This window comes from Hymenobacter daeguensis, assembly GCF_054780555.1.
On sequence record NZ_BAAGWC010000006.1, the window covers coordinates 1 to 57,671 of the forward strand.

The window sequence follows — 57,671 nt, forward strand, 5'->3', positions numbered from 1 at the left end:
TTGGATGCCCATTTTTTGGCCTTTATTCACCTCGCCGCAACCGTTCTCTGGTTGCGTGACTGTTAACAACTCCTAGCCCTTTTACCATCGAAGCTCAAGAAAGCAAAAATGGGGGTTGGTTTTATTGCTTTAGGTTCCTTTAACAAAAACGGGACGGTGGCCATAGTTTGTGATATAAGACGAGATATCAAAACTAAGTATTGTCCCTTGAACAGGGGACAATGAGGGGACAAAAAAGTTGATTAAATCAGATATCACCTAGATTTACTCAGACAAGCTTTCACAAAAGGTCATTATACGCATCATTTGAAGGCATTTTATTTACTATCCAAATCCAACTAAGAAGACAGGATAAAGTCCCTGCATCTCCACCGTTTGATTTTCAAACTCATTCAAAAAGCCTCAAATCGTATGATTTGGGGCTTTTTTGTGTTGATTTCTACCAAAGCCGCCCATTATCCGGACCTTGCGCGGGCCCTGGCAGGGCATGCTGGTTAACTGAAGTAGTCTGAAAGTGGCTGTTGAAATAATTGGGGCGGCATCGTCCGGCCTTACAACAGGCGAGGCAGCAGCTTATTGCAAGCCGTGCGTTGACCAGGCCAGCGAAGCGCCCCCATTGGGTGGCCCGGCGTTGAAGCCGCGCCAAAACGATTCGGCCGAGGCGCTGGCATGGCACCTGCCGGATGGCGGCCGGCAGCTCTCGTGGCCAGGCGCATTTACGCCATTCATCGGGCGACGCCTTGCCGGGTGTTGCGGCCAGGCCCGAAGCAGGCTACGGCCTGCCTCCGTGCGGTATATCCAGGCTGCCTCTATTTGCCGTAGGGCTGGTTTCGGCCGTTGTGCAGGGACTTACGTTAAAGCCATTGTTGAGCTGGCTGAAACCAGGTGGCAAGTAAGCTGCCTGCCCTGCTGCCGTCGCCTTTTCTTTTTTTATTGCCTGTGCTTCCCACCCGCCTTTATTTTTCCAACGCCGTCGGCTCGGTCCTGTTCGTGCCCGATGCCTTCATATACCTGCATTTTTCGGGCGAGCCCATGACCAGTCCCGAGCTGCGCGCCCTCTACGTGCACGCTGCCAATCTGCTGGCCCGCCACGGCCTGACCGGCATCCTGGCCGACCACCGGGCCATGCCCGCCGCCTTCGAACCCCCTGACCGCGAGTGGCTGCTGACCGAGTGGCTGCCCGGTACGGTGCCGCCGCCGCCGCCCACCATTCGGTATGCCGTGCTGCCCAATCCCAGCCCGGTGCGCCGGCTGCACACCGAGGACGTGCTGCGCGAGCTGGGCCACTACGTCAGCGTAACGGTTTTCGAGAGCCTGGAGGAGGCCGCGGCTTCGCTGCAATCAGGCCAGAACCTTTCCGACACGGGGGCCGCTGCGCCCGATGCTCCGCTCCGCTAGCCGCTGCCGATGGATTTACCCCTGCTCCGCTGGCTGCGCGCCCGCTTCGATTTGGCCCACGACATGGCCGACCCGGCCGAAATTGTGGCCGATGTGGAGGCGGGCATTGCCTTCAAAGGCACCAACCTGTGGGTGCTGTTCTTCGCTATTCTGGTGGCTTCGGTGGGGTTGAACGTCAATTCGACGGCTGTCATCATCGGGGCCATGCTCATCTCGCCGCTCATGGGGCCCATTGTGGGCGTAGGGTTTGGGGCTGCGACCTCCAACCTCGACCTGGTGCGGCGGGGCCTGAAAAATCTGGGCATCGCGGCCGGACTCAGCCTGCTGGTATCGGCGCTGTATTTCCGGCTCACGCCCCTCACCGATGCCGGCTCGGAGCTGCTGGCCCGCACCACGCCTACCACCTGGGATGTGGCCATTGCCTTGTTTGGCGGGGCGGCCGGGGCCATCGGCTTCACCCGGCGCGAGGTGAGCAACGTGGTGCCGGGCGTATCCATTGCCACGGCCCTGATGCCGCCGCTGTGCACGGCCGGCTACGGCCTGGCCACGGCGCATTGGGCCTTCACGGCCGGGGCGCTCTACCTGTTCTGCATCAACGCGGCCTTCATCAGCCTGGCAATGTTTCTGGTGGCGCGCATTCTGCCGCTGCCGCACCACGAGTTTGAAAACCCGCGGCAGGCGCGGCGGGCCAAGATTTTATTCTGGCTGGTGGCCCTGCTCACGGCCGTGCCCAGCGTGTGGCTGGGGGCCCGCATCGTGCGCCGCACCACGTTCGAGCACAACGCCCAGCGCTTCGTGGACGAGGAGCTGAACCTGCCCGGCGCATACGTGGTAACGCGGCGCATCGAGTACGACCAGCGGGCCATCAACGTGCTGCTCACGGGCCGGGTGCTCACGCCCGCGCAGCTGCGGGCCGTGCGGGGCCGCCTGCCCGAGTATCATTTGAGTCGCGCCCGGCTCACGGTGCGGCAGGGCCTGGCCCAGTTGGACTCGGCCGATGCCCACGCCCTGCGCAGCAGCCTGCTCGAAGACCTGCGCAGCCGCAACGAGCAAACCCTGGCCGGCTACGATGCCCGCCTGGCCCAGCTGCAGCAGCTTCTGACGCAGCAAGCCAGCCCCACCGGCCTGCCCGCCCCCGAGGCCCTGCTGCGTGAGGTGCAGGCCGAGCACCCAACGGTGCGGCAGCTGGCCCTGAGCCAGCTGGCACATCCCGCCGCCGACTCGCTGCGGGCCGACACTACGGTGGTAGTATCGGTGCGGACCGCCCGGCCCCTGCCCGCCGCCGAAGTGCAGCGCCTGTCCCAGTGGCTGCGCGCCCGCGCCGGCACGCGCCAGGCCGTGCGCCTGCTCGTAGAGGCCACCCAATAAGCGGCCGCTAGTGCTGGCTTTCCAGCCGGGCGATGGCGGCTTTCATCTCGGCAATTTCGCGCTCCTGCGACCGGATGATGCCTTCCGAAAGCTTTTTCACCTCCGGGTCCTGCAGGGTGGCCGAGCGGCTGACCATGATGGCCGACGAGTGGTGCGGAATCATGGCTTTCATGTACTGCACGTCGCCTACCGGCGTTTGGGTGCGCAGCAGCGTGAGCGTGAGGGCAAATACCACGACGCTGCCGCCGGCAATCAACCGATTCAGGCGCTGGTTGGGGTACATGTGGCGCATCAGACCCAGCATCACCAGGGCCATGGCCGCCACCATGAGCAGGCTCATGTAGGTGCGCGTAAGGCTGAGGTAGATGTGGTCGGGCTGGTCCACGTTCAGAAACATCACCGTGTACATCACTACGAACGAAATTGCCAGCATCAGGGCGAAGCCGCGGTAAGGGTGCGGCGGCATGGGCGCGTTGGAATTCATCATAGCTGGTCAGGAAAAAGGTTTTGCGGCCCCGAATCGGTTGGGCGGCCCCTTGCGGCATACGCGCAGCGGGGCGACCAAGGTTGACCGCCTCGCGCCTGTGGCCCGATGGGCTGGGCGGGCCAGGCCACGGCCACCGAAGCGCAGCACCTGCGCTGGGAAGCCGACGAACTAGCCTGACAGCCACGACATCAGCGGCATACTGCTACACCCAGCCGGTGAGCTTCCAGGACAGGAGCTCGAAGGCGTGGTGAAATTCGAGCATGCAGCGGGAAAAGCGGGTGAGTAGCTACCCGGCCCGCTGTCGATAACCCGCCCCCGCAGCCGCTCCCGAATCGGGCGCCCCGCAAGTGGCGGTAGCAACAAAAAAGCCTCGGCGGGTGCGGAGGCTTTTTTGGGTAGTTGGTTGACGTCTATCGGCTTTCTGTTGTAAAGCAAATTAGATTCCCGTCATCTTATCCTATATTTTATCGTACCTATATGGCGCGCAGTTATCTATTATTCCTTGTAGTAATAAATATTCACTTCACCCGTGTCCTTCAAATAGCCGTTTTCGACAGCCCAATTTAAATAAAAAAGCGTCGCGGCGGTATCAGGCCAGAATCGGTCAATTTTTTGCCCGTTGTCAATTCCAGATATCTTTTTTAAAGCTCCGAGCCTGCAGTAGTTTACAGTCATACCATAAAACCTAAGGTTGTGAGATATTCTTGGGTCTAGCGCTTTTGTCAACAAGAGTTTAATTGCTGACGTGTCTTTTGCTTCGCCTAACTCATAACAGGCTTCGTCAATCTTAGTCTTGTCGTCAGAAAGCAGGTCTCTTTTATATTTCGCTGCTGGTGTGCAAGAAACAAAAAAGGCAAATCCAGAAAAGAGTAACACAAAATATCGGATGGATGCCATAGCAAAATTAGTTGAGCATAATTTTCTGAAAATCATCGACTAAGCATTAATAACTTTCGCACATTATCTACCCTCTATTAGCGGCAATCTAGACACCAGCAACCACAATCTCCTACTCCTTCCCCTCCACCCGAAACTTTGGCGCCGCGTAGTCCTTGGGCAGGTAATCGGCGGGAATGGTGGTCTGGTTGCCGTCGCGGGCGGCGCGGTAGTGGGGCGACATGATTTCGACCCCCGCCGCGTTGAACTGGTCCTGGATGTGCTGGTGGATGCGCGAGTAAATCAGGGCCTGGCGGCTGGCCTCGCGGGTGTAGGCGTTGAGCTGGTAGCTCACGTAGAAATCGTCGAGGCTGGTTTGGAGCACGAAGGGCGCGGGCTCGGCCAGCACGCCCTCAGCCTGCGTGGCCGCCGCGATGAGCAGCCGGTGCACCTGCGCCCAGGGCACGTCGTAGCCGATGGTGACGGTGGTGTGCAGCACGAGGCCCAGCGTGGGCGCGGCGCTGCTGAAGTTGGTGGTGTAGGAGCTCATGATGGAGGAGTTCGGGATGGTGATTTCCTCGTTTTTGATGGTGCGGATGCGCGTCACGAGCAGGTTTTTCTCGATGATGTCGCCCGTCACGTCCCCGATTTTCACCCGGTCGCCGAGCTTGTAGGCCCGCATGTAGGTGAGCACCAGCCCGGCCACGATGTTGGACAGCGACCCCGCCGAGCCAAACGTGAACAGAAACCCCAGAAACACCGACACGCCCTTGAACACCGGCGACTCGGAGCCCGGCAAATACGGAAAAATCACCACCAGCAGGAAGGCAAACACCAGCACCCGCACAATCTGGTAGGTGGGATTGGCCCAGTCGGGATAGAAGCCGTCGATGGTGAGCCGGCCCAGCCGGATTTCCTCCTTCAGAAAATGCACGCCCCGCAGCACGTAGCGAAACACCGTGACAATGACCACAATGGTTATCAGGTTGGGCAGGAAATCCCAGAGCGCCAGCCCGATTTTCCGCAGCGGCGTCAGCACGTAGCCCAGCAGCGTATCGGCCACGCCCTGCGTGCCGGGGAAGATGCTGAACAGCAGCGGCAGCACCAGCGAGATAACCAGGAAAATGACCACCCAGCGCAGCACCGTGAGCAGCAGCAGCGCCGCCTCCAGCCCCCGGCGGGGCGTGAACAGCTCGTAGTTGTTCAGGCGCACGGCCCGAAACCAGGTGGTTTCCTTGGTGAGCAGCTTGTGGCGCACCCAGCCGAAAAGCCGGTTCATGAGCCGCACCACGAAGTAGAACGCCACCAGCACCAGGAGCACCAGCCCGATTTCCTTGAGCACGTTGCCGAAGCGGTGCGCCTCGCGGTAGCGGGCCACGGCCTGCACGATGCGCGCCCGGTACTGCCGGGCCAGCGCGTCGCGGGGCTGGCCGGCCCACAGTGCATCGGTTTCCGACACGCTCTGCACCACCAGCTCGCCGTACATCAGGTCGATGGTTTGCTCGGCTGGGTAGAGGCGCAGCGAGTCGGGCCGGAAGTTGACGTTGGCTTCGAGGCGCTGTACTTTCTCGGCGATGAGGGCGGCCCGCTCACGGGGTGAAAACGGCCCCAGCTTGGTGTAGATGCGGAACAGCGTGTCCTGCCGCAGCACCACGGGGAAGCCCTTGGTGGTGGGCCGCAGCGCGTCGATGTGCTGCCGGGCCTGGGTGAGCCGCAGCGAATCGGCGCGCCGGAGCAGGGCCGCGGCGCGGGCCGAATCGGTAGAAATTTTAGCCGGAATTTGGGCCGCCGCCGGGCCACCCGCCAGCACGGCCAGCAGCGCCAGCCAATGGAAAATAAAATGACGCATGACCAAGGCAAACAGGCCCGCCGGCACGGTTCCGGCGTAGGGATGAGCCCAACAAGGTAGACGCTTTTCACCCAATCCCCACGTAAAAGTCCCGACCTTGCGTAAAAATACGGACCACTGGCCCGTTCCCCTAAACCCTCCTGAATGCCTGATTCCCCGTCCCGCTACACCCGCCTCCTCGCCTGGTTCGACCACCGGCTGCTCCGCCGCCTCTACACCGACCGGGTGCGCCGGCTAATTCTGCAGAGCTTTCCGTTCTGGTTTGCGTCGGTGGTGGTGGGCGGGGTGGCGGTGGGCTACGAGCGGCTGTTTGCCTGGGCCGAGCAGCTGAGCTTTGTCTGGCTGCGCCACCAGCCGCTGCTGGCGTTCGGGCTCACGCCGCTGGCGTTTTTCGTGTCGTGGGTGCTGGTGCAGCAGTTTGCGCCGGCCGCGCGGGGCAGCGGCATTCCGCAGGTGATGGCGGGCATCGAGCTTTCCACCCCCAGCCAGCACGGACGCACGGGCTACCTGCTGAGCCTGCGCGTGGCCATTGTGAAAGTATTAAGCAGCGTGGCCCTGCTGCTGGGCGGCGGCGTGATTGGTCGCGAGGGGCCGACCATCCAGATTTCGGCGGCCATTTTCCGGGCCATCAACCGCCTGCAGCCGGCCGGCTGGCCGCAGCTCTCGCGCCAGATTGCCCTGGTGACGGGCGGCGCGGCCGGGCTGGCGGCGGCCTTCAACACCCCGCTGGGCGGCATTGTGTTCGTGGTGGAGGAGCTGACCCAGATGCACATGGCCCGCTTTCGGATGGCCGTGTTTTCGGCCGTCATCATTGCCGGGCTCACGGCGCAGGCCTTTCTGGGGCCGTACTTGTACCTGGGCTTTCCGAAGGTGACGGCCCACGTGGGCTGGATTCTGGCCACGGTGGCGCTGGTGGCGGTGGTGTGCGGCCTGGCCGGGGCGGTGTTTGCCAAGACTCTGCTGTGGCTGGGCAGCTACCGCAAGCGCTTCGCCGGCTTCGGCCCGCAGGCGGGCTGGGTGCTGGGCTGCGGCCTGCTGATGGCCGGGCTGGCCTACCTGGTGGGCCAGGAAGGCGTGGGCACGGGCAAGCCCATCATCAACCGCCTGCTGTTTGAGAATGACGGCCAGACGCCCTGGTACCTGTTTCCGGCGCGCTTCGCGGGCATGGCCCTGAGCTACAGCGGCGGCGGGGCGGGCGGCGTGTTTGCCACCTCGCTCAGCGCCGGGGCCATTCTGGGCGACGGCCTGTGCCGGCTCGGCGCGGTGCCCCTGGAGGACCGCAACCTGCTGATTCTGGTGAGCATGGTGAGCTTTCTGACGGGCGTGGTGCGCTCGCCGTTCACGGCGGCCATTCTGGTGCTGGAAATGACGGACCGGCACTCGGCCATTTTCCAGCTGCTGCTCAGCGGCCTCATGGCCCAGGCCGTGGCCTCGCTCCTCGACCCGCACTCGCTCTACGAGCACCTGAAAGTGAGCTTTCTGCGCGAAGCCCTGGACCAGCCGGCGCCCAAGCCTACCACCCGCCCGGCCGAAGTCACGCCTTAGAGCGGATTCGGGGTCAAGGAGCAGCGCAGGCAGTAGCGCGACTCCGAAACCGCTCCAGGTGGTGCTGCGCGTGCAGGTCAACGGCAAATCGTATTGATTTGAGGCACTTCTCGGGTTGGTGGGGCCTGTTCCCGGGCGGCGGGCGGCAAGCTCTGGGACATGCGCTTACGGGCGGGCAAAACGGTCAAATTATGCAAGTCTGCGGCGGTATTTAGTACCAGCCCAGCCATTCGGCAGCCGTTCCTTTGCAGTGGTGGTGATGAGCAGCGGCCGGCTGGCCGCCAAGCCCACGCGCCGCCCTTACGCCCCTCGCCATGGAACCCGCCACCCGAACCGAAACCCTCGCCATCGAAGGAATGACCTGCGCCTCGTGCGCGGCGTTCGTCGAAAAATCGCTCAGCCGCACGCCGGGCGTGCAGCGGGCGCTGGTCAACTTCGCCACCGAGCAAGCCACCGTGAGCTACGTGCCCGCGCAGGCGTCGCCGGCCACGCTCAGACAGGCCGTCATCGATGCCGGCTACGGGGTGGCAGCGCGCCAGCCCGCTACCAGCGCCGCCGAGCGCAGCGCCGAAACCGACCGCCAGAAGGCGCTGGCCTACCGGCAGCTCAAGCGCCGCTTCGGAGTGGCGGCGGGCCTGGCGGCCGTCATCATGGCCCTAAGCATGCTCATGCTGTGGCCGGCCCTGATGATGCGCGTGAGCGAACCGGCGCTCAACTATGGCCTGCTGCTGCTCACGCTGCCGGTTCTGCTCTACAGCGGGCGCGAGTTTTACGCCTCGGCCTGGAACGGCATCCGGCACCGGACGGCCAACATGGACACGCTCGTTGCCGTGGGCACCGGCGCGGCCTTTGGCTACAGCCTGGCGGCTACGGTGGCACCGGGCTTTTTCAGCAGCCGGGGCCTTGCGCCCGCCGTGTACTACGATACCACGGCCACCATCATTGCCCTGATACTGCTGGGCAAGGTGCTGGAAATGCGCGCCAAGGCGCAAACCTCGGCGGCCATGCGCAGCCTGCTGGGGCTGCAGGCCAAAACCGCCCGCGTGGTGCAGCCCGATGGCGCGGAGGTGGATGTGCCCATCGGGCAGGTGCAGCCGGGCGACGTGGTGGTGGTGCGCCCCGGCGAGAAAGTGGCCACCGACGGCCTCATCACGGCCGGCAGCTCGGCCCTGGATGAGGCCATGCTCACGGGCGAGAGCCTGCTGGTGCCGAAGACGGTGGGCGACCCGGTGTTCGGGGCCACGCTCAACAAAACGGGCTCCTTTCGCTTCCGCGTGACCAAAGTAGGAGCCGACACCGTGCTTGCTCAGATGGTGAAGCTGGTGGAAGATGCCCAGGGCAGCCGCGCCCCCATTCAGCGGCTGGCCGACAAGGTGAGCGCCGTGTTCGTGCCCGCGGTGGTCGTTATTGCCGTGCTGACCTTCGGGCTGTGGCTGGTTTTGGGCCCGGCCGGAACGCGGCTGCCGCTGGCGCTGGTCAACTTCGTGGCCGTGCTCATCATTGCCTGCCCCTGCGCGCTGGGGCTGGCCACGCCCACGGCCATTATGGTGGGCACGGGCAAGGGCGCGGAGCACGGCGTGCTGATTCGCAACGCCGAAGCCCTGGAAAAGGCTTATCAGGTAAACACCGTGCTGCTCGATAAAACCGGCACCATTACCCGGGGCGAACCCGCCGTGACAGACCTCTGGACGCTGCCCGACCAGCCGGCCCGGCAGCTGCTGCCCATGGTAGCCGCCGTGGAGCGGCAGAGCGAGCATCCGCTGGCCGAAGCCGTGGTGCGCCACGCCGAGGCGCAGGGCGCAGCCGCCCTGACGGCCACCAACTTCCGGGCCATAGCCGGCAAAGGTGCCGCCGCCACCGTGCGCGGCCAGGCCGTGCTGATTGGCAACCGCCGCCTGCTGGCCGACGAGAACGTGCCCCTGCCGCCGGCCCTCACCGCCCGGGCCGACGGGCTGCTGCGCCAGGCCAAAACCGTGCTCTACGTGGCCGTGGACGGCCAGGCCGTGGGCCTGCTGGGCGTGGCCGACACCGTGCGCGACACCTCGGCGGCGGCCATCAAAAAGTTGCAGGCCCTGGGCATTGAAGTGGTGATGATGACCGGCGACAACGCCGAGACGGCCGCCCAGGTGGCCGGGCAGGTGGGCATCGGGCGCTACTTTGCCAACGTGCTGCCCCAGGACAAGGCCGGCAAAGTGCAGGAGCTGCAGGCCGAGGGCCGCACCGTGGCCATGGTGGGCGACGGCATCAACGATGCGCCGGCGCTGGCGCGGGCCGATGTCGGCCTGGCCATTGGCGCGGGCACCGACGTGGCAATGGAAGCGGCCGGCATCACGCTCATGCGCTCCGACCTGCACGGGGTGGTGACGGCCATTGCGCTGTCGCGCCGCACCATGCAAATCATTCGGCAAAACCTGTTTTTCGCCTTTCTCTACAACTCGCTGGGCATTCCCGTGGCGGCCGGGCTGCTGTACCCGTTTTTCGGCATTCTGCTCTCGCCCATGCTGGCGGCCGGGGCCATGGCCCTGAGCTCGGTGTCGGTGCTCACCAACTCGCTGCGGCTGCGCGCCTTCAACAATCAATAAAACAAGACCAGCTTACTCAGCCGACTTCGGGGCGCGTGAGCTGGAGCAGCAGCTGGCAGAGGTCGGCTTCTTCGAACGGCTTGGTGACGCAGCCGTTCATGCCGGCGGCCAGGTAGTGCTGGCGGTCGGTTTCGAAGGCATTGGCGGTGAGGGCAATGATGGGCACCTGCGCCCGGCGGGCAGCAGGATGCCGGCGAATGGCCTGCGTGACTTCGACCCCACTCAGGCCCGGCATCCGGATGTCGAGCAGAGCCGCGTCGAAGTCGTGGGCGGTGAGCAGGGCCAGCGCCTCGGTGCCGGTGCCCACGGCCTGCACCTGCACCCCCCAGTATTCGAGCAGCGAGCGGGCAATCCATTGGTTCACCGGGTTGTCTTCGGCCAGCAGCACGCGCAGGCCCCGCAGGGCTTCGTAGCTGGCGGTGCCCGGTGGCGGGCTGGCGGGCGGCGCATCGGCCGCCACCGGCAGGGCCAGGGCAAAGGAGAAAGTGGTGCCCGCGCCGGGCTGGCTGCACAGGCGCAGCACGCCGCCCATCTGCTGCACCAGCTGCTCGCTGATGGCCAGGCCCAGGCCCGTGCCGCCAAAGTGCCGGCTGGTATCGGAGCTGGCCTGAGCAAAGAGCTCGAAGATGTGCTCCTGCTGCTCGGGGGCAATGCCCAGGCCGGTATCCTGCACCCAGAAGCGCAGGCTGACGGCCCCGGCGGCCGTGCCCAGCCGGGTGGCGCCCACCCGAACGCTGCCGGCCTCGGTGAATTTGAGGGCGTTGGAGAGCAGGTTCAGCAGCACCTGGTGCAGGCGGTACGCATCGCCCAGCACGCGGGGCAGCGGCAGCAGCGGCACTTCCACTTCCAGGCCGATGCCCTTCTGGCTGGCCAGGGCGGCCATGGTTTGGCTGGCACTGTGCAGCAGCACGGCCACATCGAAGGGCGCATGGTCGAGCTCGAGGTGATGAGAGGTGATTTTGGCCAGGTCCAGTACGTCATTCACCAAGGTGAGCAGATGCTGGCCGGCGCGCTGCATGGTGGCCAGGTACTCCTGCTGGGCCGGGCTGAGCACCGTTTTTTGCAGCAGCAGCGCCATGCCCAGCACCCCGTTGAGCGGCGTCCGGATTTCGTGGCTCATGCGGGCCAGGAAGGCTTCCTTGGCCTGGGCATTGGCATCGGCAGCCTGCTGGGCGCGCTTGAGGTCGGTGATGTCGGTGCCCACCACCAACACCTCGCGCTCGCCGTTGGCGCGGTTCAGGAGCCGGAAGTGCAGGTGCAGGTAGCAGGTTTCGCCCGAGCTCATGGTCAGGGGCAAATCGGCATCCAGCGGCTGGCGGGTGTTCATCACCTGCTGGCGCCAGGCCACCAGCTGGGCCACCTCCGCCTGCACCGGCGCGGGCTGGTGCTGCGCGGGCTGCCGATGCACGCTCCGGGCGGCCAGGGCATCGAAGGCCGCGTTCTGAAAAGCCACCTGCCCCTGCTGGTTTATCACGTACAGGATATTGGGCAGGGTGTCCACAATCAGGCGGATAAAGTCCTGCTGCTCGCGCAGCAGCGCCTCGCTCTGGCGCTGGCGCTCCTCGGCGGCGTAGCGGGCCGTGATGTCGATGCCCGAGCCCACCACCAGGCGCAGGGTGTCATCGGCGGCAAACACGGCCCGCAGGGTGCGCAGCACGCGCTTGGGGCCCTCGGGGCCGGGCAGGGTTTCTTCCCACGACACGTCGGTGCGCGTGTGTACGGCCTGCCGGAAATACTGCTCGCGCTGGGCCCCCAGCACAGCCGGCCGCTGCCGCAGCGCGAAGTATTCGGCATTGGTCAGGCCAATAACCTGCTGGCGCAGGGCGGGGTCGGCAATCGAGGACGGGTTGATGAACAGGTGGCGGTGGTCGGCATCGAATACGGCAATATCCACCGGCAGGTAGTTGAGAATCGACTCGTAGAACTCCCGCTGGCGGGCCATCTCCTTCTCCGCCTGCCGGCGGTCCGTAATGTCAATGCCTGACCCAATCAGGAAGCGCAATTCCCCGTCGGGGCCGAAAATGGGCCGCAGCTGGCGCAGCAGCAGCTTCTCCTCGGGGCCGTTGTAGGACCGTTCTTCCCAGTTCACTTCCCGCCGCTCGCGCACGGCCGTTTCGAAGCCGCGCCGCCGTATTGCCGCAATGGCCGGAGGTATCTGCCGGAAGGCACAGGCCTCTTCGTTGGTTTTGCCCATCAGCCAGGCGCGCACTTCGGGGTTGGGCTCCACAGCCGGGTTGGCGTACAGGTAGCGGTAGTCGGCATCGACCACTGCCAGGGCAATGGGCACCTGCTCCAGAATGGTTTCGTAGAACATGCGCTGCTCGGTGAGCTGCCGCTCGGCCCGCCGCCAGGCCGTAATGTCGGTGAGGTATAGCGTCACCAGGGCTTCGCCGGGCAGGGCCACGGCCGTGCACAGAAAGTGCTGGCCCGCAATGGCCAGCTCCTGCTGGTGCTGCCGGGCGGTGTGCAGGGCCGCATCGGCCAGCTCCGCCAGGTGCTGCTGCCACGCGGCGGGGGCGGCGGCGGCCAGCGAGTGGGCCAGGGGCTCGGCGGCGGGGTTGGCGTGCACCACCCGCCCGGCGGCATCGAGGCGCAGCACGGGGTTGGGGTTCTGCTGCGGAATAAAGGAAATGGTGCGCTGCTGCGCGGCGCGGCGGTGGTGCGCGGTCACGTCGCGGTAGCAAATAAGGCGGCTCGCCGGCTCGCCGGCTATCACCAGGTAGTCGAGGGCAACCACGCGGCCATCGGCCAGCGCAAACTCTTCCTGCAGCACGCTCTGGCCCTGCTCGTGCAGCGACCACGCCCGGGCGGCAAAAGACGCGGGGTCGCGAAAGCAGTGGTCTATTCTCAGCGGGGCGGCTTCCCCGTCCGGCTCGTCGGGCAGGCCAAACAGCTCGCGGAACTGCGCATTCATGAGCTGCGGCTGGCCGGTGGCGCTCACCAGCAGCAGGCCCATGGGCAGGTTGTCGGCGAGCGTGGCCAGCTGCTGCTGGCTGCGCCGGGCCTGCGCCTGAGCGGCGGCCAGCTGGCGCTCCAGGTCGGCTATGCGGGCGGTGGCGGCGGCCAGCGCTTCCTCGTGCGGCGCACCCGCGCCGGCCGCCGGTGGCACGGCGCCAGCATCGGGCGGAAGTGGCGGAAAGACAGGCATCGCAACGCGGGCATCAGATTGTTAACCAATAACCTCAGCAATAATCCAACGAACTTTTCGGGGCAGGCCGTCGCTACCGGGCAGGTAGGCCGGCAGCCGTGCTAAAGGTAGAAGGAAGTCGGGGGATACAAGCCGCGGCGGCGGCTACATCAGCACTACACTACGAAGAATGTAGCGTCGGGTGTTTGGCTTTGATGGCCTGCCGGGCTACGCGCAGCCGGCCCGGCCCCACCAGGCGCACCCGGGCCTGCGGATGGCGGAAAAAATAAGCGCCGTCTTCCACCACCAGCTGGCCGGCAACCACGATACGGGCGTTGGACAGCAGCTCCAGCGCGCCCCCTTTTTTTATCACCAGGCGGGCGTGCGGCCCAATGTAGAGCGCCGCTTTTTCGGCGGGCGCTTCGGCAATGGCCAGGGCATTGTCGGCCCCCACCACCACCTGCGCGGCCACGCCCCGGCCCGCTGCTCCGCCAATGACCAGCCCGCCCGGCACCGCGTGGCGGCACGCCGGGGCCAGCAGCTCCAGCCGGCCCGCCACCCGCAGGCCGGCCGCCGCGCTGCCGAGCACAAAATCGGTGGGGGGCCGGCTGGCGAGGGGCTGGCCATCGCGCACCACGGTGGTGCCGCTGAGCACCGCGCCCGCCAGCGTGTTGGCCGCCCCCAGCGGCGGCCGGGCATAATCGAGCAGGAAGGTGCAACTCCGGAAATGGAACCAGTCGGCGGTGTCCCGCGCCGCCGGCCGGGCCTGCACGAGGTAGCTGCGCGTGCCCACAAACCGGCACCTGCTGAAGCTCATGCGGCGGGCAACGGAGTCGGAATACAGCGTGGCCGGGCCGTAGGCCGGCTGCCCCCGGTAGGGCCGGTCTTCGAACGTGCAGCCCACGAAACGCGTGGCTTCGGCAGGCGTACTGGCCTGGCAGCCATGAATAAACGCGCCGTAGATGCGGCAATTTCGAAACAGAAAGCCCGGCTGCGTCACCCAGGCCGACCAGTTGCTGGTGCCCCACAGCAGGCAGCCCGTGGCCACCACATGGCCCACGGTGGCGGGCCGGTCGTTGCCCGGCCGGTCCGACACGATGCCCTGGCCGGCATTGTCCACGAAGCGACAGTTGTCGAGGCGCACGTTGGTCACGAAATTATCCTGCGGCTCCAGGTCGATGCCCGCGCCGGGGTTCGAGAACAGGGGCTTGCCGGTGGCCGCCACCGGCACCCGGCCGGTGTGGCTGAAGCTGCAGTTCGTGGCCCGAAAGCCGTTCACGCCCGTGAGCGACAAGCCCTGGCGGCCGTTGTAGTCGCAGGTCGAGTTTTCGAGCACGATGTCGTCGCGGCTGGGGTCGTCGAGGCTTTTGGCCCGGCCGTTGAGCACCTGCATCCCATCGCGCCCGAAGTGGTGAATGGCCAGCCCACGCAGCCGAATCCGGCGCGAGCCGGTGATAAAAACCCCATCGAACCCCAGCTGAATGCCGGTATCGCCCCAGTGCCCGCCCACCAGCAGGTGCGGGCTGTTGCCGTTGAGGTTAAGCCCCGCAACCTCCACGTTTTCGCAGCCCAGCAGGGCAATGCAGGTCTCGACCGTCGCGGCGTAGCTGCGGTCCACGAAGTAGGCGGTGGGGGCCTCGTAGGGCAGGCGGGTGGCGGGGTCGAAGGCCCCATAGCGCAGGCCGGCTGCGTAGCGGATTTCGGTGGTGGCGCTGTCGTCGCCCAGCACTTTCAGATTGCGGCAATTGTTGAGCAGCAGCACATTGCCTCCTTTGCCAGTGCTGTCCTGCCGGCCCACCAGGTACACGCCCTTCGGAATGCGCAGCTCGGCCGGGCCGGCCCCGGCCGGGGTGGCGGCCCGCTGGTTGAAAAACGCCGCCGCCCGCTGAAAAGCGGCCTGGTCGTTGGTTTTGCCGTCGCCAGCGGCGCCGAAATCTTTCTTCAGGTCTTTGCGGAGCACGGCCTGCCCGTGGGCCGTGCCCCCAGGCATCAACAGCCAGCAGCCTGACAGCAGCAGCCTGACCGTGAAGCGTACCATCATGTTCTGCCTCCCCTTAAAGCACCAGCTGGCCAAACAGCCGGGTGAGCGCCGCGCCCGCATCGGTGCAGCGGCCGGGGTGCACCGCCGAGCACTGCACCACCGTGCTGCGCGTGGCCGTGAGCCAGCGAAACCGCTCGGCCACGGCCAGCTGGCCGATGACGCCCCCCGTGGCGCGGCCCCGGCAAATGCGCTCGAACGCCTGCAGGCGGGCGGCAATTTCCTCCAAATCCAAATCGGGGGCCACGGCCAGCAGCCGGGCCTCGGGCAGCACGAAGCGCGTTTCGAGAAAGCCCAGCGCGCGGCAGTACACGATAACGCCCACGTTCAGAAATTCTTCGCGCTCCACGCGGGGCACCACGCGCAGCACGGCGTACTCAAATAAGTGCATGGCGGGCATCCTGGGCTTCCTGAACAAAGGTTTCTGAGGCGGCGAGGCGGGCTTCGAGGAAGCGCACGTAGTCGGCACGCTGGGCTTCAGCCGGCTGGTCGCCGTTGGTCAGCCACTCGTCGGGCACCAGCGCCACAATGGCGCGGAGGACGTCGGGCGTGAGGCGGGCCCGGTACTCGGCATCCACTTCGGCCAGCTCGCTGGCCTGCGGCAGCAGCACGTGGGTTTTTATCTGCGGAAACGGGCGCGGGCGCGGGGCGGCCCACTCGGGGCCGGCGTGGTGCACGTAGAGGGCCGCGCCGTGGTCAATCAGCCACAGCTCTTTGTGCCACATCAGCATGTTGGTGTTGCGGGCGGTGCGGTCCACGTTCAGCGTCAGCGCATCGAGCCACACAATCTGGGAAGCCAGGCGCGGCGCCACGGTGGTCACCAGCGCATCGTAGGTGATGGCGCCGGAGAGGTAGTGCAGGGCCAGGTTGCGGCCGGTGCTGCCCTGCAGCAGGTCCTGGATTTCCTCGTCGGGCTCGGTGCGGCCGAAGCTTTCGTCGAGCTCGCAAAACACGAGCTCGGGCACGCGCAGGCCCAGCACACGGGCTATTTCGCCCACAATGAGCTCGGCAATCAGCGCCTTCACGCCCTGGCCCGCGCCCCGGAACTTCACCACGTAGAGAAAGCCGTCGTCGGCCTCCATCAGGCCGGGCAGGGAGCCGCCTTCGCGGAGCGGCGTCACGTAGCGCGTGAGCACCACGGTGCGGAGGTCGGGGGCAGCAGTTGCCGGCATAAAAGTGGAGCAAGAGGAATGGAAAGCGCAAAGGACGGACATAGCCGGCAGTTGCGCACAATGCCGGCTTGCCGGTACTGGCACCGGCCGCCCGGCCGGGTGCCGGTGCCAGTGCCGCCCCGGTTTGCCCCCCCTTGGCTCCGAAAAAAGCAGTACCGGTGCTGCCCGCAGCGCAGCTTCGGCGGAGCTTATTTAGAGGGTCTATAAATATTAATTATCAAATATTTTATTTAATAAATTTAATTACATTTGAATAGGGTTTGCCGTGGTGACAGACCCATCCGAATTCCCACTTTAACCACAACCAAACACATGGAAAACAAGGTATTCATCCTTGGAGCCTGCGGGCGTCCATCGTTTCGGGAAACCGGGCTGCTTCGGGCAGCCGTGCGTTTCTTTCTGCTCTGTTGCGTGCTGGCGCTGGCACTCCCGGCCCGGGCCACGCACTACCGCTACGGCAGCCTGACGTGGCAAACCGTGCCCACCGACCCCACGGGCCGCACCATCAAGTTTAAGGTCACGCAGTCTTACCGCGAAGACTATCCCTGGCCGGTGCCACCCGTTGTGGGCGGCACCGAAAACCCCGGCAATCTGGATTTCGGGGACGGGGCTTTCGCACCCATCAACCTGGTGGTTACCTCGGTGAACCTGGCCGAAAACTCCTTTTCCGGCGAAGTCGAAATCACCCACACCTACGCCACCATCAGCACGTTCACGGCCTTTTTTACGGGCAGCAACCGGCTGAGCCCGCCGCTGCAAAACAACGCCGACCAGCCCTGGTACGTGCAAACCAATGTGCGCACGGGCTCCATGAACAACTCGCCGGTATCGAACCTGCCCGCCGTGGTGAACCTGGCCGTGAACCAACCGGCGGCCACCTTCACGGTGCCCGCCTCCGATACGCAGCCCCTCACGTTTTCGCTCGCTACGCCGGCCGATTTCCCGGTGCCGTTCGTCAATGCGCCGGGGCTGGTGATTACGCCCACGGGCACGGCCACTTTCTCGACGGTGGGCAAGGCGGTGGGGAATTTCTACAACGCCATTGTGAAGGTTTCCGATGGCTCGACCACCATCATGGTCGATTTCCTCATTCGCATTGTGGGGCCGTCGGCCAGTCCGGTGTTTGACTACAGCACGGGCTTCACGCCGGCCAATGCCAGCACCCGGCAGGTGGTGGTGGGCAACCCCGTCTCCTTCATTGTGAAGGCTTTCGACCCCAATGCCGGCGACGTGGTGAGCCTCAGCGGCAGCGGCCTGCCTCCGGGCTCCACGTTTGGCATTCCGACCCCGGCCAACCCGGTGCAAAGCACCTTTGCCTGGACGCCCACGGCCGGAGCCGTAGGCCCGCACGTCGTCAGCTTTGCGGCGCAGGACCAGGTTGGGGTGCAGGCCATTACGTCCGTCACCATCAATGTGATTCTGTGCAATACGCAGCTGAGCACGGCCGTGACCAACGTGAACTGCAACGGCAAGCGTAACGGCAGCATCGACCTGACCGTGACCGGCGGCACCGCGCCCCTCTCCTACGCCTGGACCGGGCCGGGCGGCTACACCTCGGCCGGGCAAGACCCCACCGGCCTGGCCGCCGGCACCTACTCCGTGACCGTGACCGATGCCAACAACTGCCGCGCCACCACCCAGGCCACCGTGACCGAGCCGCCGCTGGAAATGCCCCAAATCAGCTGCCCGGCCAGCATGAGCGTGGCCAGCGATGCCGGAACGTGCGGCGCAATAGTGACCTACACCGCCCCGGTGGGCACGCATAGCTGCCGCAACGTGAGCACTGCGCTGACGGCCGGCCTGCCCAGCGGTGCCCTGTTTCCGGTGGGCATCACCACGGTGGCCTATACCGTGACCGATGACGCGGGCAACAGCAGCTCCTGCAGCTTTGCAGTGACGGTGAGCGACCTGACCCCTCCCACGGTGCTCACCCAGGACGTGACCGTGACGCTGGCGGGCGGCACGGCCAGCATCACCGCCGCCCAGGTCGATAACGGCAGCAGCGATGCCTGCGGCGTGGCCAGCCTGAGCGTAAGTCCTTCCACCTTCACCTGCGCCAATTCCGGAGCCAATGCCGTGCTGCTGACCGTGACCGATGCCAACGGCAACTCCGCCACGGGCCCGGCCACGGTGACGGTGCTGGGCGGCAATCCTTCGCCGGGCATCACGGTCACCAAATCGAGCGCCGTGTACACCGGCGTGGGCCCCAACACGCTGGTGCTGGGCTACGGTGCGCAGTCGGCCACGCTCACGGCCTCGGGTGGCGTGAGCTATGCCTGGAGCCCGGCCGCTGGCCTGAGCAATGCCAGCATTGCCGACCCCGTATTCACGCCCACGGCGGCCGGCACCTACACCTACTCGGTGCTGGTGACGAATGAGTACGGCTGCGCGGCCACCGCCAGCGTGACCCTGACCGTGATTGAGGCCCGCTGCGGCAACAAAAACGACAAGGTGACGGTGTGCCACAACGGCCACGAAATCTGCATCTCGCCCAATGCCGTGGACGCCCACCTCACCGGCCACCCCGGCGATGTGCTGGGGGCCTGCCCGCCGAGCGCCTGGAGCAAGATGGCAGGCGCAGCCTCCACGGAGCTGAGCATCTACCCCAATCCCTCTTCCGCACTCACCACCGTCTCGTTCCGGATGCCGATGGACGGCCAGGCGCAGGTACGCATCTACAACCAGATGGGCCAGCTGGTAAGCACCGTGTTTGAGGGCGCCGCCAAGACCGGCGAGGTGCGCACCGTGGCGCTGGACAGCCAGCCGCTGCCCGCTGGCGTGTATCAGTGCCGCCTCATCACAAACACGGCCACCGAAACCACCCGGCTGGTTGTGGAGAAATAGGCGCTTCGCCGCCCTGCATTCACGAAAAAAAGCCCGACCAGTTTTGGTCGGGCTTTTTTTATTGGCTCAGCCCCAGCCCGCTACTTACGCTTGCGGAAATACACGTCGTTGCTGATGGACTCCAGCTTGAGCAGCGGGCCGCTGCCGCTGAGGGTGCCGTGCAGCTGGTAGCCCACCACGGGGTTCTTGCGCTGGGTGGTGCTGAAGGCAATGTCCTGGTCGGTATAGACCTCGCCGGTAACGGTTTTGAGCGCCACCTCGGCCCCCTGGCCGGACGGCCACGCCACGTCCACGAAGCCGCTCAGCGACTTGGCCTCGATGGTGCCGCTGAGGCCCACAATGTCGATGTTGCCGCTGTAGCTGAACACGCGCAGGGCCACGTCGGCGGGCAGCGTGATTTCATAGCCGATGTCGTCGCACACCTGCTGGCCGAACCACATGTTGTGGTCGCCGGTGGAGTTGGGGCAGTCGCCGGAGCGGGCCTGCTTCAGCAGCTCCTTATCGAAATCGGCGGTTACCCGCAGCTCGTCGGCGGTGGGGTCGAGGGCTAGTTGCAGGGCATCGTTCAGGCGGTTGGAGTTGATGCTGACGGTGGCTTTAAGCGTCAGCTCGCCGGCGGCCCCGGGCCGGATGCGGATGTTGCTGGCCTGCTTCAGGTTGAGAAACACGCGCTGGCCGGCAGCCAGGCGGGCGGTTTTTTCGATGATTTTCTGGGCCGAAGCCGGCTGGCGGCCAGCGGCGGCGCACACCAGCAACAGGAGAATAAAGAACCGGCGCATCTTTCAGGGGTTAGGGGTTAATGATTAACGGTTAATTCCAACCGAAAAAGGCCGTCGTGCTGAGCGCAGCCGAAGCAGCGCCACCGCTTCGCTGCTTATTAGTCACTCACCAACCCAAGCAGCGGGTTTTTCAGCATCCATTCGTTGCAGCGAATGGCTTGCCACTGCGGCAGAGCTGCTTCGACTGCGCCCGGCACGACGGCCTGAATCGGACGCGCTATTTTGCCTTGCGAACGTAGATATCGCCGCTCACCGTCTTGAGCGACACGGCGTTGCCGCCGCCGTTGATGTTGCCATCCACCACCTGCCCGCCGATGTGCCGCATGTTGTCCTGGCTTTTCAGGCTCAGGTCGAAGTCGGTGTAGATTTCGCCCGACACCGAGCGCAGCTTCAGGGTAGCTTTGGTGCTGGCGGGCATGCTCACGTCCACGTCGCCGCTCACCGTCGAGATGGAGCTGGGGCCCTGGCGCATGGGCGCAAACCGCACCAGAATGTCGCCGCTCACGGTATTGGCCACCACGGGGCCGGCCACGTTTTTCAGGCTGATGTCGCCACTGGTCATGCTCACTTCCAGGTCACCGCTCACGTCGCGCACCTGCAGGTCGCCGCTGCCGCTCCAGCCGGCCTGCTTGTACTGCACCGCCGCCGCGCGCGGCACCCGAATGATGTAGCTGGCATCCTTGCGCGAGGCCCGCGTGATGCGGACCGTGTTGCCGTCCTGCGTCACCGAAAGGCCCATTTTGGTGTTGTCCACGGCCGAGTTGTAGATAGGGCGCAGGCCCTCGGCCCGCTTGGGCGGCTCCTCGAAGCCGTCGCCCTTTATCACCAGCTCGTTGCCGTCGATGCCTTCCACCACCACGTCGCTGCCCTGCATATCGACGACGATTCTGGGGTCTTTGCTGCTGAGTTTGGTTTTGAATTCCTGGGCGTGGCTGGCGTGGGTCAGCAGCAGGCCCGCAAAGGCGAATAAGAAGATTTTATGCATGGGATTGGAGGATATTAATCAGAGAAGAAAGGCAGCCGGCCGTAGGGCGCGGGGCTTGTCCCCGCCCGTCGTTGCATGGGCTGCGGCTGAATCGTGCCGGCGGCGGGCGGGAACAAGCCCCACGCCCTACGCCAGACCAGAGAAAGTGCTTAAATCAGTTTGCCGATGCCGGCCTCGGCCTGGGCCCGCACCACGGGCAGGGCATCGGGCTTTTTGGCAAGGCGCTGCAGCTGCGGCACGGCGCGGTGCACGCGCAGCGATACCACCATGTCAATCAGCGCAATCTGCACGTTGGGGTCGGTTTGAATGGGCAGCGAGTTGGCCAGGCCTTCGCGCACGCCGGGGGCATCGCGCAGGCGGTAGAGGGCTTCGCAGGCGGCCAGCCGCACGTTGGGGTTGGGGTCGAAGTTGAGGGTATTGAGCAGCACCTGCACCGTGTTGTCGTCGGCCTCCGGCGCTTTGGTGGAATTGGTCACCAGCTGAATCCGGTCGCTGGCCGAAACGGACTGGCCGTTGCGGCCGGTCAGGGCCTTGGCCAGCTCGACGCGGCCCGGTTTTTCGGGGCTGGTGGCGGCCAGGGTGCCGCTGTCGGCGCTGCCCCAGTGCAGGTTGCGGCCCAGAAACACGCCCGAGGCAATCAGCACGATGCTGGCGGCCACGCGCAGCCAGCTGCTGGCCGCGGCCGCGGGCCACATCGACACGACTTTGGCTTCGGGCCGGGCTTCAGGCTGAGCCGGGGCAGCAACCGGCGCCACGGCGGCGGCCTCGGCGTTCAGCAGCTGCTTTTGCTGCTCCAGCATGGCCATGAAGTTGGCACGCAGGGCCGTGCGGGGGATTTCGGGCAGCTCGGCGTCCAGGTCGTCGGAGAGGGCGCGGAGCTGGGTTACCTGCAGCTGGCAGCTGGGGCACTGGGGCAGGTGGGCGGCCACGCGCGCGGCCTCGGCGGCCGGCAGGCTGCGCTCGACGTAGGCCGGCAGCAGGGCTTCCAGCTCGTGGCAGGCAGATGGTTCGGGCGTTTTCATATCGTTAATTGGCGAAATAGATTTTGCGAAGCGCCTGCAGGGCCCGGTGGGCTTTTACGCGGGCGGCCTCGGCGGTGCAGCCCAGCAGCTTGCCGATTTCCTCGTAGCCGAAGCCCTGGAAGCGGTTCAGCACCAGGATTTCGCGCTGCGGCACCGAGAGCAGGCTGAGGGCTTCGTGCAGGTCGTCGTGGCTGCCGCTGGCCTGCATGTGGGAGAAGGCCGCGCCGCGCAGGCCGCCGGTGCGCTCCACTTCGTCCACGTCGGCGGTGCGCAGCTTCTGCTGGCGCTGCCAGTGGTCGGCGTGCACGTTGCGGGCCATCTGGTACACCCAGGCCCGGAAGGGCTGGGTGGGCTGGTAGCTGCTGCGGTACTTGAGAATGCGCTCGAACACGGTCTGGGTGAGGTCTTCGCTGATTTCGCGGTCGTTGGTGAGGCGGGTGAGGTAATTGAACAGGGGTCCGTGGTAGCGCTCAAAAAGCGGCACCAGTTGGTCGAGGTCATCGGCCCGGACGGCGGCCATCAGTGCTTCGTCGCTCGTGGTTTCCACGGAAGGTGTTTAGGTAGGGGGTTGGAATGAGAGGAGTACCCGGACAAAGGTCATTCGTTACAGCCGCTTCGAAAAAAAATTCGGGAACCCTGAAAAGCAGCCCGTCAGATTCGGTAATACGCTGGAAATGTTAAGGTAATGGCGTCCGGATAGTTTTGCCCCCTGATTCATCAAAACTTCACCTATGCCCTTGAAAACTACTTTTTTCCGTTTCAGCGCAGCTTTCGCACTCGGCTTGTGCGCGGCCGGCACTACGGCCCGGGCCCAATCGGTGGCCCAGGGCTTCGAAAGCGCCGCCGCCGATACCTGGAGCTTCACCCCCACCCCGGCTACTTACAACGACCTCGCCGCCACCGACCAGTGGGGCGTGCTCACCACCATTGGCACGGCCGGCACCGGCCTCACCGTAGCCACGCCCCCGGCCGGCGCCAACCTGTGGGGCGGGCGCGATTTGGAAGGCCCGCTCACCAGCAACCTGAGCATCTGGCATTACCTCGACTTTGCGCCCGTGGCCATTGCCACCGGCAGCACGGCGGCCAATACGGTCACGTTCAAATACTTCAGCAACGCCCTCGACGGTCCCGACTCGCTGGCCTACGTGGTGCGCTTCGACAACGGCACCACCTGGCCCGTGCCGCGCACCTACACCCAGCTCAATAAGGACACCCAGGCCTGGACCACCATCACGGTGCCCGTGCCGGCCGGCAGCACCCACGCCCGCCTGCGCCTGGCCGTGCGCCAGAACGGCAACGACGACTGGGTGGCCTTCGACGAAATCAGCCTGAGCCGCGTGGCGACGGCCGTGACGCCCGACCTCGGTTTCACGGGCAGCACTGCGCCCATCATCGTGAATGAAAACGCGGGCAGCGTGGCCATTGCGCTCAGCATTCGCAACGCCAATACCACGGCCAGCACGGTGCAGGCCATCGTAGCCCCGCTGGGCACGGCCACGGCCGGCGCTGATTTCACCTTCGCCACGCCTCAGACGCTGACGTTTGCGCCGGGCAGCACCACGGCCACGCTCACGCTGCCCATCCTGGACGATGCCACGGCCGAAGCGGCCGAATACTTCACGGTACGCCTCCAGAACCCGACCAACGCCACGCTCACGGCTGGCGCCACCGAGTTTCTGGTCTTTATTAAGGACAACGACACGCCGGCCCCGGCCCGCACCGGCAACCTGCGCCTGAACCTGCTGGGCAGCTACCAGAACGGCGTGAGCGGCACCAATTCGGCCGAAATAGTGGCCCACGACCCCACCACGCAACGCCTGTACGTAGCCAACTCGGTGGGCGGCAAGCTCGATATTCTCAACTTCAGCACGCCCGGCGCGCTCACGGCGGTGGCGTCCGTCAGCATGGCGCCCTATGGCGGCATCAACTCGGTGGCGGTGCGCAACGGCTTGGTGGCCTGCGCCGTGGAAAACACCAACCCGCAGGCCGATGGCAGCATCGTCTTCTTCGACCAGAACGGGGTGTTCATCAAGCAGGTGACCGTGGGCGCCATGCCCGACATGATAACCTTCTCGCCCGACGGCCTGAAGCTCATCACCGCCAACGAAGGCGAGCCCAACCAGGCCTACACCACCGACCCGCTCGGCTCGGTGTCGGTCGTGGACCTGACCGGCGGCATTGCGGCCGTGAACCAGGCCCGCGTTACGACGCTGGATTTCAGCGCTTACAATTCGCAGGCGGCCGCGCTGCGCACGGCCGGCATCCGCATCTACGGCGGCCCGGCCGGCACGCCCAGCAGCGTAGCGCAGGATTTGGAGCCCGAGTACGTGGCCGTTTCTTCTGATTCGCAAACCGCCTATATCGGCCTGCAGGAAAACAACGCCATGGCCACGCTGAACTTGGCCACGCTGCAGTTCACGGCCCTGCGCCCCATCGGCTACCAGGACCACAGCCAGCCCGGCTTTTCGCTCGATGCTTCGGACCAGGCGGCTGATGTATTGATGGCCAACTGGCCCATCCGGGGCATGCGCCAGCCCGATGCCATTGCGCATTTTGAGCTGCCGGCCGCGCTGGGCGGCGGCCGCTACCTCATCACGGCCAACGAGGGCGACGCCCGCGAATACACCGGCATGAGCGAGGTAAACCGCCTCGGCGATGCCGCTTACGTGCTCGACCCCACGGCTTTTCCGCAGGCCGCCCTGCTGAAAAACGCCAGCGCCCTGGGCCGCCTCAACGTGACCAACAAGCTGGGCGACACCGATGGCGACGGCGACTTCGACCAGATTTACGCTTACGGCGGCCGCTCGTTCAGCATTCTGAACGCCGGCACCGGCGCGCTGGTGCACGACAGCGGCGACCTGCTCGAACGCCTCACCAGCACCGATGCCACGTTTGGCAGCATCTTCAACGCCAGCAACACCACCGGCAACCCCGTCCGGAAAAACCGCTCCGACGACAAAGGCCCCGAGCCCGAAGGCACCACCATCGGCATGATTCGCGACACCGTGTACGCCTTCGTGAGCCTGGAGCGCCAGGGCGGCGTGCTGATTATGAACGTGAACGACCCGGCCAACCCGCGCCTGGTACAGTATATCAACAACCGCAGCCTGACCACCGGCGCCGGCGACCAGGGCCCCGAAGGCCTCGTGTTCGTGTCGGCGACCAACAGCCCCACCGGCTCGCCCCTGCTCATTCTGGCCAATGAGGTGAGCAGCACCGTAGCCGTGTATCAGATTGGCCTGCGCGGCGTGGTGACGACCACCAAAAACGGCCTTGCCGCGCCCGCCGCCCTCTTCTGCTTCCCCAACCCCGCCGCCCCCGATGCCGCCGTGCGCCTCAGCCGCCCCGTGGCCGGCACCCTGCTCGACGGCCTGGGCCGCGCCGTGCGCCAGCTGCCCGTGGCCACCGACCAGCTCGACGTGCGCGGTCTGCCCGCCGGCCTCTACCTGCTGCGCGCCACCGACGGCGCCACCAGCCGCCTAGTGGTGCGGTAAGCGGGCTCCTCACGGGCCAAACCACCTGGCTTAAGTGAGCAGCGTTGAAACCCTGACAAAGAGAAAGCCCTCGCCTGACAGGCGAGGGCTTTCTCTTTGTGCCGCCAGCAAAAAAATATTCCTAAAATAACCGGCGTATGTGCTACGGCTTAACGGCCATTATTCTCCGCCACACGGCCCGCGCTGCCCAACCGTAACAGGCCACGGCTTCTTCTTAAACAAGCCTTTCCGCAAAGCAGCCATCATATAGAAACCTATGAGTATTAATGCAGCAAACGACTGTGTTTAAATACATTACTTGTCAGAAAGCCCGTATTTTATTGTAACCACCGAGGGAAGTTGGCGCGTAAGGATTTCTGCAGCCTTGCCGCGCTGCACTTCGCGAGCTACTTCCACTCACATTTTCAGCCTCCGTATCATGAAAGCTTCCAAAATTTTCCTTGCCTCTTTGCTAAGCATCGGCCTCAGCAGCACCGCCTTTGCCCAGACGACACCGACCGGCACGATGCCCGGCAGCACCATGGGTACGCCCAGCGGCACCGCCAACCCCAATGGCTCCATGGCCAACCCCAATGGCTCTATGACCAACCCCAACGGCACCACTGCCACGCCCCGGAGCACCATGGATATGCCCAGCGGCACCATGGCCACCCCCGGCGGCACCATGACCACGCCCAGAACCACCAACGGCCGCACCACTACCCCCGGCACGAAGAGCAGAAGCCGCTCCTCGAACACCAGAACCACTACCAGCCCCGGCACCACGCCGGCAAACTAACCATTTGTGCGTCAAATCCGTATCCGGATACAAGCCGGCTGTTTCTTCCGAAGCAGTCGGCTTTTCTTTTCCCTTTTCTCTTCTCCCGCCATGAAACTGAATCTCTTACTCGCCGGCCTGCTGTTTGCCGCCACGGCCCAGGCCCAGACCGTTCCCTTCGACCCTTCGGCCCCGGTGCGGGGCGGCAGCCAGGGCCAGACCACCGTGCCCCCCGTGAACCCGGCCCTGAACCAAAGCACCATTCAGGGACCGCCCGATATGCAGCGCACGCCCACCAACCGCGACGCGCAACCCAGCCGCCAGGTGCAGGACCAGGGCTTCTCGCCGGCCGCCACGCCCGAAGTTTCGCCCAACGCCGTGCCCGACATCCGCGAGCAGCCGTTGATTAAGGACGGCCGCCGGCGCCAATCGACCGACGTGGTGCCCAGCCGCTCGCGCCGGAGCAGCAGCAGCAACGCCCTGCAGAACTAACTCCCGCTCCGGCTTTGCCCTTACGCCAAAAAAGCCCCGCTCATTGAATGAGCGGGGCTTTTTTTTGACGATGAACAAGCCCGTCGGCGGGCCGGCTACTGCGGGGTTTTGGCGGCATGGGCCAGCAGGTCGCCGCCGTGGCGGCGGAGCAGGTCGGCCAGCTCGGTGAGGGGCTTTTTCAGGTCGGCGGCGGCCGTGGCGGCGGCTTCGCCGGTCTGGTCGCCCAGCATGGTGAGGGAGTTGCCGAGGGCCGTGGCGCTCAGCGTGCCGCTGGTGAGCAGCGACTGCAGGTTGCCGATTTCGCGGGCAATATCCTGCAGGCCGGGCTCGCCGCTTTGCAGAAACTGCTGCTGCCAGGTTTCGGTGTTGTCCATGGCCGAGCCCAGGGGCAGGCTGGTCAGACCGTTTTTGAGGGCGCTGATGGTGGCGAGAAGGTGGTCGGAGGGCATGAGAAGTGAGCGTGGTGAAATAGTGAAATGATGAGGCCGCAATGTGTTTACAGCGCCTCGCTTTTGCCTGTTAACTCTTTGCGGGGGCGTTTTGCTTTGGCGGGGGCGCCGGGGTCGCGGGGCAGCGTGAGCGGCGGAATGGGCATGAGGGGCGCCGGGCCGCTCAGGCCCAGCGCCCGCAGCATGGCTACGGCGCGCAGGGCGCTGGTCTCTTTGTTTTTGATTTCCAGCATGATGTCGAACTCCAGGCCGTGCAGGTGGGTCAGAAACTCGCGAAACGAATTGTCCACCAAATCGTCGGTGTGCTTGCCCTTACGCTCGCCCAGGGCCTGGGAGCTGTAGTCCATCATGGGCACGCCGTCGGCGGTGGGGTGCCAGGTGCCGGCGGCCAGCTTCAGGGCCTCGTGCATGGGCTCGCCGTGGTTGAGGCACTCGTGGTGGAAATTGTCGAAGAGGATGGGCACGCCGGTTAGCTCGTGCAGCTGCAGGCAGTCGCGCAGCGAAAACAGCCGGTCGTCGTTTTCCACCACCAGACGGGCTTTCACGGCTTCCGGCAAGGTGGCATATACCGTCGCAAACCGGCTGATGGCCAGCTCCCGCTCGCCGTACAGCCCGCCGACGTGAATCTGAAGCTTGGCCGTGCCGTCGAGGCCCATCAAATCCAGCATCGAGCCCTGGTACACCAGCTCCTGAATGCTGCGGCGCACAATGTCGGGGCTGGGCGAGTTCAGCACCACAAACTGGTCGGGGTGAAAGCTCACCCGCAAGTCGTTGGCCCGGATGTAGTCGCCAATGGCCCGAAAATCGGCCGCAAAATGCGTCTGCCAGGGAAAGGTGTTGATTTCGTGCGAGCCAAACGGCACAATGCTGGAGCCTATCCGAAAAAAAAGCAGGCCTTGGGCCACGTTCCACTCCAGCATGCGGCGCAGGCAGGCCAGATTGGCTGCCACGGCGGCTACCAGCCGCTCATCAGAATAGGAAGCCAGCCGGAAGGTATTGCCGGAGCTGCAATCCATCGCCTCGTTCACGCAGGGATACCCGATTTTCATACTTCGGGCTTACGCTTATAAGCAGCGAACAGTTATCCGCGAGCCGTGAGCAATAGCTGACCTGGCTCTATTGCTCACGGCCCGCGGATAACTGCTCGTTGATAATCATGGCTGGTAGCCCCGATTATCCAGAAAGGCCTTGTTGTACTCGGCCCGGGCCTTGCGCAGCTTTTCGGCGCGCTGCTCGGCTTCGATTTCCTCCATCTTGCGGCGCTGCTTGCCCTCGCGCGAGAACTGGTCGTAGAGCAGGCTCACGGGGCTGGCGATGGTGGGCACCGGCTTTTTGGGAGCCGTGGAATCGACGGCGAAGAGGGGCTTGGGCTTGGCAGGGCGCTTGGCGCCGCTCACCACGGGCGGGGCGGGCCGCTTGATGTTGCGCAGGGCCCGGTTGATGGCGGCCCGGTCGGGCCGGTCGCTGATGACCTGCACCTCGCCCAGGCGCACGCTGTCGCGCACCAGCTGAATGCGCACCACCAGCTGCGACAGCCCCATGCCGCCCAGCGGCATGCGCTGCGACTTGTAGCCCAGCGCCCGAAACAGAATGGTGTCGGTGGGCATGGCTTCGATGCTGAAATCGCCGGTGGTGCTCGTCACCACGCCGCGCCTGGTGCGCACCACCTGCACGGTAGCGCCTGGAATGGGCAGTCGCGTGCGGGCCTCCGACACGGTGCCGCTCACCTGCGTGGGCAGGGCCTGCGCGTGTGCGCCCGTGCAGGCCAGCAGCCACACGGCCAGCAGCCCCAGCCCCCGGGCCAGCACCCGCCAAGACGCACGCAGATAAGTTGTTACTTCGAAACCCATTAATCCTTTAAACGCAAGCAACTACAAAGTAGCAACCCAACGAGGCAAAAAAAGCCCACACCGTTGCAGGTGTGGGCTTTTCGGCGACGGTTTGGCCGATTGCATCGACCAACACGTTAGTTTTTCGTTTTGTTGCCGTCGGCGTCTTTGGTTTTCACCTTGCCGTTGTCTTTAATCTTGATTTTGCTGCCGTCATCGGCTTTGGCTTTCATTTTCGACACGTCGGCCCCCATGGCGCTGGCGCTGTTATCGGTGGTCGTGGTCGTCGTGCTTTCCGTGGTGGTCATCGACGAGGAAGGGGCCATGGAGCTGGAAGCCGTGTCCGACATCGACGTGCCCGACATGTTGTCGTCGGCATAGTTGCTGTCGTCGTAGGTCGAGCGGCTCGACTCGTAGGCCTGGTACTGCGTGGGGTCCGTGAAAATGGTCTTAAACTCCTGGTCTTCGGCCATCTGCGCGTCGCGCATCGAGGCGGCCATGCCGGTGGTGTCGGTGGTGTACTTGCTGCGCAGGTCGTTCATGCGCTTGTAGCGGTTCACGTACACGGTGCGGATTTTGGTCTTGGTGGCCTCGTCCGTGATTTTCATATCAGCCACCATCTTGTCGGCAATGCGCTGGGCGCGGGCCTCAATCTGCGCATCGGTCAGGGGCGTGGTAGTGGTGGTCGTAGTGGTGGTGGTGGCGGCGCCATCGGTGGCTACCGTCGTTTCAGACGTTTTCTCCTGCGAGCAGGAAGCCAGTGAAAGGGCAGCAGCGCCCGCGAGAATCAACAGGGAATTTTTCATGAGAGGGGGAGGTGAAAGAAGAACCTGAATTGGTTTGGGGGCGCTTTACGCGGCCATGACTATAGAGGTTTCTTTATCCCTGAATTTAAGCCCGTCCTGCTTCATCTTGCGTCCGCGAAGCCGGAGCCTCTCTGCCGCGCAAGTAATCCATTCAAAGTAATCCATTCATACGTGTCACGCAATGGCTTGCGGCAATGGCGTAGGGGGCGGGGCTTGCCCCCGCCCCCATTCGGGCCCGACCAACGCTTCCGGGCAACGGTGGGCGTGGGCAAGTCCCGCCCCCTACAGCGCAGCGAGTAGCGCTGCTTCGGCCGCACGGACGCAAGACGAAGCAGGACGTTCCCTGGCTATCCGAGCTCTTAAGCGCGACGCAGCTCAAATACCGTGATTTCGGGCAGAAACCCCACGCGGCCGGGGTAGCCCAAAAAGCCCAGTCCCACGTTCACGTACAGCTTTTGACGCCCTTTGTTGTAGAGGCCGGCCCACTGCTTGTAGGCGTATTGCACGGGGCTCCACTTGAGGAAGGGCAGGTTTACGCCGAACTGCATGCCGTGGGTGTGGCCGCTGAGCGTGAGGTCGATATCGGGGTATTTCACGATGTGCGACTCCCAATACGAGGGGTCGTGCGAGAGCAGAATTTTGAACGGCGCGTCGCCGCTGGCGGCGTGGGCTTTGGGCAGGTTGCCGTAGGTGGTGAAATTGAGGTGCGAGCTGCTGTTCTGAATGCCCATGATGGCAATCCGGTCGCCGCCGCGCTCGATGAAGTGGGTGGTGTCGTTGAGCAGCGTCCAGCCCATCTTGGCGTGGTTCTGCATCAGGCGCTCCAGGTTCTGGCGCCACAGGGCGCGGTCGTCGCGGAATTCCTGCACGTAGTCGCCGTAGTCGTGGTTGCCGAGGCTGGAGAAGATGGGCAGGTCGGACTTGATTTTGGACAGGGCCGGAATGTGGGGCTCCACTTCTTCGGCACGGTTGTTCACCAGGTCACCGGTCATGAGGATGAGGTCGGCGCCCTGCCGGTTTATCATGGCCACGGCCCGCTCCAGGGGCTCCGTCGAGTTGAAGCTGCCGGTGTGCAGGTCCGAAATCTGCAGCACTTTGAAGCCGTCGAACCCGGCCGGCAGGTTCGGGAATTTCAGCGTGACGCGGCGCACGGTGTAGTCGGTGCCGCCCTTCACCATGCCCCACAGCAGGGCCGCGCCGGGAATGGCCCCCACCAGCAGCACGGCTTTGGCCAGGAACTCGCTGCGCGGAATGGCCGGGCTTTCGGCACCGGCTGGCCGCTGGCTCAGGCCCACCGCCCAGCGGCCCAGGCGGGTAACGTCTTCCAGAAACAGCGGCACGAGCATCACCAGCTTGCCGGCCAGCAGCAGCACGGGCAGGCTCATGAGGTAGCTTTTGAGCACGGTGCTGCCGTTTTGCCGCGTCGAGCCGGCCCAGATGGCCACGGCCCACGCCGCAACCGTCAGCAGCCAGTAGCCCATTGCCACTGCCCGCCGCGCCCCCGGCGAAAAATGCTGGGCCGCCGTCCGCACCGCCTGATACCCATACCACTCGGCCAGCACGATGACGGCCAGCACTACCAACAAAACCAACGGATTACGCATAAATCAAACCTGAATCAAAAGAGCTTCGCCTGCTAATTAATGGCGCGGCTTCGATGCTTAAACGCGCCCGGGCTGCTTTTGCTTTACATTTAACGCACTTTTTACCGTCTGCCCCCGCCGCGCCCCATGCAAGCCCCTGACCAGCTGCCCGATTCCGCCGCCCCTGCCCGGCCGGATACGCCCCCACCCTACGCCGCGCCGGCCGTGTCCGGCATCAAGAGCTGGGCCGAGGACGACCGGCCCCGCGAAAAGCTGCTGGCCAAGGGCCGCGCCGTGCTCTCCGATGCCGAGCTGCTGGCCATTCTCATCGGCTCGGGCACCACCAGGCTCTCGGCCGTGGACGTGGGCAAGCTCATGCTGCAAGGCGTGGGCAACGACCTCAACGCCCTGGCCCGCGAGAGCGTGCAGCAGCTCTGCCGCCACCCCGGCATCGGCCCGGCCAAGGCCATTACGGTAGTGGCCGCGCTGGAGCTGGGCCGCCGCCGCAAGGAAGCCGACGCTGCGCCGCGCAACACCATCACCTGCTCGCGCGACATCTATAACCTGATGCGCCCGCACCTGCTCGACCTGCCGCACGAGGAATTCTGGGTTATTCTGCTGAACCGCGCCAACGTGGTGATGCGCAAAACGGCCATCAGCCGGGGCGGCGTGGCCGGCACCGTGGCCGACCCGAAGATGATTTTTAAAGAAGCCCTGGAGCAGCTGGCCAGCAGCATCATCCTGGTGCACAACCACCCCAGCGGCAACCGCAACCCCAGCGGGGCCGACATTCAGCTCACCAAAAAGCTGAAGGAAGCCGGCAATTTCCTGGATTTGCCCATTCTCGACCACCTCATTTTTGCCGAACAAGGCTACTACAGCTTCGCCGATGAAGGGATTTTGTAAGGCGCTGCCGCTCCTTGGCGCGCTGTGGACAGTGCCGGGCCCGCCCGCTCAGGCGCAGCTGGCGCTTCATGCCGCGCCCGTACACCTGACCGATAAAAACAAGGATTTCGCACTGCAAATCCCGAAAGGGCACGCGCTGAGCGTGGCCGCGCAGGGCCTGGAGCGCCCGCGCTTCTTCGCCAAATCGCCCGACGGCCGGCTGTTCGTCACCGACATGCACAACCGCGACGACAACACCCAGGGCCGGGTGCTGATTCTGGACCAGTGGAGCGAGGCGGAGCACCGGTTTCGGCGCGTGGTGCCCTTCATGGAGCGCCTGCACAACCCCAACCAGATTGCCTTCCACACGGCCAATGGCAAAACCCTGCTGTATGTGGCGGAAACCGATAAGCTGCGCGTGTTCGACTACGTGCCCGGCTCCGCGAAGCAGGCCGGCGAAGGCCAGGTAATTGCCACTTTCCCGGCCTACGGGCTGAGCTACAAGTACGGCGGCTGGCACCTCACCCGCAGCCTGGCCATTCATAACAACAAGCTGTACGTCAGCATCGGCAGCAGCTGCAACGCCTGCCTGGAAAAGGAAACGCTCCGCGCCTGCATCCTCGAAATGAGCCTCGACGGCAGCAACCAGCGCCTCTACGCCACCGGGCTGCGCAACGCCGTGGGCCTGCAATGGATTAACAATCAGCTCTGGGCCACTAACATGGGCCGCGACGGCCTGGGCCCCGACGAGCCGCAGGACATTCTGACCACCGTGAAGGACAAGGGCTTCTACGGCTGGCCCTACTTCTACCAGTACCGCCAGCGCATCAAGGCCGACGAATACTTCGTGGACTCCGTGCGGACCACCAGGCTACCGGTTGAGAAACCGGGCCTCGTTGGTTTCCTGGGCCACTCTTCGCCCCTGGGCCTGTGCTACTTCACGCACTACGCCGATACGCTGTTCAACCAGCGCATGCTGGTGGCCCTGCACGGCAGCAACATGCCCGGCCGCTACCGGGGCAACGAAGTGGTGATGGTGCTCGGCAAGGATAAATACGTGCCCGTCGTCACCGGTTTTTTGCAGGGCAAAACCGAAGCCCAGCGCCTGGGCCGCCCCTGCGACGTGCTGCAGTGGGACAATCACTCGTTTTTCGTGAGTGATGATAAGAACGGGGTGATTTATTACGTCTGGAAAAAGTAGCCCCGGTCCGGTCACCGCAGGTGGTCCGACCGGTTAGTGGCTGGCTGATGACGCGGCAACGACAACCGGTCGGACCACCTGCGGCGGCCGGGCCAGCAACTGCTACTTCGCCGCCTCTATCGCCGCTACTGCTTCAGCTACCAGGGCCGTGGCCCGCGCTGCATTGGGCCGTGCCGCCTGCCGCGCCTGCACCTGCCGCAGCAGCCTGGTAATGTTGCCAATACCCGAGGCATCGATGTACGGCTTGAACTTCACCGTCAGGTCTTTGATGCGGGTAATTCCCTGGTTCAGCACTTCTGCGTCATCGGTGCGGCCGAGGTATTCGCTCAGGCCGTCCAGCATATCGAAGCGGCCGTTGGGGTCGGCGGCGTCGTATTTGGCCAGCATCAGGGGCCAGTGCGGGGGGCCGCCGGCCTGGCCGTACACGGTGACCAGCGCGGCGGTCAGGGGGCTTTTGTTATCGGCTTCGAAGGCCGTGGCGCGGGCCAGCGCCTGGGCCGGGTCGAGGGGCAGCAGGCCGGTGAGGGCCGCCGCCTGCACCCGGTACGACTGCCCGGCGAGGGCCTTCGCAAACAACGGGCGGTAGCGCTTGTCCTTCAGCCCGCCCAGGGCCGCGAGGGCTGCCGCCTGCACCAGCACCGACGAATCGGTGGCGGCCAGCTGCGCCAGCAATGGCTCGGCGGCCTTGCGTAAAGCGGCATTTTTGAGGTCGAGCGCTTTCACGGCCACCAGCCGCAGGTCGTATGATTTGTCGCGCAGCCCCGCTACCAGCATTTGCCGCGCCAGCGGGTCGGCCACCTGCGCCTGGGCAGCGGCGAGGGCTTCGCGGCGGTCGAGGTAGCGCGGGGCGTGGCGGTATTGGTAGGCGAATTCGGCCAGGGATTTGTGGTCCTGCTTCTGCCAGACCAGCGCTTTTTCCGCGTCCACGTTCACCAAATCGGGCCGGGTGGGGGCCCGGAAATACAGCGTATCCACGGCGTGGCGCAGCGTGGCGGGGTAGCGCCGGGCGCGGCCGTTGGCATACACATCCACCCGCAGCGGCAGCACAAACGGCTCGCCTGGCTGCGTCTGGCGCACCACCACGGCCTGCCGCCCACGGGCCACATCCCACTGGTAGTCAATATTTACTACCGGATGGCCGGCGCGGTAGTACCATTGGTTGAAAAACCAGTTCAGGTCGCGGCCCGAGGCTTCTTCCAGCGCCAGCCGCAGCTGGTGCGGCTCGCCGGTGCCGAAGGCGTTTTGCTTCAGGTACAGCTGCAAGCCTTTGAAGAAGACCTCCTCGCCCAGCTCCGCCCGCAGCATGTTCAGGATGCTGCCGCCTTTCTGGTAGGTTACGTTATCGAACATATCCTCCTTGTCGGCATACGCGAAGCGCACCAGCGGCTTGGCGTGGTTGCCGGCGTTGCGCAGGTAGGTGCTCAGGCTGCGGTAGGCCTGGGCCGCGCCGGCATCGGCGCCGTGGGCGTGCTCGGCCCAGAGCACTTCGCTGAAATTGGCGAATGACTCGTTGACGGTCAGGTTGCTCCAGCTTTCGCAGGTCACGTAGTCGCCAAACCAGTGGTGGAACAGCTCGTGGGCAATTTCGCGCTCCACGCCCGCGTATTCCCAGTCCAGAAGCTCGCGGGGCGTGCCCTGGGCCTGCTCGCCAAACAGCGAGGCCGAGGTATTTTCCATGGCGCCGGCCACGTAGTCGCGGCACACAATCTGGCTGTACTTGTTCCACGGAAAATCCACGCCGAGGCGCTGCGAGAAAAACTCCAGCATGGCGGGCGTCCGGCCAAAAATCTGCTTTGCCTGGGCGGCGTAGCGCGGTTCGAGGTAATAGTTGACCTCTTTGCCGCGCCAGGCATCTTTGGTAATGCGGAAGCTGCCCACGGCCAGCATCACCAGGTAGGGCGCGTGGGGCTCGTCCATTTTCCAGGTATCGGTGCGCAGGCCGGGGCCGGCGGGTGCCTGGCTCGTCAGCCTGCCGTTGCTGAGCGTGACGTACTTGGCCGGCACCGTGAGGCTGATTTCGGTGGTGGTTTTCTGGTTGGGCTTGTCGATGGTGGGAAACCAGGCCGAGTTGGATTCCGTCTCGCCCTGCGTCCAGATTTGCACGGGCTTGCCGGCCACCGCGCTATCGGGATTGATGAAATACAGGCCCTTAGCCCCACCGATGGCGTCGCTGCCCTTGGCGTTCAGCTCATCGGGTTTGGCGATGTAGCTGATGCGAATAGTGTATGCTTTACCGGCCGGAATTGCGCTCAAAAGGTTCACGACCAATTGCTGACCATTGTAGCGAAAGGGTAAGGTGAATGTTAGTTCCAAATGCGAAGGGTCGCTTACTATGCCGACCGACTTGATATCCATCCCCTTGGCATCAAGCCGCAGCGAATCAGTTGGAACTCCGTGCGGCTTCAAGGTCAGCTCGGCCTCGCCGTAGAGGTAGCGCTTAGCGTAGTCGAAGCGCACGTTTAGCTTGGTATGCACGAGGTCGTTCACTTTGCGCTCGGTGGCACGGTACGGGGCAGCGGCGGGCTGCTGGGCCATAACGGCCGGCGCAACGCAGCTCAACGCGAGGGTCAACAACAGGGATTTTTGCATGAGGCCGGCAAGGTAAGCGAGCAAGCGACAGTCGGTGCCCGGTGGCCTGATTCAAAAACGCGCCTACCAGTTGTCTCGCCAGCCTTTTACCTTCGTGCGGTGATTAAGAAAATAGCACTGGCGGCGGCCGTAATCGGTATTATTCTGTATGCCATAAGCAGCAGCCTCGATGCCGAGCAGACCACTTACCTGCGGGAGCTGCAGCGGTTCCGGCGCGATAAGAACCGCGCCTTTCGGCAATCGCCCAACTCGCCTTTGCCGGAGGCTCAGAAAGCCCGCTTCGACAGCCTGAGCTACTTTCCGCTGGGCGACCAGTGGGGCCGGCCCACCGGACAGCTGCGGCGCAGCCCCCGCCCCGACACCCTCGCAATGATGATGAGCGACGGCAAAATGGAGCAGTACCTGCGTTTCGGAATCGTTGAGTTTGAACAAGCCGACCCGACCCCCGATTCACCCCAGCGGCTCACGCTGTTTCTGAGAGCGAACGGCACCGACTCCACGCTCTTCGTACCCTTCACCGACCTCACCAACGGCCACGAGAGCTACGGCGGCGGGCGCTACCTCGATGTGCCCCTGCCCGCTAACGATGCCACTACCATCGAACTGGATTTCAACCGCGCCTACAACCCGTATTGCGCCTACGGCAGCAGCTACAGCTGCCCCGTTCCGCCGGCCGAGAATCGGCTGTCCGTCCATATCCGGGCCGGCGAGAAGGATTTCATTCACTAGCTCCCCGTCGGCCCGAACCGCTCGGTGCGAATAGCCGCATCCGGCAGCCCCTGCGCCTGCAGCAGCGTGGCCGCGCTTTCCACCAGGCCCGTGGGGCCGCACACGTAGCACTGCGGCGGGCCGGGCAGGTGCGCCACGGCTTCGGCCAGCATGGCGGCGTCGAGGCGGCGCTGGTAGCCGGCCCAGCCGGCCGGTGCCTGGCGCGTGTAGGTGAGCAGCAGCGTGAAAGCCGGGTCGGCCGCCGCCAGCGCTTCCAGCTCCTGCTGGTAAATGACTTCTTCCGGCGTGCGCACGCTGAACAGCAGCACGGCCGGATTGCGCAGGCCCGCGCGCTGGCGGTGGCGCAGCATGGCCATCAGCGGCACCACGCCCGAGCCGCCGCCCACGAGCAGCAGCGGCGCAGCGGGCGGGCCGGCGGGCCACACGAAATAGCCGCCGATGGGGCCGCGCACCTCCAGCTGGTCGCCCACGGCTACTCCTTCGAAAAGGTAGCCCGATACCTCGCCCTCGGCAATTTCCTCCACCGTCAATTCGATTTCGCCGGTTTGCTCCGGGGGCGAGGCCACGGAGTAGCTGCGCTCGGCCTGGTAGCCGTCGGGGGCGGTGAGGCGCAGGTCGTAGTGCTGGCCGGCGCGGTGGGGCGTGAACTGCGGCAGGCTGAGGGTGAAGGTTCTGACGCGGGGCGTCTCGTTGCGAATGGCGGCCACGGTGGCCACCTGCCAGTCGAGCCGGCTCACAGGCGGAAGTGGGCCTGGTCGGGCGCGTCGGCATCGTCGCTGCGGTAGCGCTGCTCCTTCCACGGGTCGCCGTACAGGCTGTAGCCGTTGTCTTCCCAGAAGCCGGGCTCGTCGTCGGCCATGAAGCGCAGGCCCTGCACCCACTTGGCGCTTTTCCAGAAGTAGAGGTGCGGCACCACCAGCCGCGCCGGGCCGCCGTGCTCGGCCGCCAGCGGCTTGCCCTCATACTCCAGGCCGATGAAGGCCTTGCCGTCGCGCAGGTCGGCCAGCGGCAGGTTGGTGGTATAGCCGCCGTAGGAAAACGCCATCACAAACTTCGCTTCGGGCTTAAGCTGAACGTGTTCGAGCAGGGTATCGAGGCTGACGCCGCGCCATTTGGTGTCGAATTTCGACCACTTCGTAACGCAGTGAATGTCTGGGTTGAACGACTGCATCGGCAGGGCGTTGAACTCGTTCCAGCTCCACTTCACGGGGTTTTCCACCAGGCCTTCGAGCCGAAACTCCCAGTTCACCAGCGGAATGCGCGGCGTGGGGCCGGCCGTGAGCACCGGAAAATCCTGGGTTTCGTACTGGCCGGGCGGCAGCTTGTGGGCGCCATCGGTGGGCCGCTTGGCGTGAAAGCCTTTGTTGATGAAGGGCATGATGCAGAAAAAAGAAGAAGGGGAATAATTAGCTTTTTAGCTCCCGCAAAGCCAGACGAAAGCCCGGCAGCACAGGCTCGCCGCTCAGCTCATTATCGAAGCCCTGCACGGTTTGCATAGGCTGGCCGGGTGCGTACACATAGGCCGTTTCGGTTTCGGTATCAATCAGAAAGCCCAGCCGGACGCCGTTGCGCAGCCATTCCACCATTTTGGCTTGCAGGGTGGGAATGCGGTCAGAAGGCGATTTTACTTCGATGACAAAATCGGGGCACAGCGGCAGAAATTTCTGCAGCTGCTCAGGCGTTACAGTCGCCAGTCGCTCCGGGCTCACCCACGAAGCATCGGGTGAGAGCACCGACCCATCGGGCAACAAGTAGCCTACCGACGAATCTAATACCCGGCCCTGATGAACCTGACGGCACCATATAAATAACAGACCCGCTGCCGACATACTGGCAGCGCTCGATTCGAATCCGGCGGGCGGCATAATGATGATTTCGTGGGTCGCCGTGCGCTCGATGCGCGCCAAGTCGTTTTCCTGGCAAAAGCGGAAAAATTCGTCGTCGCTAAACCCGGTCACGAACGGGCCGCGCAATACAGTTGCTTCGTCGGGAATGCTGGGGTACATGGCAAAAGTGTTGGGGTGTGGTAGCAAGATACGCAAGTGGCTTCGTTTTCGGCCGTTGCGGCGCGCTGTACCTTTGTCCCGTCGTCCGTGGCCTGACAACGGACAACCAACAACCGACAACGACCGATGCGCATCTCCCTCGACTGGCTTAAAACCCTCATTCCTACCGATAAACCCGCCGCCGAAATCGGTGCCCTGCTCACCGGCTCGGGCCTGGAAGTGGAGAGCACCGAGGAGCTGGAAAGCATTCCCGGCGGGCTGCGCGGCGTGGTGCTGGGCACCGTGCTCACCTGCGAGCGCCACCCCGATGCCGACAAGCTCAGCCTGACCACCGTGGACGTGGGCGACGGCACCCCGCGCCAGATTGTGTGCGGCGCCCCCAACGTGGCCGCCGGCCAGCGCGTGGTGGTGGCCCTGGAAGGCGCCACGCTGCATCCCGCCAGCGGCGAGCCGTTCAAAATCAAGAAAAGCAAGATTCGGGGGGCGGCCTCCGAAGGCATGATTTGCGCCGAAGATGAAATCGGCTTGGGCCAGTCGCACGCCGGCATTATGGTGCTGGATACCGAGTTGCCCAACGGCACGCCCGCCGCCGATTACTTCGGCCTGGGCTCCGATACGGTGTACGAAATCGGCCTCACGCCCAACCGGGCCGATGCCGCCTCGCACTACGGCGTGGCCCGCGAGTTGCGGGCGCTGCTGCAGCAGCCCTGCCACCTGCCCGACGTGAGCGGATTTTCCGCGCCTTCTTCGGCAGAAAAGAACATCAGCGTGACCATTGAAGACGCGGAAGCCAGCCCGCGCTACGCCGGTTTGCTGCTGGAAAATGTGAAAGTCAGCCCCTCGCCGGAGTGGCTGCAGCGCCGCCTGCGCAGCATCGGCCTGAGCCCCATCAACAACGTGGTGGACGTGACCAACTTCGTGCTGCACGAGCTGGGTCAGCCGCTGCACGCCTTTGATGCCGACCAGATTACGGGCGGCCGGATTCGCGTGAAGCGCGCCGAAGCCGGCGAGAAATTCGTGACGCTGGACGGCATGGAGCGCAGCCTGAAAGCCGAAGATTTGGTGATTGCCGATGCCCACGGTGCGCCGATGGCGCTGGCCGGCGTGTTCGGCGGCAAGACCTCGGGCGTGAGCGACAGCACCACCCGCGTGTTTCTGGAAAGTGCCTATTTCAGCCCCGCCGCCGTGCGCAAAACCAGCCAGACGCACCAGTTGAAAACCGACGCCTCGTTCCGCTTCGAGCGTGGCACCGACCCAAACATGGTGCTGGTCGCCCTGAAACGGGCGGCGCTGCTGCTGCAGGAAGTGGCCGGCGCTATCGTGGCCGCGCCCATCGTGGACGAGTACCCCGCGCCCATCGAGTCCATCATCGTGCGCCTGCGCCTGCCCCGCGTGGAGCGGCTGGTGGGCCAGTACATCGAGCCCGAGCGCATTCGGCAGATTCTGACGGATTTGGATATTAAAATTGCCGAGGAAAGCCGGGACGAAAACGGGCAGGAAACCTGGCAGCTGCTGGTGCCGCCGCACAAGGTGGATGTGACCCGCGAGGCCGACGTGATTGAGGAAATCCTGCGCATCTACGGCTACAACAACGTGGCGCTGCGGCCCAACAACTCGGCCTCGTTCCTGGCCAGATTCCCGAACCCTGACCCCGAGGTGACGCGGGTAAAAATTGCCTCGCTGCTCAGCGGCCAGGGCTATTCGGAGATTCTGACCAACTCGCTCACCAACTCGCAATACTTTGATAAAGAGGGCGAAGCCGATGCCTCGCTGGTGCGCATTCTCAACTACAACAGCATCGACCTGAACGCCATGCGGCCCTCGCTGCTGCAATCGGGGCTGGAGGTGATTCGCTACAACATCAACCGCCGCCAGCGCGACCTGAAGCTGTACGAATTCGGCAAGGTGTACTCGCAGAACGAGAACGGCAAGTACCAGGAAAAGAACAAGCTGGTGATTTACCTGACCGGCAACGCGGCCGGCGAAACCTGGCAGCACAAGTCGGAAAAAGCGGCCTACCACGACCTGGCCAATGCCGTGCAGCAGGTGCTGGCGGCGCTGGGCTTTGGCGGGGCGGCCTCGCAGCCGGTGCAGCATCCGTACCTGGCGGGTGGCCTCACGCTGCTGGTGCACAACCAGCCGCTGGCGCAGCTGGGCGCCGTGTCGGCCTCGGTGCTGAAAAAGCTGGACGTGACGCAGCCGGTGTGGTATGCGGAGCTGGATTGGGACGCGCTTTCGAAGAAGTACAAGCCCACGCTGGTGGCCCGCGAGCTGCCCAAGTTCCCCGAAGTGCGGCGCGACTTGAGCCTCGTGGTGGATGCTTCGGTGACGTTCGACCAGCTCCAGCAGATTGCCCGGCGCACGGAAAAGAAGCTTTTGCAAAGCATCAACGTGTTCGACGTGTACGCCGGCGAAAACCTCGGCGCGGGCAAGAAGTCGTACTCGGTGAGCTTCACCCTGCAGGATTTCAGCCAGACGCTCAGCGAGCAGGCCATCGACCAGGTGATGCAGAAGCTGATTCAGCAGTTTGAGAAGCAGGCCGGCGCGCTGATTCGGAAGTAGCGACTTGTTCGGGACTGTTTGAAGGCCCACCGCCTGTCATCCTGAGCGCAGCGAAGGACCTTATCACCTTAGAACAGCTTACGTTCTTCGGTGACAAGGTCCTTCACTGCGTTCAGGATGACAGATGGTGGGCCTTTGCATTTTTATCCGGCGCCGACGTAACGCCGACGCAACCCCGGCGATGCATCCTTTGCCCTTGCTCCGCAAGCCCAACCGTAGCCGCTGATTACATTTCGCGGCGTTAAGTTGCGGTCCAATTACCCGTCTGGTTTCCTATTCCTTCACCTTTTTCTTCAAAAATGAACCTTCGTTTCCTCTCCACATTGGGCCTGGCCCTGATGACTACGGTGAGCTTTGCCCAGCAAAAACCCGCTACCAAAGCCCCGGCCGCCAAAACCACCGCTCTAGCCACCCTGCCCAGCGGCACCAAGCTAGTCGAGAAAGTGACCAAGCAGCCCGGTCAGCTCGTCATTCCCTACGAGAAGTACGTGCTGCCCAACGGCCTGACGCTCATTGTGAGCGAGGACCATTCCGACCCGCTGGTGCACGTCGACGTGACCTACCATGTGGGCTCGGCGCGCGAGCAGATTGGGAAATCGGGCTTTGCGCACTTCTTCGAGCACATGATGTTCCAGGGGTCCGACCACGTGGGCGACCAGCAGCACTTTAAGCTGGTGACGGCCGCCGGCGGCAACCTCAACGGCAGCACCAACCAGGACCGCACCAACTACTTCGAAACCCTGCCTAGCAACCAGCTCGAAACCGGCCTCTGGCTGGAGGCCGACCGCATGGGCTTCCTGCTCGACGCGGTGAGCCAGAAGAAGTTCGAAATCCAGCGCTCAACCGTGAAAAACGAGCGAGGCCAGAACTACGACAACCGCCCCTACGGCCTGGCCAGCGAATACATCTCGAAGACGCTGTACCCGTACGGCCACCCCTACTCCTGGCTTACCATCGGCTACCTCGAAGACCTGGACCGTGCTGATTTGCAGGACCTCAAGAACTTCTTCCTGCGCTGGTACGGCCCCAACAACGCCACCCTGACCGTGGGCGGCGACGTGAAAACGGCCGAGGTGGTGAAGCTGGTGGAGAAGTATTTCGGCCCCATCAAGCGCGGCCCGTCGGTGGAGAAAACCAAGCTGCCCGCGCCCGTCCTGACGGCCGACCGCTACGTGAGCTACCAGGACAACGTGCGTTTCCCCATGCTGCAGGTGGTGTTCCCGACCGTGCCCCACGGCCACCCCGACGAGATGCCCCTCGATGCCCTGGCCCAGATTATGGGCGGCGGCAAGAACTCGCTGCTCTACAAAAACCTGGTGAAGAACCAGAAAGCCGTGCAGGCGCAGTCTTACCAGCTGAACTCGGAGCTGGGCGGCTTCTTCGATTTGATTGCCCTGCCCTTCCCCGGCAAGACGCTGGACAGCACGGAGGTAATTGTGCGCAATACGCTGAAAGAGTTTGAGAAGCGCGGCGTGACCGATGCCGACGTGCAGGAGTTTAAGGCCCAGACCGAGGCCCAGACCGTGAGCGGGCTGGCCAGCGTGCAGGGCAAGGTGAGCCAGCTGGCCGCCAACCAGACCTTCTTCGGCAACCCGAACTACATCACCGTCGAAACCAAGCGCCTGCAGAGCCTGACCAAGGCAGACATTCAGCGCGTGTACGACAAGTACATCAAAGGCAAGCACGCCGTGATTCTGAGCGTATTGCCCAAGTCCGGCAGCGTGGCCGCTGCCAAGCCCGACAATTACACCATCGACAAGTCGGGCTACAAAGCCCCTGACTACGGCTACGAAGGCCTGAAATACATCAAGGCCACCGACACCTTCGACCGCAACAAACAGCCCGCTTCCGGCGCCAACCCGGTGGTGAAAGTGCCGGCCCTGTACCAGGAAACGCTGCCCAACGGCCTGAAAATCGTGGGCACGAAAAACACGGAAATCCCCTCCGTGACCATGCGCCTGAGCATTCGCGGCGGCCACCGCCTGGAGCAGACCATGCCCGGCAAAGCCGGCATCGCGGAGCTGACCGCCAGCATGGTAAACGAAGGCTCGGAGAAATACACCGGCGAGCAGCTGTCGGCCGCGCTCGATAAGCTGGGCTCGGACATCTCGGTGTATGCCGGCGACAACGAAACCACCGTGTACGTGCAGAGCCTCACCAAGAACCTGCCCGCCACCATGGCCCTGCTGGAGCAGCGCCTGCTGCACCCGCGCTTCGACGCGCAGGACTTTGAGCGCCTGAAAAAGCAGCAGCTGGAGAAAATTGCCAACTTCGCCAATCAGCCTTCGGTGATTGCCGACCTGACGTATAACCGCCTGATTTACGGCACGAACAACATTGCCGGCACGGCCGTGGCCGGCACCACGGCCTCGGTGAGCAGCCTCACGCTCGATGACGTGAAGAACTTCTACAACACCTACTACGCGCCCAACGTGAGCTACCTCGTGGTGGTGGGCGACGTGGACCAGGCCACCCTCGACGCCAAAACCGGGTTCCTGAAAAGCTGGGCCCGAAAAGACGTGACCGTTCCGACCGACGTAGCCGGCGTGCAGCCCGAAAAGACCACCATCTACTTCGTGAACAAGCCGGGCGCGGCGCAGTCCGAAATCCGGGTGGGCTACCTGCCCAACCTGCCCTACGACGCCACCGGGCCCTACTACCGCGCCTACCTGGCCAACTACCTGCTCGGCGGCGCCTTCAACTCGCGCATCAACCTGAACCTGCGCGAGAACAAGGGCTACACCTACGGCGCCCGCTCGGGCTTCGGCGGCACGCGCTACGCGGGGCCATTCACCGCCCAGGCCGGCGTGCGCGCCGATGCCACGGCGCCCTCGGTGAAGGAATTCATGAGCGAAATCACCAACTACCCCAACGGTATCTCGGATGAGGAGCTGGCCTTCGTGCAGTCGTCGGTAGGCCAGAGCGACGCCCTGAAGTACGAAACCGGCCAGCAGAAAGCCGGCTTCCTGGCCCGTCTGGTGGAGTACAACCTCGACCCGAGCTACGTGAACCAACAGACTGACATCCTGAAAAACCTGAAGAAGGAGGATGTGCAGGCTTCGGCCAAGCAGTACCTGCCCGCCGACAAGATGTACATCGTGGTGGTGGGCGACGACAAGCAGCTGCCCGCCCTGCAGGCCCTCGGCTACCCGGTGGTGCAGCTGGACATGGAAGGCAAGCCCGCTCCCGAAGCCATGGTAAAGATGCCCACGCCCACCCCAATGGCCAAGCCCGCCGAAGGCGCGGAAAAAGTGAAGCAGAAGGTGAAGGATGAAGACGGCAAGCTGAAGTCGAAAATGAAGCCGGGCAAGTCGTAGGCCCACCCGGCACGGTGACGTGCCACCGAACGCCCTGCCGAGCGAAGTTGAAGCGGCTCTACTGTGCAGCTAATCCTAACTAGTGGATTACTACTGCGGTAGCGCTGCTTCGACCTTGCCCGGCAGGGCGTTTGTGGTTTTGGGCCGGCGGCTTTCCATTTGCGGCGGCCGGTGCCTGAAAATCAAACCGGCCTGAGATACAAGCTGCGAGCAAGCGCCGGATAAAGCGTAGCTTTCGGCGCGTCGCGTTATCTTCACCCAAAATTTATTCGCCCGTGGCCTCTTCTCAACAGCTTGCGCAACTCGACCGCCTGGAGCGGCAGATTACCACCTTAGTGGCTGCCTATCAGCAATTGCGCGAGGAGCTGGCCGATGCCAACACCACCGTGCAGCAGCTGCGGGCCGATGTGCGCGAGAAAGACCGGCTGCTGAAAGAGCGCCAAAACCAAGAAAATATTGTTAAACTTGTACACACCATAGCTGGGGAACCCACCCACGCCAACGAACTTAAACTGCGCCTCAACGAATACATCCGCGAACTGGACAAGTGTCTTGCCTATTTGAGAGACTAAACCGAACGACCCTCACCCCCCAAAGCCTAATTATCGCCGTATGAGCGAACTAGCCATCAAAATTCGTATTGCTGACCGGGACTATCCCATGCGCGTTGACGTGCAGGACGAGGAACGGCTGCGCTTGGCCGGGCGAATGCTGAGCGACAGACTGCGCGAATTCAGAGAAGGCTACGGCATTCAGGACAAGCAGGACTTGCTGGCCATGGTTGCGTTGGCCACCATGGCCGACCAATTGAAAGTGAGCAAGGAAAAGGATGGCACCGATGCGGCGCTAACCGAACGGCTGGCTCGTTTCGACGAGCTACTATCCGGCGTAGTGCTGGCAAGTTGAGTAGATAGATATAAGTAACAAGTAGCCAGACAACGTGCTACTTAGCCAGATGGAGAGCTTCGGCTCTTAGTTCCTGCTACTTACCTCTTGCTACTCACTCGCCGCACGCACACAATCTCGTTGGCCCGGCTGGGCGGCGCGGCAATCGGCCGCCTCCGTCTGGCCCGGGCATCTTCGTTCTACCTGGTTATGGTTTTTTCACCCATCCAAAAACCATAATTACATGTCACCCATCATATTATATTGTATACTCACTGCGGTGGTCGCCCTTGTGGCGGGCTTCGTGGTTGGTAAACAGCTGGCCGGCAAAGCCCGGCTCGACCATGAGGGCGAGGCCCAGGCCCGCGCTCAGCAAATCCTCCGCGACGCGGAGGAAAAAGGCAACCGCCTTCGCGACGAGAAAATCAAGCAGGCCGACGAGCGGCTGGAGCAGAGCAAGAACAAGTTCAAGACCCTGCGCAATGAGTTCGACCACGAAAGCCGCCGCCTGAAAACCGAGCTCGAAAACGAGCTGACCCAGCGCCGCCAGGGCGTGGTGGAGCAGGAACAAAGCATCAAGCTACTCACCGAAACCACGCAGCGTCAGCTCGAGCAGCTGCAGAAAAAGGAAGCCGACCTGGAGCGCCAGCGCGAGAAAAACCAGGCCGACACGCAGCAGCTCCGCGACAAGCTCGAAGCCCAGGCCGAGAAGCGCCGCCTCGACCACGAGGAAGCCATGGCCGAGCTGGAAGCCAAGCAGCACGAAGCCGATGAGCAGCTGCACAGCGTGCAGCGCCAACTCGAAACCATTGCCAACCTGACCGCCGCCGAAGCCCGCGAGCAATTGGTAGAAAGCCTGAAAAACGAGGCCCAGATTCAGGCCAGCTCTTACGTGAAGGACACCGTGGCCCAGGCCAAGCTGACGGCCACCAAGGACGCCAAGAAAATTGTGCTGGAAACTATCCAGCGCACTGCCTCGGAGCACGCTATTGAGAACTGCGTGTCGATTTTCAACATTGAAAGCGACGACGTGAAGGGCAAAATCATCGGCCGCGAGGGCCGCAACATCCGGGCGCTGGAAGCCGCCACGGGCGTTGAAATCATCGTGGACGACACGCCGGAGGCCATTATCATCTCGGGCTTCGACCCGGTGCGGCGCGAAATTGCCCGCCTCTCCCTGCACTTGCTGGTGAAGGACGGCCGCATTCACCCGGCCCGCGTGGAGGAGATTGTGGCCAAAACCCGCAAGAACATCGAGGAGGAAATTGTCGAAATCGGCGAGAAAACCATCATCGACCTCGGCATTCACGGCCTGCACCCCGAGCTGATTAAGATGGTGGGGCGGATGCGTTTCCGCTCCAGCTATGGCCAGAACCTGCTGCAGCACAGCCGCGAAGTAGCCAACCTCTGTGCCACCATGGCGGCCGAAATGGGCCTCGACGTGAAGAAAGCCAAGCGCGCCGGCCTGCTCCACGACATCGGCAAGGTGAGCACCGAGGAGCCCGAGCTGCCCCACGCCATTCTGGGCATGGAGATGGCTAAGAAATGGAAAGAGCATCCCGACGTGGTAAACGCCATCGGCGCTCACCACGACGAGATTGAGATGACGGCCATGATTTCGCCGCTCGTGCAGGCCTGCGACGCCATTTCGGGCTCGCGCCCCGGCGCCCGCCGCGAGATGATGGAAAGCTACATCAAGCGCCTCAAGCAGCTGGAGGAAACGGCCAACGGCTTCAAGGGTGTGAACCAGTGCTTCGCCATTCAGGCCGGCCGCGAGCTGCGCGTGATGGTGGACGCCGAGAACGTGACCGACGAGCGCGCCGCCGAGCTCAGCTTCGAGATTTCGCAGAAAATCGAGAAGGAGATGCAGTACCCCGGCCAGATTAAAATCACCGTCATCCGGGAGATGCGCGCCGTGGCGTATGCGAAGTAACATCCTGCACGCGCATTAGCGCGGGCACCTCGAAGCAACCAAAAGCAGCCTTCGCGACTCTTGTTGCGGAGGCTGCTTTTTTGCTGCCTTCGGGCTCCTTTCCACTGATTCCTTCCCCCCTGCCTGTGATGAGAAAACCGCTACTTTTTGTGCTGGGCTGCGTTATCGGTCAGGTCCTGGCGGGCTGCGTGGTGTATATGCCCATGCAGTGCGCTGCCCCGCAGATTACCGATAAGCAGCAGGGCGAAATTACTGGCAGCACCTACTTCAACGGCCGGGTGGAAATAGCGGGCACCTACTCGCCGGTGCGGCACCTGCTGGTGCGCGCCTCCTACAGCACGCTTGGCAACGATTCGAAGGACAGCACCTACTACCGTGGGCACCAGTATGACGTCGGGCTGGGTACCTACTGGCGGGTGGGCGACCAATGGCTGGTGGGCGGGCTGGCCGGCGTGGGGCAGGCGCACAGCGCGGCGGCGTTCAACAGGCCGGGAATTATTTTCCCCTCCACGCACTACGAATACGACGCCCGGTACAACAAGGTATTCGGCGAGCTGTATGGCACTTACCAGGCCAGCAGGGCGGTGTCCTTCGGGGCGGCTTATCGGGTAACGCAGGTGAGCTTTACGTCGCTGACCAACCAAGCCGTCCCCATCGACCTCAGCCAAATGACCCGCAGCGAGCCCATGTTTTACTTTCGGGTGCGGCTGGGCGATGGCCCCACCGAGAGCCGCCCGGTGCAGTTGCAGGCGGCCTGGGGCACCTCGGCCACGTTCGGATACGATGCCAACGACCCCGGTACCACGTATTCGTCGGGCGTGCGCGACCTGAAGCAGAGCCGGGGCTATACCACCCTCGGCATTACGTTGTTTCCACACTGCCTGTTCAAAAAGGCACCGGTCGCTCCCGAGTCGCATTGATGGCGTAGCCCGGCCATCCCTTTTCCGCATCCGATGCTGGAGTTCACCGCCGTAATTTCACGCCGATGAAAACCCGCCTGACCGCCGGCCTGGCCCAGTTGCTGGCCGCCGCAAGCCTTGTCGCCTGCGTCACCCAGAAAAATCCCTACGCCGCCACCAACAAGTCGTACAAAGCGCAGGCGAAAGCCTACGCCAAGTCGCTGCGCATCACCCCCGTACCAAACCCCGGCGGCGACAGCCTGATGGCCGGCAAATACTGGGTGGGCACCACCAACTTCAACCTGCGCAAGCCCAACTACGTGGTCATTCACCACACGGCGCAGGACTCCACGGCCCAGACGCTCAAGACGTTTACGATGGTCAGCACGCAGGTCAGTGCCCATTATGTGATTGGGCGCGATGGCCGGGTGTACCACATGCTGAACGACTACCTGCGGGCCTGGCACGGCGGCGTGGCCCGCTGGGGCAATACCACCGACATCAACTCCTCGTCCATTGGCATTGAGCTGGATAATAATGGAAAAGAACCATTTAGCGAGCCGCAGATTGCCAGCCTGCTGCAGGTGCTGGGCAGCCTGAAAAAGACCTACGGCATTCCGGCGGCCAACTTCATCGGCCACGCCGACATTGCCCCCACCCGCAAAAACGACCCCAGCGCCCTGTTTCCGTGGAAGCGGCTGGCGGGCGCGGGCTTCGGCCTGTGGTACGATGCCGGGCCGCTGCCCAGCCCCTTCGGGCCCGATAGCGCGGTGACCCTGGCCGGCCGCCTGCTGGCCCCGCGCCCGCTGGAAAGCGACGAAACCCCACCCGCCGAAGCGCAAACGGACACCACGCTGATTGACCGTCAATTAGCCCGCCTCAACGGTCCGATAACGGTGTTCAGTCAGCGCGATGCCTTGCGCATTATCGGCTACGACACCAGGGATTTGCCGGCGGCTATCCGGGCGTTCAAGCTTCACTTCATTCAGCAGAATGTGAGCGGGCCGCTCTCCGAGGCCGACAACCGGATTCTGTATAATCTGTATAAGAAGTGCCTATAACCGCCTGCGGGCGGCTATATTTAGCCAAATTGAGGAGGGCGCTGCGGCAATAGCGGCGCTGGCCGGGGGTTTACTATTATTCTATGTTAGAAGTATCCAAGCGCGGGCAGGCCATGCCCGTTTCGCCTTTCCGTAAGCTGCTGCCTTTTGCCGAAGCCGCCCGTCAACAGGGCAAAATCGTTTACCCCCTCAACATTGGCCAGCCCGACGTGCTGACGCCGCCCGAGATGCTGGCCGCCGTGCGCAACGCCGACGTGAAAGTGCTGGGCTACGCGCCCGGCGCGGGCACCGAGAGCTACCGCCGCAAGCTGGAAGCCTACTACCAGCGCGCCGGCATCCCGGCCCGCTTCAAGGACATTATGGTGACCACGGCGGGCAGCGAGGCCATTCTCTTCGCCATGCTCACCTGCCTCAACCCCGGCGATGAGGTGATTGTGGCCGAGCCCTTTTACGGCACCTACACCGCCTTTGCCATTGCAGCCGGCGTCAGCATTGTGGCCGTCACGGCACACATTGAGGACGGCTTTGCCCTGCCGCCGCTGGCTGACTTTGAGGCGGTTATCACCGCCCGCACCCGCGCCATTCTCATCTGCAACCCCAGCAACCCCACGGGCTACGTGTACACGCAGGCTGAGCTGGAAGCACTGTTGGGCCTGTGCAAAAAGCACGACTTGTACCTCCTTTCCGATGAGGCTTACCGCGAATACTGCTACGACGGCGCCCGCGCCACCAGCGCCCTGAGCCTGACCGGCGGCGAAAAGCACGTGGTGATGCTCGACACGATTTCGAAGCGCTACAGCGCCTGCGGGGCGCGGGTGGGCGCCCTCGTCACGCGCAATCCGGACGTGTGGCAGGCGGCCTTCCACTTCGGGCAGATGCGCATCTGTCCGCCGGTGCTGGAAATGGTGGCCGCCGAAGCCGCCGCCGAGCTGCCGGCTTCCTACTTCGACGGCACCCGCGCCGAATACCAGGCCCGGCGCGACCTCACGGTGGCGGCCCTGCGGGCCATGCCGGGCGTGGTGTGCCCGGTGCCGGGCGGGGCCTTTTACGTGGTGGCCCGCCTGCCCGTGGACGATGCCCAGAAATTCGGCCAATGGCTGCTCGAAGAGTTTACGCTTGATAACCAGACGCTGATGCTCTCGCCCGCCAATGGCTTCTACCAGACGCCGGGCCGGGGGCAGCAGGAAGTGCGCCTGGCCTACGTCATCAACCGCACCGATTTGGCGGCGGCGCTCAACTGCCTGGCTCACGCGCTGCGCGAGTACCCCGGCCGCGTAGAACCTGTGGCCGCCACCGCCGTAGAAGCCGCCACGGCCCTCACCGTCTGACAACCCTATCCCCCGTCGCTGCTATGCCCGAAGCCATTGCCCCCGCCGTCGAAGTACCCATCAAGGATTACCGTGGCACGCTGCGGTTCTGGCACTGGGCCAACGCGCTGCTGATTAGCCTGCAACTGATGACCATTCTATTTCAGAAGGTGATTGTCAAGTCCAAGTCGGCCGTGACGGAGCTGCAGTCGTCGGCTTCGGGCAAAGAGGTTTCGGTGCCGCAGGCGCGTGAGCTGGCCCACATCATCAGCGAGCGTATCTGGGCCTGGCACATCTATTTCGGCTGGACGCTGGTGGCGCTGTGGGTATTCCGGCTGGGCCTGCAGCTCACGGGGCCTTCAGAGCTGCGCTTCTCGGCCCGGCTGATGGAAATTCTGCGCCGCTACCGCCTCGCGCCGCCCGCCGGCAAGAGCGAGGCCGGCAAGATTCTGTTTGCCAAAACTACCTACGCGCTGTTTTACCTCTTCATCACCATCATGGTGGCCACCGGGCTGATTCTAATTTTCGAGGACGTGTCCTGGCTGAAAGGCATTCACCACCTGGCCGAGGAAACCCACAACGTAACCATGTTCCTGATTATCGGCTTCATCCTGCTGCACGTGGTAGGCGTGGTATGGGCCGAGATGAAAGAGGACCACGGCCTGATTTCGCGCATGGTGGGCGGGGAAGCACCGAATATCCGGAAGGCGTAATCATCTGCCGTCAATCTCACCCCCTTGCCCCCGAAAAATGCTTGAAGCGCATTTCCAAAAAAGAGGAGGCACCGGAAACGCTTCATCCAGAAACACTCAACAAAAAAGCCCGCAAATGCGGGCTTTTTTGTTGAGTGTTTAATCGTTGCAGCCGGGCCGGTGCCCCTAGGGGGTGCGGTGAACGTGAGGCTACTGGCCGCTGCCCACGGGCTTCTGCTCCAGCTTCTGCAGGGGGCTGGCCGAGGCTTTGGGCTGCAGCTGCATGGGGTTGGGCAGGGCCTGCTGCTGCTGCTGGAACAGCTCGAAGCGCGAGGCGGCGGGCTGGCGCGGAAAGGCGTTGTTGCTCAAATCCGTGTCGGCCGTTTGCTGGAAGGGGTCGAGGACGAAGCTGATGACGGGCTTCTTGGTCACGATGACTTTGGTGACGTACTCGTTGTTTTTGCGCCAGATTTCGGCCGGAATGGTCTGGATTTCCTGCGTGTTGTCGGCGTAAGTCATTTGCAGCACCACGGGCATTACCAAGCCGCCCACGTTGTGCAGGCTCAGCTCGTAGAAGTTCTGCGAGTCGCCGAGGCGTTGCTTTTGCGCCTCCGTGAGGTTGCTCATCAGGGCGGCGTAGCGCTGCTGGTCGGCGGGCGTCACGGCCAGCGGGTTGTAGTCGTTGTAGAAGTCCTTCAGTTCAGGCTTTTCTTCCACCAGCGTTTGCTTGATGTCCTGGGCGTTGCGCTGGGCCGTGATGGACTGCGGCGCGGCAGCTTTCTGCTGCTGCAGACGGGCATTCTCTATCTGCGGGTTGCGGGTGCTGGCGCTGTAGCTCTTCACCGATTCGAGGGCCAGGTCGGTGTGGTCGGTGGTGTAGAACCAGCCGCGCCAGAACCAGTCGAGGTCCACGGCCGAGGCGTCTTCCATGGTCCGGAAGAAGTCGGCGGGCGTGGGGTGCTTGTAAGCCCAGCGGGTGGCGTAGGTCTTGAAGGCGTAGTCGAACAGCTCGCGGCCCATCACCGTTTCGCGCAGGATGTTGAGGGCCGTGGCGGGCTTGCCGTAGGCGTTGTTGCCGAACTGCAGGGCCGACTCCGAGTTAATCATAATCGGGGTTTGCAGGCTCTTGTCGGTGGCCATGTAGGCCGCAATGTTGCGCGGCTCGCCCCGGCGGCTGGGGTAGTTGCGCTCCCACTCCTGCTCGGTCAGAAACTGCACGAAGGAGTTCAGGCCCTCGTCCATCCAGGTCCACTGCCGCTCGTCGGAGTTGATAATCATGGGGAAGAAGTTGTGGCCCACTTCGTGAATAATCACCGAAATCATCCCGTATTTCCGCTCCGGCGAGTAGGTGCCGTCCTTCTCCGGCCGCCCGCCATTGAAGCACAGCATCGGGTATTCCATGCCGCCCACCGGGCCGTGCACCGAGATGGCCACCGGGTAGGCGTAGGGAATGGTGAACTTGGAGTAGGTCTTGATGGTGTGGGCCACCACCTGCGTCGAGTACTGGCCCCAGAGCGGGTTGCCCTCCTTGGGGTAGTAGCTCATGCACATCACGGGCTTGCCGTTCTGCATCACGCCCATGGCATCCCAGATGAACTTGCGCGAGCTGGCCCAGGCGAAGTCGCGCACGTTTTTGGCCACGTAGGTCCAGGTTTTGGTGCCGGTGGCGCGGCTGCTCTCGTTCTTCACGGCCTCGTCCTGGCTCACGATGAGCACGGGCTTCTTGGCGGTTTTGGCCTGCTCGAAGCGCTTCTGCTGGGTGGCGCTGAGGACCTGGGCGGCGTTCTGGAGCGTGCCGGTGGCGCCCACAATGTGGTCACTGGGCGCGGTGATGCTCACCTTGTAGTCGCCGAAGGGCAGCGTAAACTCGCCGCTGCCCAGGAATTGCTTGTGCTGCCAGCCCTGGTTGTCGGAATACACGGCCATGCGCGGGTAGAACTGCGCGATTTCGTAGAGGTAGTTCTTGTCCTCCGGGAAAAACTCGTAGCCGCTGCGCTCGCTGATTTTCAGCTGGTCGTTGATGTTGTAGTGCCACTTCACGTTGAAGGCGAAGACCTGGCCGGGCCGCAGCGGCACCGGCAAATCCACGCGCATCATGGTGTGGTTGGTCACCGTTTTCAGGGCCTTGCCGTCCTTGCCGGTCACGCTCTCGATTTTGAAGCCGCCGTCGAAGTCTGACAGCAGGCCTTCCACCGCCTGGAAAGACATTTTATCCTGCAGCTGGCCCACCTGCGTGGCCGTCGTCATCGAGTTTTTGTCCAGAATGTTCTGGTCGAGCTGCACCCAGAGGTAAGGCAGCGTATCGGGCGAGCGGTTGGTGTAGGTGATGGTTTCGCGGCCCGAGATGGCCTGCTTGGCATCATCGAGGGTGACTTTGATGTCGTAGTCGGCGCGCTGCTGCCAGTATTCCGGGCCGGGCGCGCCGCTGGCGGTGCGGTAGCTGTTGGGCGTGGGCAGCATCGTTTCGAGCTGCGCGAACTTGTCGGTGCCGGAGTTGGTGGTTTGGGCGTTGGCGGCCGGCTGGCCCGCTGCCGCCAGCACCAGCCCGGCGAATAAAAGACGACGCATAGAGAAAGCGTTAGTGAGAAATCAGAAGAAGCAGAAGCTGGGAAAGTCGCTAAAGTTACGGCAAGGTTGCGAAGAGGCTGGTGAAACAGAACGTCATGCCTCGGCTACGCTCGGCATGACGTTCCCTGTAAACCCGACGGCCCTCCTCCCCTACGGCCACAGCTGCTGCATGAGCAGCACCGTGGCAATGCCCAGGGCCGCGCCGCTGGTGGTCAGCAGCCAGTCGCGCCGGGCCACGCGCAGGCTGCCCAGCAGCACCGCGCCGGCCAGCAAAATGACCGTCACGATGAGAATTTGCCCCAGCTCCACCCCAACGTTGAAGGCCAGCAGCTCCTGCACCGGCCGGCTGTTCGGCCCCAGCAATGCCCGCAGGTAGTTGGAAAATCCCAACCCGTGAATGAGGCCAAAGCCGAGCGCCAACGCATTGGGCGCCGCCGCCAGCACGGGCGTGCGCCGCGTGAACACGCGGCTGGCCCCGCGCATATTCACCAAGGCCGTGACCATAATGGTAACCGGAATCAGCGCCTCGATGATGGCCGGCCGAAACGCCACCACGCCCAGCGTGGCCAGCGCCAGCGTGAGCGAGTGCCCGATGGTGAAGCTGGTGACCAGCGCCAGCACGCGCCGCCAGTCGCTCAGCACGTAGGGGGCGCACAGCGCCAGCAGAAACGTGAGGTGGTCGGCCGCGCGCGGCGTGCAGATGTGCAGGAAGCCGAGCTGCAGGTAAGTGACAAAAACAGACATCTGGAAGAGGCTACCCGCCGGGTATAGCGGGAAAGCACACGAAGGTCGGGGCTCCGGCGAAAACACTCGGTAAGCCACACATTGGGGCTGCTATGAACCGATGCGACGAGGAAAGGAATTCGAAGCGGTGCGAAACTATAATTGTGTCATCACGGGACTTTACACAGCCCTGGCCAAGTCAAAACATCATGCCTTAATTTATTAATCAACAGTGATATACAACTTAGCACCAAACCCATAAAAAGGATTTTACAGCATACACCCCGCTATTTGGCAGGCCGCAATCAGGCCTCTTACTTCGCCTCATCAATCACCCACATTCACACCCCACTTGCCATGCTACGCCACGCCCTTTTTCTGCTGCTGCTCGCCGGCCCCGTGTCGGCCCAATCGGTTACTGCTACCTCGGGTTCGGCCGATTCTGTTCGGGCTGCCGCTCCCGCCCGCTACACCTCCGCCGATACGGTGCGGGCCATCCACCGCATCTATACCAAGCACCGGCGCGTGGGCAATTTCCTCACCTTCGGAGCCCTCACCGCCAACATTGCCCTGGCTGGCATCTCGGCCGCCGCCGAAGGCTCGCCCAAAAGCTCCGGCGGGGGCTATGGCTGGGGCGGCGGCGGCATCCAACTCGGCTTTGGCGGCTATGCCGTGATTTATGGCATTATCGCCGCACCGGTTATGGGCGTGGGCATCCAGCAGCTTATCGCCTTTGGCCCCAAACACGAGGCCAGGGTGATTGCGCGATACGAAGCAACGGGCCAGTTACCCGCTAAAATCCGCTGGCGCCTGCGGAAAAACCTGCGCTAGTTCCTCCAATTGGTGCGCCTCAACCGACGCCTGGCTAGCAGAATAGCTCGCACACACTCAGGCGCCAAGCCTGTGCCGCAGGGACTGGAAACTGTGAAAAAGTCCGGCTAACTTGCCGGACTTTTTGCTCTACCCAACTTTTTATGCTGCACCGCTACCTGCTGGCTTTCCTGCTTTTCCTCGCCCTGGGCACGGCCCACGCCCAAACGCCCGCACCAGCCGCCGTGGGCTGGGTGCCCTTCACCCTCACCCGGCAGGATACAGCCCGCGCCGTGCACGAGCTGTTCAAGAGCCGGCGCGGCGGCGGGTTTGGCTGGCTCGCGTTTGGCGGGGCGGGTATGGCCGCATCCATCATTCCGGCCCAGCAAAGCACCAGTGCCGGCGTCTGGACGCCGGGCGTGGTCATTGGCTCGGGGCTGGTGCTGCTGGGCACCAAGAAGCTGCTGCAATTTGGCTGGGGGCGCGAGCGCCGCGTGCTGCGCGACCTGGCCGCCACCGGGCACCTGCCGGCCAGCATCCGGCGGCGGCTGCGGGGCAGCTTCACGCCCCTGCACAGCACCTCATCGGCCGATAATCCACTTATGGCCAGGGGCGTGGCCCCGGCAGATGCCCCGCCGCCCGTCATCTCACCGGCACAGCAGCAGGCCGATGCCCGCCAAGATACCCTCGATGCCATCCAGGGCTATTTCAACGCCAAGCGGCTGGGCGGGCAGCTGCCCTTGCTGCTGGCCCTGCCCGGCCTGCGCCTGATGACCGGCGCCACCACAACGAGTACTTCCTCCTCGCCCTACGGGCAAACCCAGAGCAGCGACCCGCCCGCCGGCCAGGTGGCGGCCGGCCTGCTGCTGGCGGCCGGAGGCGTGACCTATATGTTCGTGCACAACGCGCCCTATTCCAACGCCAGGTTTCGCACTCTGCGCGACAATTACCTGGCCGGCAGCCCGCTGCCGCCCTCGCTCCGTACCCGGCTCAAGCCCCAGCACCTCACGGCCGGCCGCAAATACCGCGAGCGCATGGAGCGCAAAGCCGCCCGCCGCCGCTAAGCCGCCCTTTTTTTGCTGCCTCGGGCCGCAAGCTCGCCCAAAGCATTGGCGCACAATTTAGTAACACCCTCAATTTCACCCTCTTTACGCAGGCCACCTACCCGGCCTGTGTGTTATCATGAAGAAACAATTATTCGTTTTAGGCCTGATGCTAAGCACGGGCATTCACTCGTATGCCCAGCAGTCGGCATCCACAGGCGCCGCGCTGCACGCCGATACCGTGCAGGCGGTTCACCGGATGTTTGGCAAGCACCGCACCGGCGGCATTGTCTGGACAATTATTGGCGCTGCTTTTGCCGGGCGCATTGCGGGCGCTTCGGCTGGCGGCTCGGGCAATGGCAGCGGCACGGTGGTAGGCATTGTTGCTTTGGGCGGCATCCCGGCGGGCATTGGCGTTGGCAAACTGGTGCGGTTCAGCGCTGGCCGCGAAGACGCAGCCATTAGTGCCTACGAGCAGGGCAAAGCGCTGCCTCACTACGTACAGCGCCGTTTGAAAAAAGCAAAATATTTCAGGGATTAGCTTTTCTGATAAATAATAGGAAAGCCCCGTCAGCAGTTACTGACGGGGCTTTTTGATGCATGTGTACCGCCGCCGTGGCTGCCGCGGCGGGGGTGGCGGGAGTTTCTAAAAATCGTCCTGCCGCAGCATATTTCAAAAAGTTGGTCCGATATTGAACCTTTCCTTCTCAAACGCTGTAAGGTCCGTTACGATGACGCAATAGGCGTTGTCAACGGTCTGCGTGTCGTCACGCGTTTCGTCTTGGTGGATTGCGGTAAGCGCTAAATGGCCCTTGTTGAAACCCCTGGTTGTTGTTGCATTCTGGTTAGGCTTGCACTTCTTCTTCGCTGAAGTTGGCAAGTTCGTTTTAGAGCACACCTGGGAACTCATCAAACCATTAACAATTATCATCATGCATAAAATCAGTCACTTAACATCGTTGGATTTCTCGAGCATTTA

The 57,671-nt window shown here is 63.7% G+C and carries 45 protein-coding genes; 23 read left to right on the forward strand and 22 right to left on the reverse strand.

Going from position 1 to position 57,671, the window contains the following annotated elements; translation table 11 throughout:
• The first annotated feature begins 939 nt into the window (after positions 1 to 939).
• On the forward strand, positions 940 to 1,398 hold the full coding sequence (locus tag ACYVHT_RS09055; protein ID WP_460550236.1) for a hypothetical protein: 459 nt from the start codon (positions 940 to 942) through the stop codon (positions 1,396 to 1,398).
• Between the two features lie 9 nt (positions 1,399 to 1,407).
• On the forward strand, positions 1,408 to 2,766 hold the full coding sequence (locus ACYVHT_RS09060; protein ID WP_460550238.1) for a DUF389 domain-containing protein: 1,359 nt from the start codon (positions 1,408 to 1,410) through the stop codon (positions 2,764 to 2,766).
• A gap of 7 nt (positions 2,767 to 2,773) precedes the next feature.
• On the opposite strand, the gene ACYVHT_RS09065 is transcribed toward ACYVHT_RS09060, so the two are convergent.
• The 3 genes from ACYVHT_RS09065 to ACYVHT_RS09075 all read right to left on the reverse strand — a co-directional run bounded on the left by ACYVHT_RS09065 (position 2,774) and on the right by ACYVHT_RS09075 (position 5,978).
• The gene (locus ACYVHT_RS09065) at positions 2,774 to 3,253 is read right to left on the reverse strand and encodes a DUF305 domain-containing protein (protein ID WP_460550240.1); all 480 of its coding nucleotides are present in this window, start codon (positions 3,251 to 3,253) and stop codon (positions 2,774 to 2,776) included.
• 495 nt (positions 3,254 to 3,748) lie between these two features.
• Entirely contained in the window at positions 3,749 to 4,150 is a 402-nt protein-coding gene (locus tag ACYVHT_RS09070; RefSeq protein ID WP_460550242.1) for a hypothetical protein, read from the reverse strand.
• A gap of 112 nt (positions 4,151 to 4,262) precedes the next feature.
• Positions 4,263 to 5,978, reverse strand: coding sequence for a mechanosensitive ion channel family protein (locus ACYVHT_RS09075; RefSeq protein ID WP_460550244.1), 1,716 nt, complete (start codon positions 5,976 to 5,978; stop codon positions 4,263 to 4,265).
• A gap of 144 nt (positions 5,979 to 6,122) precedes the next feature.
• Between ACYVHT_RS09075 and ACYVHT_RS09080 the strand changes: the two genes are divergently transcribed.
• Positions 6,123 to 7,523 carry a chloride channel protein gene (locus tag ACYVHT_RS09080; RefSeq protein ID WP_460550246.1) on the forward strand — a complete coding sequence of 467 codons (1,401 nt, stop codon included), beginning with the start codon at positions 6,123 to 6,125 and terminating at the stop codon, positions 7,521 to 7,523.
• A gap of 314 nt (positions 7,524 to 7,837) precedes the next feature.
• Entirely contained in the window at positions 7,838 to 10,105 is a 2,268-nt protein-coding gene (locus ACYVHT_RS09085) for a heavy metal translocating P-type ATPase (protein WP_460550248.1), read from the forward strand.
• 16 nt (positions 10,106 to 10,121) lie between these two features.
• Here the strand turns inward: ACYVHT_RS09085 and ACYVHT_RS09090 are convergent, their stop codons facing one another.
• The 4 genes from ACYVHT_RS09090 to ACYVHT_RS09105 form a co-directional block, all read right to left on the reverse strand.
• On the reverse strand, positions 10,122 to 13,253 hold the full coding sequence (locus ACYVHT_RS09090) for a PAS domain-containing protein (RefSeq protein WP_460550250.1): 3,132 nt from the start codon (positions 13,251 to 13,253) through the stop codon (positions 10,122 to 10,124).
• Between the two features lie 160 nt (positions 13,254 to 13,413).
• On the reverse strand, positions 13,414 to 15,273 hold the full coding sequence (locus tag ACYVHT_RS09095) for a right-handed parallel beta-helix repeat-containing protein (RefSeq protein ID WP_460550252.1): 1,860 nt from the start codon (positions 15,271 to 15,273) through the stop codon (positions 13,414 to 13,416).
• 13 nt (positions 15,274 to 15,286) lie between these two features.
• Positions 15,287 to 15,670: a DUF3037 domain-containing protein gene (locus ACYVHT_RS09100; protein ID WP_460550254.1), complete on the reverse strand. Its 384-nt coding sequence runs from the start codon at positions 15,668 to 15,670 to the stop codon at positions 15,287 to 15,289.
• Entirely contained in the window at positions 15,648 to 16,442 is a 795-nt protein-coding gene (locus tag ACYVHT_RS09105) for a HipA family kinase (protein ID WP_460550256.1), read from the reverse strand. The genes ACYVHT_RS09100 and ACYVHT_RS09105 overlap by 23 nt, the downstream gene beginning before the upstream one ends.
• A gap of 312 nt (positions 16,443 to 16,754) precedes the next feature.
• On the opposite strand from ACYVHT_RS09105, the gene ACYVHT_RS09110 reads away from it, so the two are divergent.
• Complete coding sequence (locus ACYVHT_RS09110; RefSeq protein WP_460550258.1) at positions 16,755 to 19,286, forward strand: HYR domain-containing protein; 2,532 nt, start codon at positions 16,755 to 16,757, stop codon at positions 19,284 to 19,286.
• Between the two features lie 80 nt (positions 19,287 to 19,366).
• On the opposite strand, the gene ACYVHT_RS09115 is transcribed toward ACYVHT_RS09110, so the two are convergent.
• From ACYVHT_RS09115 to ACYVHT_RS09130, 4 genes are all read right to left on the reverse strand, one after another.
• A complete protein-coding gene (locus ACYVHT_RS09115; RefSeq protein WP_460550260.1) occupies positions 19,367 to 20,065 on the reverse strand; it encodes a DUF4097 family beta strand repeat-containing protein in 699 nt (232 codons plus the stop codon).
• 217 nt (positions 20,066 to 20,282) lie between these two features.
• Positions 20,283 to 21,050: a DUF4097 family beta strand repeat-containing protein gene (locus ACYVHT_RS09120; protein ID WP_460550262.1), complete on the reverse strand. Its 768-nt coding sequence runs from the start codon at positions 21,048 to 21,050 to the stop codon at positions 20,283 to 20,285.
• A gap of 149 nt (positions 21,051 to 21,199) precedes the next feature.
• The gene (locus ACYVHT_RS09125; RefSeq protein ID WP_460550264.1) at positions 21,200 to 22,072 is read right to left on the reverse strand and encodes a HEAT repeat domain-containing protein; all 873 of its coding nucleotides are present in this window, start codon (positions 22,070 to 22,072) and stop codon (positions 21,200 to 21,202) included.
• 4 nt (positions 22,073 to 22,076) lie between these two features.
• Complete coding sequence (locus tag ACYVHT_RS09130; protein WP_460550266.1) at positions 22,077 to 22,619, reverse strand: RNA polymerase sigma factor; 543 nt, start codon at positions 22,617 to 22,619, stop codon at positions 22,077 to 22,079.
• A 190-nt stretch (positions 22,620 to 22,809) separates the two neighbouring features.
• Here ACYVHT_RS09130 and ACYVHT_RS09135 point away from each other — a divergent pair, with 190 nt between their 5' ends.
• The 3 genes from ACYVHT_RS09135 (at position 22,810) to ACYVHT_RS09145 (ending at position 26,815) form a co-directional block, all read left to right on the forward strand.
• Positions 22,810 to 25,566: a choice-of-anchor I family protein gene (locus ACYVHT_RS09135; RefSeq protein ID WP_460550268.1), complete on the forward strand. Its 2,757-nt coding sequence runs from the start codon at positions 22,810 to 22,812 to the stop codon at positions 25,564 to 25,566.
• 418 nt (positions 25,567 to 25,984) lie between these two features.
• Positions 25,985 to 26,344 carry a hypothetical protein gene (locus ACYVHT_RS09140; protein WP_460550270.1) on the forward strand — a complete coding sequence of 120 codons (360 nt, stop codon included), beginning with the start codon at positions 25,985 to 25,987 and terminating at the stop codon, positions 26,342 to 26,344.
• A 90-nt stretch (positions 26,345 to 26,434) separates the two neighbouring features.
• Positions 26,435 to 26,815 (forward strand): hypothetical protein, encoded by a 381-nt coding sequence (locus ACYVHT_RS09145; RefSeq protein ID WP_460550272.1) that lies wholly within the window; start codon positions 26,435 to 26,437, stop codon positions 26,813 to 26,815.
• Positions 26,816 to 26,910: 95 nt separating this feature from the next.
• Here ACYVHT_RS09145 and ACYVHT_RS09150 read toward each other — a convergent pair whose 3' ends face one another.
• The 5 genes from ACYVHT_RS09150 to ACYVHT_RS09170 form a co-directional block, all read right to left on the reverse strand.
• Entirely contained in the window at positions 26,911 to 27,264 is a 354-nt protein-coding gene (locus ACYVHT_RS09150; RefSeq protein ID WP_460550274.1) for a hypothetical protein, read from the reverse strand.
• Positions 27,265 to 27,311: 47 nt separating this feature from the next.
• Positions 27,312 to 28,313 (reverse strand): UV DNA damage repair endonuclease UvsE, encoded by a 1,002-nt coding sequence (gene uvsE, locus ACYVHT_RS09155; RefSeq protein ID WP_460550275.1) that lies wholly within the window; start codon positions 28,311 to 28,313, stop codon positions 27,312 to 27,314.
• 105 nt (positions 28,314 to 28,418) lie between these two features.
• A complete protein-coding gene (locus tag ACYVHT_RS09160) occupies positions 28,419 to 29,114 on the reverse strand; it encodes a carboxypeptidase-like regulatory domain-containing protein (protein ID WP_460550277.1) in 696 nt (231 codons plus the stop codon).
• A 116-nt stretch (positions 29,115 to 29,230) separates the two neighbouring features.
• Positions 29,231 to 29,899, reverse strand: coding sequence for a hypothetical protein (locus tag ACYVHT_RS09165; RefSeq protein ID WP_460550279.1), 669 nt, complete (start codon positions 29,897 to 29,899; stop codon positions 29,231 to 29,233).
• Positions 29,900 to 30,258: 359 nt separating this feature from the next.
• On the reverse strand, positions 30,259 to 31,503 hold the full coding sequence (locus ACYVHT_RS09170; RefSeq protein ID WP_460550281.1) for a metallophosphoesterase: 1,245 nt from the start codon (positions 31,501 to 31,503) through the stop codon (positions 30,259 to 30,261).
• A gap of 126 nt (positions 31,504 to 31,629) precedes the next feature.
• On the opposite strand from ACYVHT_RS09170, the gene radC reads away from it, so the two are divergent.
• Complete coding sequence (gene radC, locus ACYVHT_RS09175) at positions 31,630 to 32,388, forward strand: JAB domain-containing protein (protein WP_460550283.1); 759 nt, start codon at positions 31,630 to 31,632, stop codon at positions 32,386 to 32,388.
• The gene (locus tag ACYVHT_RS09180) at positions 32,372 to 33,568 is read left to right on the forward strand and encodes a PQQ-dependent sugar dehydrogenase (protein WP_460550285.1); all 1,197 of its coding nucleotides are present in this window, start codon (positions 32,372 to 32,374) and stop codon (positions 33,566 to 33,568) included. Before radC ends, ACYVHT_RS09180 begins: the two co-directional genes overlap by 17 nt.
• Before the next feature lie 102 nt (positions 33,569 to 33,670).
• On the opposite strand, the gene ACYVHT_RS09185 is transcribed toward ACYVHT_RS09180, so the two are convergent.
• Positions 33,671 to 36,157, reverse strand: a complete 2,487-nt coding sequence (locus tag ACYVHT_RS09185) for a M1 family aminopeptidase (RefSeq protein ID WP_460550287.1) — start codon at positions 36,155 to 36,157, stop codon at positions 33,671 to 33,673.
• A gap of 99 nt (positions 36,158 to 36,256) precedes the next feature.
• On the opposite strand from ACYVHT_RS09185, the gene ACYVHT_RS09190 reads away from it, so the two are divergent.
• Entirely contained in the window at positions 36,257 to 36,886 is a 630-nt protein-coding gene (locus tag ACYVHT_RS09190) for a DUF1684 domain-containing protein (RefSeq protein WP_460550289.1), read from the forward strand.
• Here the strand turns inward: ACYVHT_RS09190 and ACYVHT_RS09195 are convergent.
• From ACYVHT_RS09195 to ACYVHT_RS09205, 3 genes are read right to left on the reverse strand one after another with little or no spacing between them, the layout of a single operon-like run.
• Positions 36,883 to 37,623: a ferredoxin reductase gene (locus tag ACYVHT_RS09195; RefSeq protein WP_460550291.1), complete on the reverse strand. Its 741-nt coding sequence runs from the start codon at positions 37,621 to 37,623 to the stop codon at positions 36,883 to 36,885. The genes ACYVHT_RS09190 and ACYVHT_RS09195 overlap by 4 nt on opposite strands.
• Positions 37,620 to 38,264, reverse strand: a complete 645-nt coding sequence (locus tag ACYVHT_RS09200) for a sulfite oxidase-like oxidoreductase (RefSeq protein ID WP_460550293.1) — start codon at positions 38,262 to 38,264, stop codon at positions 37,620 to 37,622. The genes ACYVHT_RS09195 and ACYVHT_RS09200 overlap by 4 nt, the downstream gene beginning before the upstream one ends.
• Positions 38,265 to 38,292: 28 nt before the next feature.
• Entirely contained in the window at positions 38,293 to 38,892 is a 600-nt protein-coding gene (locus ACYVHT_RS09205) for a Uma2 family endonuclease (protein ID WP_460550295.1), read from the reverse strand.
• 126 nt (positions 38,893 to 39,018) lie between these two features.
• Between ACYVHT_RS09205 and pheT the strand changes: the two genes are divergently transcribed.
• The 9 genes from pheT (at position 39,019) to ACYVHT_RS09250 (ending at position 51,569) form a co-directional block, all read left to right on the forward strand.
• Positions 39,019 to 41,454, forward strand: coding sequence for a phenylalanine--tRNA ligase subunit beta (gene pheT / locus ACYVHT_RS09210; protein ID WP_460550297.1), 2,436 nt, complete (start codon positions 39,019 to 39,021; stop codon positions 41,452 to 41,454).
• Positions 41,455 to 41,753: 299 nt separating this feature from the next.
• Positions 41,754 to 44,771 carry a M16 family metallopeptidase gene (locus ACYVHT_RS09215; protein ID WP_460550299.1) on the forward strand — a complete coding sequence of 1,006 codons (3,018 nt, stop codon included), beginning with the start codon at positions 41,754 to 41,756 and terminating at the stop codon, positions 44,769 to 44,771.
• Between the two features lie 275 nt (positions 44,772 to 45,046).
• Positions 45,047 to 45,343 carry a hypothetical protein gene (locus tag ACYVHT_RS09220; protein ID WP_342296880.1) on the forward strand — a complete coding sequence of 99 codons (297 nt, stop codon included), beginning with the start codon at positions 45,047 to 45,049 and terminating at the stop codon, positions 45,341 to 45,343.
• Positions 45,344 to 45,383: 40 nt separating this feature from the next.
• Positions 45,384 to 45,677: a cell division protein ZapA gene (locus ACYVHT_RS09225; RefSeq protein WP_460550301.1), complete on the forward strand. Its 294-nt coding sequence runs from the start codon at positions 45,384 to 45,386 to the stop codon at positions 45,675 to 45,677.
• A 259-nt stretch (positions 45,678 to 45,936) separates the two neighbouring features.
• Positions 45,937 to 47,589: a ribonuclease Y gene (gene rny, locus ACYVHT_RS09230; protein ID WP_460550303.1), complete on the forward strand. Its 1,653-nt coding sequence runs from the start codon at positions 45,937 to 45,939 to the stop codon at positions 47,587 to 47,589.
• A gap of 128 nt (positions 47,590 to 47,717) precedes the next feature.
• Entirely contained in the window at positions 47,718 to 48,509 is a 792-nt protein-coding gene (locus ACYVHT_RS09235) for a hypothetical protein (RefSeq protein ID WP_460550305.1), read from the forward strand.
• 65 nt (positions 48,510 to 48,574) lie between these two features.
• Complete coding sequence (locus tag ACYVHT_RS09240; RefSeq protein WP_460550306.1) at positions 48,575 to 49,549, forward strand: N-acetylmuramoyl-L-alanine amidase; 975 nt, start codon at positions 48,575 to 48,577, stop codon at positions 49,547 to 49,549.
• An 83-nt stretch (positions 49,550 to 49,632) separates the two neighbouring features.
• Positions 49,633 to 50,877 carry a pyridoxal phosphate-dependent aminotransferase gene (locus ACYVHT_RS09245; RefSeq protein WP_460550308.1) on the forward strand — a complete coding sequence of 415 codons (1,245 nt, stop codon included), beginning with the start codon at positions 49,633 to 49,635 and terminating at the stop codon, positions 50,875 to 50,877.
• Positions 50,878 to 50,900: 23 nt separating this feature from the next.
• The gene (locus ACYVHT_RS09250; protein WP_460550310.1) at positions 50,901 to 51,569 is read left to right on the forward strand and encodes a cytochrome b/b6 domain-containing protein; all 669 of its coding nucleotides are present in this window, start codon (positions 50,901 to 50,903) and stop codon (positions 51,567 to 51,569) included.
• A 189-nt stretch (positions 51,570 to 51,758) separates the two neighbouring features.
• Here ACYVHT_RS09250 and ACYVHT_RS09255 read toward each other — a convergent pair whose 3' ends face one another.
• Together ACYVHT_RS09255 and ACYVHT_RS09260 are read right to left on the reverse strand one after the other, a co-directional pair.
• Positions 51,759 to 54,116: a M1 family metallopeptidase gene (locus tag ACYVHT_RS09255; RefSeq protein WP_460550312.1), complete on the reverse strand. Its 2,358-nt coding sequence runs from the start codon at positions 54,114 to 54,116 to the stop codon at positions 51,759 to 51,761.
• 150 nt (positions 54,117 to 54,266) lie between these two features.
• Positions 54,267 to 54,860 (reverse strand): HupE/UreJ family protein, encoded by a 594-nt coding sequence (locus ACYVHT_RS09260; RefSeq protein ID WP_460550314.1) that lies wholly within the window; start codon positions 54,858 to 54,860, stop codon positions 54,267 to 54,269.
• A 336-nt stretch (positions 54,861 to 55,196) separates the two neighbouring features.
• Here ACYVHT_RS09260 and ACYVHT_RS09265 point away from each other — a divergent pair, with 336 nt between their 5' ends.
• From ACYVHT_RS09265 to ACYVHT_RS09275, 3 genes are all read left to right on the forward strand, one after another.
• Positions 55,197 to 55,670, forward strand: a complete 474-nt coding sequence (locus tag ACYVHT_RS09265) for a hypothetical protein (RefSeq protein WP_460550315.1) — start codon at positions 55,197 to 55,199, stop codon at positions 55,668 to 55,670.
• A 143-nt stretch (positions 55,671 to 55,813) separates the two neighbouring features.
• Entirely contained in the window at positions 55,814 to 56,713 is a 900-nt protein-coding gene (locus tag ACYVHT_RS09270; RefSeq protein ID WP_460550317.1) for a hypothetical protein, read from the forward strand.
• Positions 56,714 to 56,831: 118 nt separating this feature from the next.
• Positions 56,832 to 57,233 (forward strand): hypothetical protein, encoded by a 402-nt coding sequence (locus ACYVHT_RS09275; RefSeq protein ID WP_460550319.1) that lies wholly within the window; start codon positions 56,832 to 56,834, stop codon positions 57,231 to 57,233.
• Positions 57,234 to 57,671 lie beyond the last annotated feature (438 nt).

Bases quoted from the DNA above. Each gene is read 5' to 3' on its own strand.
- ACYVHT_RS09060 (WP_460550238.1), top strand. From the start codon at position 1,408: ATGGATTTACCCCTGCTCCGCTGGCTGCGCGCCCGCTTCGATTTGGCC.
- ACYVHT_RS09065 (WP_460550240.1), bottom strand. From the start codon at position 3,253: ATGATGAATTCCAACGCGCCCATGCCGCCGCACCCTTACCGCGGCTTC.
- ACYVHT_RS09070 (WP_460550242.1), bottom strand. From the start codon at position 4,150: ATGGCATCCATCCGATATTTTGTGTTACTCTTTTCTGGATTTGCCTTT.
- ACYVHT_RS09075 (WP_460550244.1), bottom strand. From the start codon at position 5,978: ATGCGTCATTTTATTTTCCATTGGCTGGCGCTGCTGGCCGTGCTGGCG.
- ACYVHT_RS09080 (WP_460550246.1), top strand. From the start codon at position 6,123: ATGCCTGATTCCCCGTCCCGCTACACCCGCCTCCTCGCCTGGTTCGAC.
- ACYVHT_RS09085 (WP_460550248.1), top strand. From the start codon at position 7,838: ATGGAACCCGCCACCCGAACCGAAACCCTCGCCATCGAAGGAATGACC.
- ACYVHT_RS09090 (WP_460550250.1), bottom strand. From the start codon at position 13,253: ATGCCTGTCTTTCCGCCACTTCCGCCCGATGCTGGCGCCGTGCCACCG.
- ACYVHT_RS09095 (WP_460550252.1), bottom strand. From the start codon at position 15,273: ATGATGGTACGCTTCACGGTCAGGCTGCTGCTGTCAGGCTGCTGGCTG.
- ACYVHT_RS09100 (WP_460550254.1), bottom strand. From the start codon at position 15,670: ATGCCCGCCATGCACTTATTTGAGTACGCCGTGCTGCGCGTGGTGCCC.
- ACYVHT_RS09105 (WP_460550256.1), bottom strand. From the start codon at position 16,442: ATGCCGGCAACTGCTGCCCCCGACCTCCGCACCGTGGTGCTCACGCGC.
- ACYVHT_RS09110 (WP_460550258.1), top strand. From the start codon at position 16,755: ATGGAAAACAAGGTATTCATCCTTGGAGCCTGCGGGCGTCCATCGTTT.
- ACYVHT_RS09115 (WP_460550260.1), bottom strand. From the start codon at position 20,065: ATGCGCCGGTTCTTTATTCTCCTGTTGCTGGTGTGCGCCGCCGCTGGC.
- ACYVHT_RS09120 (WP_460550262.1), bottom strand. From the start codon at position 21,050: ATGCATAAAATCTTCTTATTCGCCTTTGCGGGCCTGCTGCTGACCCAC.
- ACYVHT_RS09125 (WP_460550264.1), bottom strand. From the start codon at position 22,072: ATGAAAACGCCCGAACCATCTGCCTGCCACGAGCTGGAAGCCCTGCTG.
- ACYVHT_RS09140 (WP_460550270.1), top strand. From the start codon at position 25,985: ATGAAAGCTTCCAAAATTTTCCTTGCCTCTTTGCTAAGCATCGGCCTC.
- ACYVHT_RS09145 (WP_460550272.1), top strand. From the start codon at position 26,435: ATGAAACTGAATCTCTTACTCGCCGGCCTGCTGTTTGCCGCCACGGCC.
- ACYVHT_RS09150 (WP_460550274.1), bottom strand. From the start codon at position 27,264: ATGCCCTCCGACCACCTTCTCGCCACCATCAGCGCCCTCAAAAACGGT.
- uvsE (WP_460550275.1), bottom strand. From the start codon at position 28,313: ATGAAAATCGGGTATCCCTGCGTGAACGAGGCGATGGATTGCAGCTCC.
- ACYVHT_RS09160 (WP_460550277.1), bottom strand. From the start codon at position 29,114: ATGGGTTTCGAAGTAACAACTTATCTGCGTGCGTCTTGGCGGGTGCTG.
- ACYVHT_RS09165 (WP_460550279.1), bottom strand. From the start codon at position 29,899: ATGAAAAATTCCCTGTTGATTCTCGCGGGCGCTGCTGCCCTTTCACTG.
- ACYVHT_RS09170 (WP_460550281.1), bottom strand. From the start codon at position 31,503: ATGCGTAATCCGTTGGTTTTGTTGGTAGTGCTGGCCGTCATCGTGCTG.
- radC (WP_460550283.1), top strand. From the start codon at position 31,630: ATGCAAGCCCCTGACCAGCTGCCCGATTCCGCCGCCCCTGCCCGGCCG.
- ACYVHT_RS09180 (WP_460550285.1), top strand. From the start codon at position 32,372: ATGAAGGGATTTTGTAAGGCGCTGCCGCTCCTTGGCGCGCTGTGGACA.
- ACYVHT_RS09185 (WP_460550287.1), bottom strand. From the start codon at position 36,157: ATGCAAAAATCCCTGTTGTTGACCCTCGCGTTGAGCTGCGTTGCGCCG.
- ACYVHT_RS09200 (WP_460550293.1), bottom strand. From the start codon at position 38,264: ATGCCCTTCATCAACAAAGGCTTTCACGCCAAGCGGCCCACCGATGGC.
- ACYVHT_RS09205 (WP_460550295.1), bottom strand. From the start codon at position 38,892: ATGTACCCCAGCATTCCCGACGAAGCAACTGTATTGCGCGGCCCGTTC.
- pheT (WP_460550297.1), top strand. From the start codon at position 39,019: ATGCGCATCTCCCTCGACTGGCTTAAAACCCTCATTCCTACCGATAAA.
- ACYVHT_RS09215 (WP_460550299.1), top strand. From the start codon at position 41,754: ATGAACCTTCGTTTCCTCTCCACATTGGGCCTGGCCCTGATGACTACG.
- ACYVHT_RS09225 (WP_460550301.1), top strand. From the start codon at position 45,384: ATGAGCGAACTAGCCATCAAAATTCGTATTGCTGACCGGGACTATCCC.
- ACYVHT_RS09235 (WP_460550305.1), top strand. From the start codon at position 47,718: ATGAGAAAACCGCTACTTTTTGTGCTGGGCTGCGTTATCGGTCAGGTC.
- ACYVHT_RS09240 (WP_460550306.1), top strand. From the start codon at position 48,575: ATGAAAACCCGCCTGACCGCCGGCCTGGCCCAGTTGCTGGCCGCCGCA.
- ACYVHT_RS09245 (WP_460550308.1), top strand. From the start codon at position 49,633: ATGTTAGAAGTATCCAAGCGCGGGCAGGCCATGCCCGTTTCGCCTTTC.
- ACYVHT_RS09250 (WP_460550310.1), top strand. From the start codon at position 50,901: ATGCCCGAAGCCATTGCCCCCGCCGTCGAAGTACCCATCAAGGATTAC.
- ACYVHT_RS09255 (WP_460550312.1), bottom strand. From the start codon at position 54,116: ATGCGTCGTCTTTTATTCGCCGGGCTGGTGCTGGCGGCAGCGGGCCAG.
- ACYVHT_RS09260 (WP_460550314.1), bottom strand. From the start codon at position 54,860: ATGTCTGTTTTTGTCACTTACCTGCAGCTCGGCTTCCTGCACATCTGC.
- ACYVHT_RS09265 (WP_460550315.1), top strand. From the start codon at position 55,197: ATGCTACGCCACGCCCTTTTTCTGCTGCTGCTCGCCGGCCCCGTGTCG.
- ACYVHT_RS09270 (WP_460550317.1), top strand. From the start codon at position 55,814: ATGCTGCACCGCTACCTGCTGGCTTTCCTGCTTTTCCTCGCCCTGGGC.
- ACYVHT_RS09275 (WP_460550319.1), top strand. From the start codon at position 56,832: ATGAAGAAACAATTATTCGTTTTAGGCCTGATGCTAAGCACGGGCATT.